This is a genomic window from Candidatus Villigracilis proximus (genome assembly GCF_016717045.1).
GTDB lineage: Bacteria > Chloroflexota > Anaerolineae > Anaerolineales > Villigracilaceae > Villigracilis > Villigracilis proximus.
Genome location: NZ_JADJUO010000014.1, coordinates 57672 through 100743 on the forward strand (window position 1 = coordinate 57672; position 43072 = coordinate 100743).

General features: G+C 48.6%; 54 protein-coding genes and 1 pseudogene (1 of these 55 running past the window's edge). 23 read left to right on the plus strand and 32 right to left on the minus strand.

The window, feature by feature from the left end; translation table 11 throughout:
* The 6 genes from IPL71_RS15925 to IPL71_RS15950 all read left to right on the plus strand — a co-directional run.
* On the plus strand, positions 1-411 hold the end of the coding sequence (locus IPL71_RS15925) for a S24 family peptidase (protein ID WP_345323300.1). The gene continues 864 nt to the left of window position 1, outside the view; only the last 411 of its 1275 coding nucleotides appear in the window; the start codon falls outside the window, past its left edge; it ends in the stop codon at positions 409-411.
* A gap of 104 nt (positions 412-515) precedes the next feature.
* Positions 516-1211: a hypothetical protein gene (locus tag IPL71_RS15930; protein ID WP_345323302.1), complete on the plus strand. Its 696-nt coding sequence runs from the start codon at positions 516-518 to the stop codon at positions 1209-1211.
* A 29-nt stretch (positions 1212-1240) separates the two neighbouring features.
* Positions 1241-1687 (plus strand): hypothetical protein, encoded by a 447-nt coding sequence (locus tag IPL71_RS15935; RefSeq protein WP_345323304.1) that lies wholly within the window; start codon positions 1241-1243, stop codon positions 1685-1687.
* Positions 1684-2553: a hypothetical protein gene (locus IPL71_RS15940; protein ID WP_345323306.1), complete on the plus strand. Its 870-nt coding sequence runs from the start codon at positions 1684-1686 to the stop codon at positions 2551-2553. The genes IPL71_RS15935 and IPL71_RS15940 overlap by 4 nt, the downstream gene beginning before the upstream one ends.
* A gap of 49 nt (positions 2554-2602) precedes the next feature.
* On the plus strand, positions 2603-3274 hold the full coding sequence (locus IPL71_RS15945; RefSeq protein WP_345323309.1) for a hypothetical protein: 672 nt from the start codon (positions 2603-2605) through the stop codon (positions 3272-3274).
* Complete coding sequence (locus IPL71_RS15950; RefSeq protein ID WP_345323311.1) at positions 3271-4197, plus strand: pseudouridine-5'-phosphate glycosidase; 927 nt, start codon at positions 3271-3273, stop codon at positions 4195-4197. Before IPL71_RS15945 ends, IPL71_RS15950 begins: the two co-directional genes overlap by 4 nt.
* Before the next feature lie 312 nt (positions 4198-4509).
* Here IPL71_RS15950 and IPL71_RS15955 read toward each other — a convergent pair whose 3' ends face one another.
* Both IPL71_RS15955 and IPL71_RS15960 read right to left on the minus strand, forming a co-directional pair.
* Positions 4510-4998: a PaaI family thioesterase gene (locus IPL71_RS15955; protein WP_345323313.1), complete on the minus strand. Its 489-nt coding sequence runs from the start codon at positions 4996-4998 to the stop codon at positions 4510-4512.
* Positions 4999-5125: 127 nt separating this feature from the next.
* On the minus strand, positions 5126-5869 hold the full coding sequence (locus tag IPL71_RS15960) for a hypothetical protein (RefSeq protein WP_345323315.1): 744 nt from the start codon (positions 5867-5869) through the stop codon (positions 5126-5128).
* Positions 5870-5919: 50 nt separating this feature from the next.
* Between IPL71_RS15960 and IPL71_RS15965 the strand changes: the two genes are divergently transcribed.
* Both IPL71_RS15965 and IPL71_RS15970 read left to right on the plus strand, forming a co-directional pair.
* The gene (locus IPL71_RS15965) at positions 5920-6720 is read left to right on the plus strand and encodes an isopentenyl phosphate kinase (RefSeq protein ID WP_345323317.1); all 801 of its coding nucleotides are present in this window, start codon (positions 5920-5922) and stop codon (positions 6718-6720) included.
* 88 nt (positions 6721-6808) lie between these two features.
* Entirely contained in the window at positions 6809-8806 is a 1998-nt protein-coding gene (locus tag IPL71_RS15970; protein WP_345323319.1) for a formate--tetrahydrofolate ligase, read from the plus strand.
* A gap of 44 nt (positions 8807-8850) precedes the next feature.
* On the opposite strand, the gene IPL71_RS15975 is transcribed toward IPL71_RS15970, so the two are convergent.
* Both IPL71_RS15975 and IPL71_RS15980 read right to left on the minus strand, forming a co-directional pair.
* Complete coding sequence (locus IPL71_RS15975) at positions 8851-9072, minus strand: hypothetical protein (protein WP_345323320.1); 222 nt, start codon at positions 9070-9072, stop codon at positions 8851-8853.
* Positions 9073-9401: 329 nt separating this feature from the next.
* A complete protein-coding gene (locus IPL71_RS15980; protein WP_345323322.1) occupies positions 9402-9995 on the minus strand; it encodes a hypothetical protein in 594 nt (197 codons plus the stop codon).
* A 151-nt stretch (positions 9996-10146) separates the two neighbouring features.
* On the opposite strand from IPL71_RS15980, the gene IPL71_RS15985 reads away from it, so the two are divergent.
* Positions 10147-11460, plus strand: a complete 1314-nt coding sequence (locus IPL71_RS15985; protein WP_345323324.1) for an amidase — start codon at positions 10147-10149, stop codon at positions 11458-11460.
* 62 nt (positions 11461-11522) lie between these two features.
* Here the strand turns inward: IPL71_RS15985 and IPL71_RS15990 are convergent, their stop codons facing one another.
* Positions 11523-13274, minus strand: coding sequence for a formylglycine-generating enzyme family protein (locus tag IPL71_RS15990; protein ID WP_345323326.1), 1752 nt, complete (start codon positions 13272-13274; stop codon positions 11523-11525).
* Positions 13275-13332: 58 nt separating this feature from the next.
* Complete coding sequence (locus tag IPL71_RS15995) at positions 13333-15327, minus strand: AMP-binding protein (RefSeq protein ID WP_345323328.1); 1995 nt, start codon at positions 15325-15327, stop codon at positions 13333-13335.
* Between IPL71_RS15995 and IPL71_RS16000 the strand changes: the two genes are divergently transcribed.
* Both IPL71_RS16000 and IPL71_RS16005 read left to right on the plus strand, forming a co-directional pair.
* Positions 15326-15499, plus strand: a complete 174-nt coding sequence (locus IPL71_RS16000; RefSeq protein ID WP_345323330.1) for a hypothetical protein — start codon at positions 15326-15328, stop codon at positions 15497-15499. The two genes, IPL71_RS15995 and IPL71_RS16000, sit on opposite strands and share 2 nt — an antisense overlap.
* Before the next feature lie 110 nt (positions 15500-15609).
* On the plus strand, positions 15610-15807 hold the full coding sequence (locus IPL71_RS16005) for a hypothetical protein (RefSeq protein WP_345323332.1): 198 nt from the start codon (positions 15610-15612) through the stop codon (positions 15805-15807).
* Between the two features lie 323 nt (positions 15808-16130).
* Here IPL71_RS16005 and IPL71_RS16010 read toward each other — a convergent pair whose 3' ends face one another.
* The 6 genes from IPL71_RS16010 to IPL71_RS16035 all read right to left on the minus strand — a co-directional run bounded on the left by IPL71_RS16010 (position 16131) and on the right by IPL71_RS16035 (position 19455).
* A complete protein-coding gene (locus IPL71_RS16010; protein ID WP_345323334.1) occupies positions 16131-16544 on the minus strand; it encodes a nitroreductase/quinone reductase family protein in 414 nt (137 codons plus the stop codon).
* A complete protein-coding gene (locus IPL71_RS16015; protein ID WP_345323336.1) occupies positions 16541-17140 on the minus strand; it encodes a DUF998 domain-containing protein in 600 nt (199 codons plus the stop codon). The genes IPL71_RS16010 and IPL71_RS16015 overlap by 4 nt, the downstream gene beginning before the upstream one ends.
* Before the next feature lie 13 nt (positions 17141-17153).
* The gene (locus IPL71_RS16020) at positions 17154-17627 is read right to left on the minus strand and encodes a CPBP family glutamic-type intramembrane protease (RefSeq protein WP_345323406.1); all 474 of its coding nucleotides are present in this window, start codon (positions 17625-17627) and stop codon (positions 17154-17156) included.
* On the minus strand, positions 17539-17970 hold the full coding sequence (locus tag IPL71_RS16025; RefSeq protein ID WP_345323338.1) for a hypothetical protein: 432 nt from the start codon (positions 17968-17970) through the stop codon (positions 17539-17541). Before IPL71_RS16025 ends, IPL71_RS16020 begins: the two co-directional genes overlap by 89 nt.
* An 18-nt stretch (positions 17971-17988) precedes the next feature.
* Complete coding sequence (locus tag IPL71_RS16030) at positions 17989-18753, minus strand: 4Fe-4S binding protein (protein WP_345323340.1); 765 nt, start codon at positions 18751-18753, stop codon at positions 17989-17991.
* Positions 18754-18951: 198 nt separating this feature from the next.
* Positions 18952-19455, minus strand: a complete 504-nt coding sequence (locus tag IPL71_RS16035) for a TetR/AcrR family transcriptional regulator (protein WP_345323342.1) — start codon at positions 19453-19455, stop codon at positions 18952-18954.
* 139 nt (positions 19456-19594) lie between these two features.
* On the opposite strand from IPL71_RS16035, the gene upp reads away from it, so the two are divergent.
* The 12 genes from upp to IPL71_RS16095 all read left to right on the plus strand — a co-directional run bounded on the left by upp (position 19595) and on the right by IPL71_RS16095 (position 27068).
* Entirely contained in the window at positions 19595-20221 is a 627-nt protein-coding gene (gene upp, locus IPL71_RS16040; RefSeq protein WP_345323344.1) for a uracil phosphoribosyltransferase, read from the plus strand.
* 163 nt (positions 20222-20384) lie between these two features.
* Positions 20385-21911: an amidase gene (locus IPL71_RS16045; RefSeq protein ID WP_345323346.1), complete on the plus strand. Its 1527-nt coding sequence runs from the start codon at positions 20385-20387 to the stop codon at positions 21909-21911.
* Between the two features lie 174 nt (positions 21912-22085).
* Positions 22086-22499 (plus strand): DUF1801 domain-containing protein, encoded by a 414-nt coding sequence (locus IPL71_RS16050; RefSeq protein ID WP_345323348.1) that lies wholly within the window; start codon positions 22086-22088, stop codon positions 22497-22499.
* Between the two features lie 64 nt (positions 22500-22563).
* The gene (locus tag IPL71_RS16055) at positions 22564-22992 is read left to right on the plus strand and encodes a DUF1801 domain-containing protein (RefSeq protein WP_345323350.1); all 429 of its coding nucleotides are present in this window, start codon (positions 22564-22566) and stop codon (positions 22990-22992) included.
* Between the two features lie 25 nt (positions 22993-23017).
* Positions 23018-23308, plus strand: a complete 291-nt coding sequence (locus IPL71_RS16060) for a class I SAM-dependent methyltransferase (RefSeq protein WP_345323352.1) — start codon at positions 23018-23020, stop codon at positions 23306-23308.
* Between the two features lie 3 nt (positions 23309-23311).
* Positions 23312-23752 carry a hypothetical protein gene (locus tag IPL71_RS16065; RefSeq protein ID WP_345323354.1) on the plus strand — a complete coding sequence of 147 codons (441 nt, stop codon included), beginning with the start codon at positions 23312-23314 and terminating at the stop codon, positions 23750-23752.
* A 384-nt stretch (positions 23753-24136) separates the two neighbouring features.
* Positions 24137-24898, plus strand: coding sequence for a C69 family dipeptidase (locus IPL71_RS16070; RefSeq protein WP_345323356.1), 762 nt, complete (start codon positions 24137-24139; stop codon positions 24896-24898).
* On the plus strand, positions 24895-25440 hold the full coding sequence (locus IPL71_RS16075) for a hypothetical protein (protein ID WP_345323358.1): 546 nt from the start codon (positions 24895-24897) through the stop codon (positions 25438-25440). The genes IPL71_RS16070 and IPL71_RS16075 overlap by 4 nt, the downstream gene beginning before the upstream one ends.
* A gap of 338 nt (positions 25441-25778) precedes the next feature.
* The gene (locus IPL71_RS16080) at positions 25779-26276 is read left to right on the plus strand and encodes an alpha/beta fold hydrolase (RefSeq protein ID WP_345323360.1); all 498 of its coding nucleotides are present in this window, start codon (positions 25779-25781) and stop codon (positions 26274-26276) included.
* Positions 26273-26440 carry a hypothetical protein gene (locus IPL71_RS16085; RefSeq protein WP_345323362.1) on the plus strand — a complete coding sequence of 56 codons (168 nt, stop codon included), beginning with the start codon at positions 26273-26275 and terminating at the stop codon, positions 26438-26440. Before IPL71_RS16080 ends, IPL71_RS16085 begins: the two co-directional genes overlap by 4 nt.
* On the plus strand, positions 26433-26663 hold the full coding sequence (locus IPL71_RS16090; RefSeq protein ID WP_345323364.1) for an alpha/beta fold hydrolase: 231 nt from the start codon (positions 26433-26435) through the stop codon (positions 26661-26663). Before IPL71_RS16085 ends, IPL71_RS16090 begins: the two co-directional genes overlap by 8 nt.
* Before the next feature lie 21 nt (positions 26664-26684).
* Positions 26685-27068 carry a nuclear transport factor 2 family protein gene (locus IPL71_RS16095; RefSeq protein WP_345323366.1) on the plus strand — a complete coding sequence of 128 codons (384 nt, stop codon included), beginning with the start codon at positions 26685-26687 and terminating at the stop codon, positions 27066-27068.
* Between the two features lie 10 nt (positions 27069-27078).
* On the opposite strand, the gene IPL71_RS16100 is transcribed toward IPL71_RS16095, so the two are convergent.
* The 20 genes and pseudogenes from IPL71_RS16100 to IPL71_RS16195 all read right to left on the minus strand — a co-directional run.
* Positions 27079-27330, minus strand: coding sequence for a hypothetical protein (locus tag IPL71_RS16100; protein ID WP_345323368.1), 252 nt, complete (start codon positions 27328-27330; stop codon positions 27079-27081).
* Positions 27317-27829, minus strand: a complete 513-nt coding sequence (locus IPL71_RS16105; protein WP_345323370.1) for a hypothetical protein — start codon at positions 27827-27829, stop codon at positions 27317-27319. Before IPL71_RS16105 ends, IPL71_RS16100 begins: the two co-directional genes overlap by 14 nt.
* 30 nt (positions 27830-27859) lie before the next feature.
* A pseudogene (gene tpiA / locus IPL71_RS16110) lies at positions 27860-28634 on the minus strand (triose-phosphate isomerase).
* A gap of 11 nt (positions 28635-28645) precedes the next feature.
* Positions 28646-29287, minus strand: coding sequence for a tetratricopeptide repeat protein (locus tag IPL71_RS16115; protein WP_345323372.1), 642 nt, complete (start codon positions 29285-29287; stop codon positions 28646-28648).
* Positions 29288-29369: 82 nt separating this feature from the next.
* Positions 29370-30440 carry a protein kinase domain-containing protein gene (locus tag IPL71_RS16120; protein ID WP_345323374.1) on the minus strand — a complete coding sequence of 357 codons (1071 nt, stop codon included), beginning with the start codon at positions 30438-30440 and terminating at the stop codon, positions 29370-29372.
* Positions 30441-30827: 387 nt separating this feature from the next.
* Positions 30828-32342, minus strand: coding sequence for a hypothetical protein (locus IPL71_RS16125; RefSeq protein WP_345323376.1), 1515 nt, complete (start codon positions 32340-32342; stop codon positions 30828-30830).
* A gap of 160 nt (positions 32343-32502) precedes the next feature.
* Entirely contained in the window at positions 32503-33015 is a 513-nt protein-coding gene (locus IPL71_RS16130; protein WP_345323378.1) for a hypothetical protein, read from the minus strand.
* 23 nt (positions 33016-33038) lie between these two features.
* Positions 33039-33188: a hypothetical protein gene (locus tag IPL71_RS16135; RefSeq protein ID WP_345323380.1), complete on the minus strand. Its 150-nt coding sequence runs from the start codon at positions 33186-33188 to the stop codon at positions 33039-33041.
* A 56-nt stretch (positions 33189-33244) separates the two neighbouring features.
* Positions 33245-33463, minus strand: coding sequence for a hypothetical protein (locus IPL71_RS16140; RefSeq protein ID WP_345323382.1), 219 nt, complete (start codon positions 33461-33463; stop codon positions 33245-33247).
* Between the two features lie 190 nt (positions 33464-33653).
* Entirely contained in the window at positions 33654-34823 is a 1170-nt protein-coding gene (locus IPL71_RS16145; RefSeq protein ID WP_345323384.1) for a phosphoglycerate kinase, read from the minus strand.
* Between the two features lie 79 nt (positions 34824-34902).
* Positions 34903-35913, minus strand: a complete 1011-nt coding sequence (gap, locus tag IPL71_RS16150; protein ID WP_345323386.1) for a type I glyceraldehyde-3-phosphate dehydrogenase — start codon at positions 35911-35913, stop codon at positions 34903-34905.
* A gap of 361 nt (positions 35914-36274) precedes the next feature.
* Entirely contained in the window at positions 36275-37459 is a 1185-nt protein-coding gene (gene pepD / locus IPL71_RS16155; RefSeq protein ID WP_345323388.1) for a beta-Ala-His dipeptidase, read from the minus strand.
* Positions 37416-37709: a hypothetical protein gene (locus IPL71_RS16160; RefSeq protein ID WP_345323390.1), complete on the minus strand. Its 294-nt coding sequence runs from the start codon at positions 37707-37709 to the stop codon at positions 37416-37418. The genes pepD and IPL71_RS16160 overlap by 44 nt, the downstream gene beginning before the upstream one ends.
* Before the next feature lie 9 nt (positions 37710-37718).
* Complete coding sequence (locus IPL71_RS16165; protein ID WP_345323392.1) at positions 37719-38552, minus strand: EamA family transporter; 834 nt, start codon at positions 38550-38552, stop codon at positions 37719-37721.
* Positions 38552-39907, minus strand: coding sequence for a serine hydrolase (locus IPL71_RS16170; protein ID WP_345323393.1), 1356 nt, complete (start codon positions 39905-39907; stop codon positions 38552-38554). The genes IPL71_RS16165 and IPL71_RS16170 overlap by 1 nt, the downstream gene beginning before the upstream one ends.
* Positions 39858-39995 (minus strand): hypothetical protein, encoded by a 138-nt coding sequence (locus IPL71_RS16175; RefSeq protein WP_345323394.1) that lies wholly within the window; start codon positions 39993-39995, stop codon positions 39858-39860. The genes IPL71_RS16170 and IPL71_RS16175 overlap by 50 nt, the downstream gene beginning before the upstream one ends.
* A gap of 118 nt (positions 39996-40113) precedes the next feature.
* Complete coding sequence (locus tag IPL71_RS16180; protein WP_345323395.1) at positions 40114-41679, minus strand: AMP-binding protein; 1566 nt, start codon at positions 41677-41679, stop codon at positions 40114-40116.
* A gap of 95 nt (positions 41680-41774) precedes the next feature.
* On the minus strand, positions 41775-42374 hold the full coding sequence (locus IPL71_RS16185; protein ID WP_345323408.1) for a TetR/AcrR family transcriptional regulator: 600 nt from the start codon (positions 42372-42374) through the stop codon (positions 41775-41777).
* Positions 42375-42583: 209 nt separating this feature from the next.
* Entirely contained in the window at positions 42584-42892 is a 309-nt protein-coding gene (locus IPL71_RS16190; protein WP_345323410.1) for a uroporphyrinogen decarboxylase family protein, read from the minus strand.
* A partial coding sequence (locus IPL71_RS16195) for a hypothetical protein (protein WP_345323396.1) occupies positions 42882-43072 on the minus strand: 191 nt, incomplete at its 5' end. The genes IPL71_RS16190 and IPL71_RS16195, both read right to left, overlap by 11 nt.

Consider the following 43072-nt stretch of genomic DNA (forward strand, 5'->3'; position numbering starts at 1 on the left):
AGCCAGGGGCAGGCCGCAGAATTCCATCAAGTCAGCATTGACGGAAAAATCTATTCCATTCATTCCTTGAAATCAAACACAAAACAAGTCAATGTCAATCAGGATGGAATGTGGGGTTGGATAAAAGTAAAGGGACAAAGCATGAATGCGATGAAAGGTAATGTTTCCATTAATGATGGCGACTATATCCTTTTTCAATACAACTCAAATGCCAACGACAATGATATTGTGATTGCCACCCGCAAAGATGCCAATATTAGTACGCAGGATGCATCTACGCACGTGAAGCGATTTCGAAAACTTGAGAACATGTTCTATTCTGAATCCACAGAAACCGGCCCTAACTATGAACCGATAGATATGAAAGCAAGCAACATGAAAATCATCGGTATCGTCTACTGGATCGCCTGATCTTTTTTTTCTCGCAGTTTATTCTTCCCATTCAAAACCCGAAGCACAGACAGGAAATCTACTCGCGGGTAAAGAATTTTGAAACCAATGACCGTGGACCTGCCTTGTTCATCAAAAATGGACGTGTGATCACGCACGAAGGCGAAGAAGATAAACACGGCCCGGGCGTCATTGTTTTGGATACCGCCAGCGCTGCCGTTCTGCGCACCGATACTGAGATCAGAGATACTGTTGGGCCGGGGGTTGTGTTCACAAAAAGCTATAAGCACAATAATGAAATCCGTAATGAATATATCGCGGGGAGCGTTGACCTTCGGGCGCAGCAGCATTTTATCGGGCCGCTGCCCACCGATCCATCCTTCCTTAAACCTGTGTTGATCTCCTCAACCAAGGATGACGATGAAATGCAAAGCCGCCGCCAACAAACCAGCGGAGCCACACGAGACGGCTTTGATATTTCAGCCTCGATCAGCATCAAGTTCAGCATCAAACGTCCACTAAATAATGAAAAGACGATTTCTGAAAGCGGCGTACGCTCGCAATACGGCTTTGACCCCGAAGCCGTGCGCAACGCGATCACACGTGAAGTGATCCAGCTTGGCACATCGGAAGACAGCAAAATTCGTCTGGAGTGGAATCAACTGCCCGCCCATCTGGTTGTCAATATCTGGCGCGAATATATCCGCAAGTTCAAACTGGGAGACTTGTTTATATCCGGCGCAGACAGCAAGTTGAGCGGATTGCAATTAATCGAAGATATGATCAACCAGCGCGTCAAAAAGAATACGCAGAATCTTTAGACGACACCGGCACGCCCACTCAAGGTTTGATGGAAAGCCTCGAATTCAAGCAGCTCCAATCCCGCGGACTTGAGATCATGGAAGTGCGAATCCATAATGTGCTCTTTGAAGCATCCATCGAAGATCAGACCATCCAGCAATGGAGCACCGAGTGGATGAAAATTGCCAAGAAAGAAGAAGATTACTTAAAAGACAAGGAAACGCTGATCGAAACTGCATCACGCGATGAAGGCAGCAAAGCCTTCGCAAAGATCGTCTCCAAGCCATTTAGCGGAAAAGCCACCCAGCCGCAGCAAAATCCATTTAAAACGCTGCAATTGTTGATCCTGCCTTTGAAGGAATTTATCCTTAACGAAAGCAGCGCCAATAGCGACATGGAAAAAGAATTAAGAAAACTAGACGAGATCTGGAAGTGGGTATTGGATAATAGCTCAGACGGAATTCCCCGCGCTCCGCAAAGGAGCGACAAGCCATGAGAAAAAAAATGCAAAACAACGACCTTATGGAAATGATCTTTGGCCTGAAAGATGAGAACGTGGAGTTCAGAACCAAATGGCGCATCATTGCAATCGCGGCCGCCTGGCTCGTCTTAAGCGGCTTCACCATGATCCTTACCAGCTTCGGCGCGGGAGGCAATGAATACAGCACCGTAATCGTCATCGTCTTAAGCTTTCTGAAATACATTCCCTTATTGTTTGTCGCGTACAGTCTTTCCAAAAAAATGGCGGCGCGTTATCTGGAAGATGTGTATGAACTGGATGATGAAGAACTTGCCTCTAAATTCATTGAGGATATTGCCTTTGGCAATGGCAACGAAAAGATCGTGATCGACGAAGGAAAGATCACCGAAGCAGACGAAATGTCACCACTGATCCTGATCGGCGGCCCCGGCTCCATTCAAGTCAACCTGGACAGTGTGGCGCTGCTTGAAAAAGTAAACGGAGAACCAAAAGTCATTCATCCGCGCAGCGAACCCTGGAAACTTGGCAGATTTGAACGGGTGCGCGAGATCGGAAAATCAGATCAGGCCGGTGAACGCGAATATGCCATCATCAATTTGCGCGATCAATTCGCCAGCGGACTTTCTCTCAAGTCGCGCACCAAAGACGGCATCCCGATCGAAGCGCAGGATATCAAGATCATCTTTAGTATTCTTCGCAAAAAAACAAACGAAACCGCATCCACGCAAAACGATACGCTTCTCTTTGCAGAAGGCGCTGTGCAAGCTCTGGTCTATAACCAAACCACCATCACCCCTGAAGCGTCGGTCCCTTCGGGTATCACCTTCCCCCTGGGACAGCACCATTATTCCGCTCATCAATTCCAGAGTTGGAAGAGTTGATCAAATCGCACACCTTAAGTGAAATACTGGCGAGCATCAGCCAAAAGAAGTGGACAATGCCTCCAACAACGATCAAACCATCGCACAAATGCGGGTGGAATTAACCGGACAGCACTCACTCAACGGAGAGAAAAAAGAATCTGTCCTGCCGCATTTCAAATCACGCTCCACCATCACCGCGCAATTCTTTGAGAAAAAATTTACAGCAAAAGCCGCACTGCTCGGCGTATCAGTTGAATGGATCGACATCGGCACATGGCAGCTTCCCTCCTACCTGATCCACGATAAACTCAAAGACGCGTTAAATCTTTCACGCGACAACGCCAAAAAACGCAGCGCCGTGGAAAAATCAAAAAAGACACATGAAATGGCCGAGGTCATCAAACTGATCAACAGCGTGGTGATCGAAAACTACGAAAAAGGTCACATGCCTCACAAAGGCCGCGATGTGGAAAAAGACCTGCACGAACTGGGCGCCATTCTGGTAATGAATCCCGAATTGAAAAGCCAATTCGCCCAGCGCGATGCCAGCAAAAAAGACGCAATCACCATTGCCCAGGAAATCTTAAAAACATTCCGCAAGGAAATGATCGCGGCAAAATTACTGATCGAAAACGACAGCCGCCCGCTCGAAGAAAAACAAGCCGAACTCGCCAAAATCGAAAAGGCCCTCTACGACATCTCCTATCTCACCAACCACTGGATCAAAAAACCATCATGAAACATCCCAACTTCACCATTGCATCTGAAATTCAACAAGCGCTGAATCTTGGCGCGCCCATTGTTGCACTCGAATCCACCGTCATCACGCACGGCCTGCCGCGCCCGCAAAATTTGGAACTCGCACGCGACATGGAAAAGAACGTGCGCGACTCAGGAGCCGCCCCTGCCACAGTCGCATTGCTGGATGGAAAGATCCGCATCGGACTCTCAGACGGAGAACTGGTTCAGCTTTCTGAAGCAGACTCTGTGCTGAAAGTGAGTCACCGCGATTTCGCCACTGCCATTGTTAAAAAATCTCACGGCGGAACCACCGTAGCCGGGACGATGTTCGCCGCGAACATGGCCGGGATTAAAGTCTTCGCCACCGGCGGCATCGGCGGCGTCCACAAAGAATCAGCGTTTGATATCTCAACCGACTTGCACGCCTTATCGAACATCCCGATGATCGTAGTTTGCGCCGGCGCAAAAGCTATTTTAGATCTGCCCGCCACGCTTGAATATCTTGAAACCATGGGCGTACCGGTCATCGGTTACAAAACTGACGAATTCCCCGCCTTCTACTCCCGTGAAAGCGGACTTAACGTCAGCGCGCGTTTAGACTCGCCCGAAGAGATCGCCGAATACGCCAAAGCCCACTGGGACCTCGGCATGCGCAGTGCCATCCTCGTGACGAACCCTGTCCCCGAAGCAGATGCCATCTCAAAGTCAGAAATGGAACCGATCATTGCCAAAGCGTCAGCAGAAGCGATTAAGCAGGGAATCCACGGACAGAAATTAACTCCATTCTTATTGGGCCGCATCAGCGAGTTGACCGAAGGCAAATCCCTGCGCTCCAATTTGGCATTACTACTAAACAACGCCCGCCTCGCCGCGCAAATTGCAGGAGAGATGGAAACGAAGAAGAAGGTTTGGGCAATTTAGGGAGTGGGGGGAAGTGAGAAGTAATGGACAGTGAGCAACGGGCAGTAAAAAGTGAGAAGTGAGAAGTTATCTCGCGTGGACGGTGGTCTGAGAAGATCACTGGCACACGCGAGATTTTTTTATTTTTAACGAAAAGACCTGACAGGTTTCCGTGAAACCTTTACAGACTCAGGTCGTTGTCCACGCAAAAGTTATGCTACGCAAGCGCCGCGATAAAACCTGTCAGGTCTGTAGATGTTTATATGTTTTCATAAACCTACAATTTTCAAAAAAACTTCTCGCTTATACCCATCACGTTTCACTTCTCACTTTTCATCCCCCATCCTTCAGCAATTCCTTCACCAAACTCTCCGGCACCTGCACCGCAACCACTTCCCCTTTGACCGTAATCACGCCGTTTGCAATGATCCATTCTTCGATCACAACCTTGCGTCCCTTTACTTCTTTCACCTTCGCGCGGACTTCGAGAATCGGTCCCATGGGCGTGGGCTTGAGATAATCCACGTGCAAGGAAGCGGTCAGATAACGCAAAGGCGGCTCGGTATCCATCGCGCGGTTTTCGGCGCGATAACCAGCGGCGGCGGCTGTGCCTGTGCCGTGACAATCCACCAGCGAGGCGAGCAGTCCGCCGTAGACATAGCCGGGGATGGCGGTGTGATACGGTTTGGGCTGAAAGTGACAAACTGATTCATCACCCTCCCAAAAACTTTTAATTTGATGTCCGAGGTCGTTCATGCTTCCGCAGCCATAGCAATGCGCGAAATATTCGGGGTAGTAATCTTGGAAGGCTTTGTCGGTCATGGGAAGTCCTTTTGATTTACGATTTACGATTTTTGATTGGCGCGACTCAAAGAAAAAACTTCGTGTCTTTGTGTCTTAGTGCCTTGGTGGTTAAACCACTTTACATCTGCTTGCGCTTTTAGATTGACTACGGCGTGGGTGTTTCGGGAATGATTAGGATAGGTGTACCGGTGGCTGTTGGCGTTGAAAGATTGTCAAAGACTCGAAAGCGCCCGATCACTTTCCAATCGTAGCCCATGAAAATCTGCACTTCGTATTGACCAGGCTGCCAGCCACCGACCGGGTCTGAACATTCGGTGTAGCCGCCAATGCCGCCTGTGCCGCCGTCCCAGGGCTGGGGTTCGTACCAGATCAATTTGCCATCATGATACCAAAGTGAAGTCCACTGCACACCGGGGATGGTGTTGTTGTAATCAAATCCGCCGTACATTTTTTCGATCGGAAGCTCAAAGACAGCCTTCGGGTCAATTGGATTCGTACCATCAAATTCGGTTGAAAATTGAATCGCAGTAAAAACCGCATCGGGGTTGGGAGTCACCTGGCCTTCAAACAAGGCTTCAATTGCAACCGGCAAAAATGGAGTCAGAGTCAGCGTGGGAGTTTCAGAAACCGAAGGCGTTAAGGTTTGAGGCGATGGCGGAAAAATTTCAAACACCATTGGCTCGCCATAAAACGGAAGCCAGATCGCACAGGCAAACAAAAGCAAAGCAAAGAAAAACAACTTCCAGGCATTTGCATTGTGCATCCGGCGCAAACTATAAAACGATAATTTCCGCGCAGTTTGCATCACCCGAATGGCGGCGCGTATCACAAAAAAAGCGGCGACAACGATCAGCAGTGAAGCGGCAATAATTCCAGCATGTATATCCATGCTTGAGATTATAACGTTAAACGTTTAATGGATACCGTTATAATGTGAGCATGACTCACGAACTCATCTTCCTCAAACTGGGCGGATCACTTATCACCGATAAGGACAAGCCCTACACCCCAAGAGTAGACAAACTCGCAGACCTGGCACTGGAAATAAAAACGGTTCTGGACTCAACTCCCAACCTGCTTCTGATTCTCGGGCACGGCTCTGGCTCGTTCGGACATACCGCCGCGAAAAAGTACGGTACGCGTGATGGTGTCAAAACAAGCGAGCAATGGCACGGCTTCGCAGAAGTCCGCTTTCAGGCGGCAGAGTTGAATCGCTATGTGATGGAAGCATTGCTCAATGCGGGCGTACTGGCAATGCCATTCTCACCGTCTGCTTCGATGGTTTCAAACAATAGAAAAGTAACCTCACACAACACACTGGCTATACGCAGGGCATTAGATGTCCACATGCTGCCTGTGGTGCATGGCGATGTGGCCTTCGATGAAACTCTAGGCGGCACGATCCTTTCGACCGAGGATGTGTTCGGGTTTCTTGCGGAGCAATTCCCGCCCACCCGCATCTTACTGGCTGGCATTGAGGCCGGCGTGTGGGAAGATTTCCCAGCGCGGACAAAGCTGGTGAAACAGATTCAGTTATCAGATTATGAAAAGATGCGGGCAGGCATCGGCGGTTCGGCCAGTACAGATGTCACTGGCGGGATGAAAGCCAAAGTGGAGGAAATGCTTGCATTGATCCAAAAGAATAAAAATCTGACCGTGCAAATTTTTTCGGCAGAGGAAAGCGGATATTTATCGCGCGCGCTGCAAGGTGAAAATGTGGGCACGCTTTTGTTGGAATGACAAAGAGGTGACGAAAAACTCTTGCTTTTTTTGTGAAACCTTCTGATAATAGAGATAATAAATTATATATAATCAACAAGGAGATTTTATGGCTACAAAAGCAAAACCTACCAGGAAAATTGCCAAAGCAAAACCAACGGGGAAGAAAGTTGCCGCAAAGAAAGTGGTTGTTAAGAAGGCTGCTCCAGCAAAAAAATTCAAAGCTATAAAATTAAAACTTCTCCGCCCTGTTCCTTCAGATATTAATATTGCGCAGGCTTCTGATATTAAGCCGATCGCGCAGATCGCCGCCGAGTTGGGAATCCGCCCTGAAGAGCTCGAATTGTACGGCCCGTATAAAGCAAAAGTAAAACTTGAAATCCTTGATCGTCTTAAGAACAAAAAGAATGGCATCTATGTAGATGTGACCGCCATCACTCCCACACCGCTTGGCGAAGGCAAGACCACAACCACAGTGGGCCTTTCGCAGGCATTGGGCGCGCACCTCGGCAAGAAAGTGATCACGGCGATTCGTCAGCCTTCGCAGGGACCCACCTTTGGTATCAAAGGCGGCGCGGCTGGCGGCGGCTATTCACAGATCATCCCGATGGAAGATTTCAACCTGCATCTGACTGGCGATATTCACGCCATCACTGCTTCACACAACTTAACCGCCGCCGCTTTGGATGCGCGTGTGATGCACGAAAAACAACAGGATGATGAAAAATTATTCAACGCGCTTTGCCCTCCTGATAAAAAAGGCGAACGCAGATTCTCCCCCACCATGATCCGCCGTTTGAAGAAACTCGGCATCACCAAGACCAATCCCAACGATCTCTCTGCCGAAGAACGCGGACGTTTTGCGCGACTCGACATTGACGAATCCACCATCACCTGGCGCCGCGTTGTGGATATTAATGACCGCATGCTGCGTGAAATCCAAGTCGGCCTGGGCAAGGATGAAGTTGGCTTTGAACATCGCTCTGGGTACGACATTACCGTCGCTTCAGAAATTATGGCGGTATTGGCGCTGACCACTGGCCTCGAAGATATGCGCGAACGTTTTGGCAAGATGGTGGTCGCCACCAATAAACGCGGCGAAGCCGTGACCGCCGAAGACCTCGGTGTGGCTGGTGCGATCACCGTGTTAATGAAAGATGCCATCAAACCAAACTTGATGCAAACTTTGGAAGGCACTCCCGCCACCGTCCATGCTGGACCTTTTGCCAATATCGCCCACGGACAGTCCTCGATCATCGCGGATAAGATCGCGCTCAAACTTGCTGATTTCGTTGTGACAGAATCCGGCTTCGGTGCTGATATCGGCATGGAAAAATTCTTTGACATCAAATGCCGCTACTCCGGTTTAATTCCGCAGGTGGTGGTGCTTGTGGCAACTGTCCGCGCGTTGAAGATGCACGGCGGTGGACCGAAAGTTGTTGCCGGCAAGCCGCTCGCTTCAGAATATACTGATGAAAATCTTGATCTATTGCGCGCTGGTCTTCCGAATCTGGAGCGCCATGTTCAGAATGCGCTCAAGTATGGCGTGAATGTAATTGTGGCCGTAAACTCCTTTGCAAACGATACTCCTGCCGAAGTGGAAGTTGTCCGCGCGGCTGCACTTAAGATGGGCGCGATGGATGCGGTCGTTTCCACACATTGGGCTGATGGCGGCGCAGGCGCAAAGAAACTGGCCGAAGCTGTTGTCAAAGCCGCGAAGAAGCCGAGCAAATTTAAGTTTCTGTATCCGCTGGATATTTCGATCAAAGAGAAGATCGAAACCATCGCACGCGAAATCTATCGCGCAGACGGCGTGGACTATTCCCCCGAAGCCGAAGAACAGATCGAACGCTACACCCGCCTCGGTTTCGACAGTCTCCCGATCTGTATGGCAAAGACTCATCTTTCATTCAGCACCGACGCCACCAAGAAAGGCGCGCCCACAGGATTCCGCGTCAGCGTGCGCGAGATCCGCGCTTCGGTTGGAGCGGGCTTCCTCTACCCGATCCTCGGCGATATGAGAACCATGCCTGGTCTCGGAACCCGGCCTTCCTTCTATGATATTGATCTTGACTTGAAGACCGGCAAGGTGCTTGGGTTATTCTAACCTTGCATAAAAAAACATACCCTGAAAATTTTCAGGGTATGTTTTTATCCATCGCAAAGCGGCCCCATGATTTCAACAAACTCCGCTTTTTCTGTGTATCCGATCCAGCGATAAAGTATATTTTTTGAAGAATCAAGCAAAGCGAATTCAGGAGTGCCGATCGGCGAGATCAAAATCTGCCATTGGGATTCAGAATGAGCATTTACTCTTTCAAAACGCAAACAAGCATTGAATTGTTTTTTTATCCCATTCACGATGGGCTGCATTTCAACACATTCCTTTCAGAGGCCTGAAAAGAATTCCAAAAAAATAAGCTCACGCTGCACGTCTGAGCGGTCTGGCGCGGCAATCGTTGACACTGTCCTGTATACAAAAACGGCCTGTCTCCCAACTGTGCCGCCCGCCTGACATGAACCATCAGGACAGACGCGAAAATTATTCATCTTCATAAACATCGACAGCGCTAAAAACATAATAACTACAATTAAGAACTGCATGTTTTTTTTCATAGACAAAAGTTTACCGCATTCTCATTAAAATAAAATTATTCCCCGCCTTTTGGCAGGGAATAATTTTAGAGAAAACTTTTAGCTATTTAATTATGTGGAAGCGGGCAGGCGCCGATATTAACTTTGATGATCGTTGAGCCAGCGTCACCGCCGGTGAGAGGCGCACAACAATTCTGCGCGGCATCATAACCCAAACCATCCTGACACTGACCCGTCCCAGTGGTAAGCGCACCTGCAGCACAGGCCGAATTCGTGAACTTAAGTTCATACGTCCACAATTCCTTACCGGAGCAGGTGATCACACTTTTACCATCCACAACAGTTCCGCTATCCTGGCACTTCAATTCGCCGCTTGTATCCAGTGACTCAAAAGTGGTGCCGGGCTCAACGCTGATATTCTGATAAGGAACTTTTTCCACACAGAATGTGTCTGACGCAACAGTGTCAGTTACCGCAGGCGCGGCGCAAGAAGCAGCTGCCTGACAGGCTGGGGCAAATGTTTGGGCAGGTGCAGTTGTAGGCGCAACAGCATCCACAGGGGCAGCCTCAGGAGCTGACTGAGTGGGAACATCCACGGGAGGGGCAGCTTGTGTTGCAGGGGCGGCTGAACCGCCGCACGCTGAAGCGAACACGACCACAAAAATAGTCGTCGCCAGCAATAAATAGGTTGTCTTTTTCATTTGTATAATACTCCTTCTATGTCGGTGATTTATAAGACTATTTCATTGTACAGTATCAGTACGGATAGGCTATGGGAGTATTGTCCTATTTAGTTATAATTGACCTTACATGAACTTTGCATCTTTGTCACTCACCAACCAACGAGACCTTATGAAAAGTAATGAAATGAACGCATCTGCCCTAGCCGAAGCCTGCTACCGGCAAATTGAGAGACTCAACCCGACGCTTAACGCATTCATCACCGTGATCCCGCCTGAAACCCTGCCACCCTTCAACGGAAGCGGATTGCTCTATGGAATTCCACTTGCAGTAAAAGACCTTTACAACACAAAAGGGATACGCACCACCGCAGGTTCGCGTTTCTTTGCAGATCATATTCCACAGGAAGATGCATTTGTAATTCAAAAAGTAAAAAAAGCAGGCGCACAGATCATTGGAAAAACCAACACACATGAGGTCGCACTCGGCGTGACCACCAACAATCCCCATTTTGGCGCTTGTAGAAATCCCTGGGACATTACACGCACTCCGGGCGGTTCATCCGGTGGAAGCGCGGTAGCTGTAGCAACCGGCATGGCACTCGCCGGACTTGGAACCGACACAGGCGGCTCGATCCGCATCCCGGCTGCGTTATGCGGCGTCGTTGGTTTCAAGCCCACTTTTGGACGCGTCAGCTTGCGCGGTATTCTGCCGCTATCCTGGAATCTTGATCACGCAGGTCCGATCACACGCAAAGTGGAAGATGCCGCACTCATGTTACAAGCCATCGGCGGATACGATGAACTCGACCCCGCATCCATGAAAACCCTGCCGGGCGACTACTCCAGTCACATTAAAGATTCAATGAAAGACCGCAAGATCGCGCTTGCCATTGGGAGTTTTATAGAAGAAGCAGACTCAGAAATTTTAGAGGCGGTGCATCTGGCCGTGCGAATATTGGCCGAACAAGGCGCGATCATCACAGAAGTAAATGTGGATTTCCTCAAAGAAGCTGCGCTTGCAAATGCCCTGATGACACAAGCCGACGGCGCAGCTTTTCATCGCGAGCGATTGCAGGAACACCCCGACTGGTTCGGCGCAGACGTCCGCCAAAGACTGGAAACAGGAAGAGCTTTCACGTCCAGTGAATATATAACAGCCAGACATACCCAAACCAAAGTGAAGCGTCAATGCGAATTGCTATTTGATGAATATGATGTACTCATCCTGCCGACCACACCCATCGCAGCGCCGTTACTCGAAGGCGAAAATGCCATAGAACGCGCGCGCCAATTGACACGTTTCACCGCGCCCTTCAACCTGACAGGTCTGCCCGCTCTCACCGTCCCATGCGGATTCACAAAAGCAGGCCTGCCCATCGGCCTGCAAATCATCTCGCGCGCATGGAACGAAGCTGGAGCCTTACGTGCCGGATATGCCTATCAACAAGTCACTGAGTGGCACTTGCAAAAACCGGTGATATAAATTACCGAATCAAAAAACACTCCATAGGAAATTCCTATGGAGTGTTTTTTGATTAACTTATTTTACGGTCTCATGTCACAAGTATCACCTTTTTCATTATAGACACAGGCCGGGTTACGGATACACTGGGTTTCGCCTTTGATCTTGGAACACACATCGATCGGATCACTGCATTTGTTGGTGGTTACATCGAGTGTGACACAGCCGGGGCCGCTGAGTCGCACCTCGCCGGGCGAGCAGGCTCCGAGGTCCGCATTGAACGTGGAGCCGGGGGAGCAGCCGGGATACGTTCCGCCTGTCGCCGCCTGGCAGCACTGGAAGGTGTCGCTATAGGAATATCCCGGCGCACATCCAGCATAAGATTGCGACGCCAGGGTCGGGTTATCAATCCCATACGGCGCTTCGACCAAACCATTCGGCGGGACACACATACCTGCCAGGCTATCCAAATATAAACCGGCAGAACATTGCCCATTTGCATCTGCGCCAAGCACACAAGTCTGTTGACCGCCGCGGTCCATTAAAACATATCCAATGGGACAACCCGCCACACTGACCTGCCCGATGATCGGCGCATAATTACACAAGCCTGATACAGAGTCTAGCACATAGCCCGGGGCACAGGTTGGGCCGGCCCCTGTAACAACTGGCGAATTACTGCAAGCCGGATTACATACTGTAATCTCATTTGTAGACTCTTGCGCCTTTGGCCCATAACAAGTGAGTCGGCGTTGACCATCCACCACAGCTTCTGAACATGTAAGTTTGTCACTGATCTCATAAACCGAGCCGGCAGGGATATCCACCGTGGCAAAGCCAAAACCCACCGAACAATAATTAGCAACCACTTCGGCGTTGGGGAATTGACAACCCTCAGCTGAAATGGCGCCTGAAGGAATAAACGCCGAAAGCTGACAGTACGGCGCATACGGCTGCGGGGTGGGAACCGCGCAACGGAAACCTACATCACGATTGTGATACGTCTGCCCGACAAAATGGCGAATGGCAGAATCCACCTGATCTGGATAGGTTTCAAATGAACTGCCGCGAATGGAGCGAAACTCTCCGCTATCAGGCCCGGTGGGGTTTACAGACGGCGCATTCGTATAATACGCTTCACCATACCAATCACTTACCCATTCAAAAACATTCCCGGCCATGTCATACAAACCGTATGGACTGGCGCTATTTTTATAAGAATCCACTTCTGAGGTGCTGCCATTACAAAATGCAAAATTAAGCAATTCGCAGGCAGGGCTTTCGATACCCCACGGGTATATGTTTCCTTCAATACCGCGCGCCGCCTTTTCCCATTGCGCTTCAGTGGGCAAACTTCCCTGCGCCCAAGTGCAATAGGCTTGCGCCTGATCCCAGGTGACACCCACCACAGGATGATTTGCAAACTGGGGATTACTATACACAAGTCCGCCAAGCTCCTGGGTCGGCGTGGAACAGGAACCAACCGCCACACATTGCGCAAACATACGATTGGTCACTTCTGTCTGCTGCATCCAATATCCATCCAAAGTCACCGCATGAACGGGCGCATCAAAACCATTATTTCCCATCGTAAATTCCGAAGGCGGTATATAAATCAACGTGCTGCCGTCAATCCATGTCATCGTCGCGCCGCTCTGCGGACCCGATAAAGCCACAGGCGCTAAAGTAAGCGTTGGCTCAACAAGTGGAGCATCAGTCGGCGGCAAAGATGTGGCCGTTACCACGATCACGACCGGTGTAGGTGAACCACAAGCTGCCAAAACAAATGCGAAGATCAAACCATATGCAAATATCATATACCTATTTTTTTTCATTAAATCTCCTTCCTCGCGAACTACACGAGCCATTTTATTATAATGCAGTGCAAAAGATTCATTTTGCGCGCCTGATCTCATCCACAGCCTGCGGATTGACCAGCGAAGACGTATCTCCCAGCTCCAAACCCAGATACGCCGAGCGGATCACACGCCGCATGACCTTGGCATTGCGCGTCTTTGGCAGATCAGAAACAAAGAGGATGGTCTTCGGCGCGAGCGGCCTGCCCATTTCGGCAATTACCATCTCAATTAATTCCCGACGAAGTGCATCGGTCGGACTTAACCCGGGCCTGGTCACTGCGAAAATGACCAGTTCACTCCCTTTGACATCGTGCGGCACCCCGATCGCTGCCGCCTCCACAATATCCTTATGCCGCACCAAAATCGACTCAACCTCAGCCGGCCCCAGCCGCTTCCCAGCGATCTTAATCGTATCATCCGAACGACCGAGGATATACCACAGCCCGTCAGTATCAATTGCGGCGAAATCGCCATGCACCCAAACATTCTCCCAGCGCGACCAGTACGTATCAAGATAGCGCTGTTTATCATTCCAAAAGCCGCGCGTCATGCCGATCCACGGCGCCTTGATCACCAACTCGCCCACCGCATTACGAATGGACATTCCATTTTCGTCCACGACATCTGCATCCATGCCAGGGCAGGCCGCAGAAAAGGCACAGGGTTTCAAAGGCAAGAGAAAATTACCCATCACAATTCCGCCGGAGATTTCTGTACCGCCTGAATAATTAATGATCGGGCGCCGACTCTCACCCACCTTCTCGAACAGCCACATCCACGGGTCTGGATTCCACGGCTCACCCGTGGACGCAAAACATTTCAGTGAAGAAAGATCATGCTTCCTGAAATGCTCATCACCCTGCAGAATCAACGAGCGGATCAAAGTCGGCGAGACGCCCATTTGATTGATGCTGTGTTTTTCCACCAAGCCCCACAGCCGGTCAGGAGAGGGAAAATCAGGAGCGCCATCATAAAGAAACATCGTGGCTCCCAACAACAGACTCCCAAAGACCTGCCACGGTCCCATCATCCAGCCCATATCGGTCATCCAATAGATCACATCACCAGCGTGGACGTCTGTGCCAAATGCCATATCCTGCGCCGCTTTGACAGGGAATCCGCAATGCGTGTGGACGGCGCCCTTCGGTTTGCCGGTTGTGCCGGATGTATAAATAATCATCAATGGATCTTCAGCAGAGGTAATTTCTGTTTCTGCAATATCACTTTGTGCATCAACCAACTCATACCACCAATGATCTCTTTCCTCTTTCATCTTTATACTTTGCCCCGTCCGCTTTAAGACGATCATGTGTTTTAAAGAATCAACCTGTTCTGCTGCTTCATCGGCAATGGATTTCATCTCCACAGACTTGCCGCGCCGAAATGATCCATCTGCCGCAAACAAAGCTTTTGCATGGGCATCTGTTAAGCGGGAAACAATTGCGCCCGCGCCATAACCGGAGAATAACGGCAAAATAATTCCGCCGATCTTCGCGATGGCAAGCAAAGCGACCACGATCTCAGGCGTCATCGGCATAAAAATTCCAACCGCATCGCCTTTGCCAAGTCCCAGCGAACGCAGTGCATTCGCGGCTTTATTTACTTCTTTATACAACTCTGCATATGTTAGTGATTTTGTCACACCTTCTTCCCCTTCAAAAATGACCGCGGACGATTGACCATTGATCACATCTGCGCCTGACGTATTAATCGTCCGCCGTCCGCCGTCCATCGTCCATTTATCCACACAATTATGGACAATGTTCATCTTGCCATCTACGCACCATTTTGGGAATTGAATTCCATGCGAGAGATCAACGGTTTTTGAATAAGGTTCATAAAATTGAATATCAAGAAATTTCAGAACCGCGTCTGTGAACCAGACCACATCTCTCGTGGACTTTTGCATAAGCTCCTCAAAATCCTTGATGTGATACGCGCGCATGAAAGCGGTCAGGTTTGCGTGCTCAACGTGTTCAGGTGTGGGGTTCCAAACAATACTGCCCCCGAATGCGAATGACTCGGTCATGGAAATCTCCTCAGAATTTGGCTGTGCTGATTCTACCGCTTGTTATGCAATTTACGAATCGCACAAAAAATTCCGTCAGCAAGCTGATGGACTCCAGATTCACAACTTTGGAGTCAGACAGCTTGCTGTCTGGGTAAAAGATGAAACAGAGATGAATACGGAGATCAAATAAACGTCTGCGTAAGTAAAAAAACCGGGCTAAAAATCCATCAGCAAGCTGATGAACTCCATACGTGAATCGTGACTGTGGGTGTTATATAATCATTTCCATTGGAGAATTATATGACCAGCAACCCCACTTTTTCATGCTCTGCCTGCGGAGCGCCCAACAAACCCGAAGCAGGGACAAGCCGCATGGCTTGCACGTATTGCGGCACCAACTTAACCATCCCTGAGAATCTGCAAACGGCGGCAAGGCCGAGGTGGAAAAATTTCGTCGAAGGCCAAACCCGTTATCCGTCTGGAAAAAGAAGCGCCTGACCTACTTCGCAAAGCTGAACCAGATCGCCAGAAAAGCATGGAACTTATATGCAGGGTGGACATGGCTCCGCTGGCTGCTGCCCACCTGCCTGACACTCCTTGTTATCGGCTGTATTGCGTGTGCGGCATTGGGCGCACTGCCGTCTGTGTTTGGGTTATTTAGATAAACTGGTCCCCGGGGATCACGCAGATGGCGCAGTTGAACAGATTTTTCTTTCTTTTTTGCGTAATCAGCGAAGTCGGCGTTCCGTTAAAAGTAGACTGATAAACAAAAAGAGACAGTCACCTTTGCGTAGTACCGGTGACTGCTCTTTTTTACGCATTCAACTAATTTTGATGAACAGCCGCTCTTTCGCGGTGTTGGCAATATCCTCTTGATTCGGTTTTCCATCTTCCACACGAATCTTCATTGGTTTTGCCGCCTGCGGCACATGACGCAGATACTCGACCATTCTTGCCTCCACAGACTTTTCATCCAGATCCGTATCTGCAAATCCCTGTACAGGCTTGCGCTTCAACAGCAAGTCCACTTTAGCACCGCCTTGCAGATTCTTCCACCACGTCCGCTCGCGACTGGTAATAACCCACAAATATCCGCCTTCTTCATAATATCCAACGGGGGTTGTGTAGGTTTTTCCAGTTTTTCGTCCTGTAATAGTCATCAACATCATGCCATTGCTCAACATGCCATGCAGCGGCGAGCGTAAAACCCATGCCATAAAATCATTTCCGTTCATTTTGAATTCACCTTTCCTTTGAATAGAATTTGTTCTTCATAAATCAGCCACGCCAGACCAGCCAGATACAAACATCGCTGAACGATTCCTTTATCAAGCGCGAGGATATGATTCTCTGCGAGGCCAAACAATCCCGAAATCCCGATGACCAAAACAAAAAAGGCAATGCGCCTCCATCGCTCACGCTGATTTAAAGAGACGATCACCTGCCAGAAAATCCCAAGGCTCATGGCGGCTCCAGCAATCGTGGCAAACATGGAATGTAATTTTGATTCGCTCACTGAATAAGGCATGGACGGATCAATCGGCGCTGTACAGAAAATCCCAGACATCAAAATGGACAATCCATATACCGCCACGAAAAGCAGAAAATATGCGCGCCTGTTTTTACTGAAGTGAAATATGACTCCCCAAGTCAACAGCAGACCAAAGCCGATGAAGCCAGTTTGCATAATCCACTTATAGGTATGCCCCTGCGAAGCAAGATCGCTGACGGTGTTCTGCGTCCAATCATACAGCGGCGGGACGAAGAAATGCGCCAGCACGATGACCGCAATAAAATAAGCAACTGCAATGGAAATCGGTTTCTTTTTCATTTTGCAGTCTCCCCTACTTAATAACCTGCTTTTCCTGTGTGGATAAATTTGCGGGCTTGTAAACAAAGATCAGCACCACAGCCCAAACCATCACAAGCGTGCTCATGATCGCAGCGCCAAGCCCCTCGCCCGCCGCAGAAGCCGTGATGAAATTGAATGCGCCATGCCAAAGCGCAACCGCCAGCAGACTTCCATCCGTGCTGTTGTAAAGCCATGTAAAAAGGATTGCGCCGCTCATCAGACCGAAGAACCAGCCAATGGCAATGGCAGGGTCGAACAAGTAGAAGAAAATCGGCAAGTGCCATAAGGCCCAAAGCACACCCAGCACAAGAGTCGCGTTCAATGCGCTCATTTTTTCCTGCAAGCGCGGCAGGGCATATCCGCGCCAACCAACTTCCTCACCAATACCATAGGTGAAGATCCACAGGAAAAGCGCGCCAGACTCCCAAATTAGGCAGGAAATTGACTTCGCCCAAAAGATTGAAATCCACCCACTCGCCTTGAATCATGCGCTGAACAAGCGCGATCACAAAATATGCCGCCAACGGGGAAAGGGAAATCATCCACCAACTGAAACCGATACGCCACTTGAATAAGCGCTTGAAAATATCAGCAATGCCAGATTTGCCTTTTGTAAGTCCGGTCATGATCAAAGCCGAAAGCATCGGGCCGTAGGCATACAAGTAATGCAAAGGAAAGGGAATCTGCCAGCTAACTTTTCCCTGAGCAATCAAAGCGAGCGGAATGCCGATCGTCCACGAAATTGCATATGCCAAAATGAAGTATCCAAGCAAAGAATTTTTTTGAATCCACGAAGTCTTTGTGTTCATTTTTTCCACATCCTTTATTTACTTTCCCGCTGAGAACGAATAGCGGATGGCCTTCTTTGAGCAGCCATCCACACAGGTGCCGCATAAAATACATTCAGCGTGTTCCATCTTTTCGATCTGCACCATTGCATTGACGTCCAAGCTCATCGGGCAGCTTTTCGTACACGACTTGCAATTCGTACAGGCAGACGAGTCCGCGACCAGCCGGAGCGAAGGCCACGCAAAAAGATTTCGTATCCAGCGCCCGATCATCATGAAGGGAGCCATCCAACAAATGGTGTGACATCCCGCCCGCTTCCCTGCAAACATTGCCAGCCCCACAAACAACGCGACCACAATGTAATAGATCAGGTAGGCAAAAAATATCGGGCGGTCAGGCGTGCCTGCCACGGAAATTCCATTTTCGGTCAGGTGTAAAAAGTCCACACGCTTGTAACCGCCCGCGCTCACTGCAAACCAAACGATCAACGAAAGCCACGGAACCCAGATCGTCCATTTGATCCAATCGATCTTCCCGCCGTTGACCGCCCTGTTATTCACCGGCTCCATCATTTCCTGCATCCCCGCGCCCGGGCAAATCCATCCGCACCACAAACGGCCAAAGAACAGCGAAGACAAAAACATCAATCCAAACATAATCAAACTGCCATTCACAACGCCGTTCATCGCGCCATCGATAATGACATAAGGTGACAGAAAATTCATCGTCACAGGGAAAGACAAAAACGCAATGATTACGAGTGCTTTGCGAATGCGCTGCCGCATGGGAAGTTGACGTGCCATATTTTCTCCTTTATTCCAGCCCCAAAATTTTTCTCATTTTTTCGATCTCAAAATCAACAAAGGCATCCACGCCGCCTTGTAAAAATCCTGACAAATAATTATAGAGATACAGGAAGTCATCCCGTGGATCATTGACCAGGCGGACAATGCCAACTGTGTGACGGTTCCCGTGTATGGCATTCCAAATTTTCCAAGCGCCTAATACTGGACTTTGAGGCTGGCCGGCAGCCGAAGAGCAGTGAACTCCCCTTTTATTTTTCCTGCCACATACGCCTCCCCTATCACACCTTGTAGCACAAGGAAACTTCGCCGCGCAACCGGCCCTAATTCCTCGGCAAACATGTAGCCTTGAATCGGTGTCCCAAACAAAAGCATATAGCATTGTGGATTTTGTATCGCCCATTGAAAATAGGATTTGCACATCGCGGAAAATCTTCCAGCGTGGTCATCTGCCTTACGGGAATCCCGACCAGTTTCCAGCGCGGAGGTGAACGAGCCGAAGGCATCCATCAACAATGCGGTGACCAGAGCATCGCGGTCTTTGTAGTAGCGATACAGCCCGGGCGCCGTCATCCCCATCTCGCGGGCAATCCCGCGCAGGGAAAGTCCCGAAGCGCCCACTTCGCCGATCTGCTTCCACGCTGTAGACATGATCTCTTCGCGGGTCGCATCTCGTAATTTTTCACGTCTTGTCTGTGCCATTCAGTCACCTTTTGTTATATATGTTTACAATTGTTTACAGTGTTTACTATTTTACATAAAACCAACTCCCTTGTCAAGAAATAAAACAGACTCACATTCTCACGCTATAATAGGGAAACTTCAAAAATAGGAGCATTTCATGTCCACTGTCTACGCATCCAAACACCCGCTTGTTGCTCACAAACTTTCACGATTAAGAGATAAAAATACCGAACCCAAAAAGTTCCGCGAACTCGTCAGAGAAATCGCGGGACTTCTTGCATACGAAGCCACCGCCGATCTGCAAACAATGCCAATTGAAATTGAGACCCCGCTCACCAAAATGACCGCACAGGAACTTAAGGAAAAGATCGGGCTCGTCCCCATTCTGCGCGCGGGGCTTGGCATGATGGAAGGGATCTGGGAGCTGATGCCGTCTGCCGAAGTCTGGCATATTGGACTGTATCGTGACGAAAAAACGCTTCAGCCCGTGGAGTATTACAACAAACTCCCGATCGATCCACGCGTTTCTGTCTGTCTGATTCTTGACCCAATGCTTGCAACAGGCGGCTCGGCCACTGCCACCGCTGATATTCTTAAACGCTGGGGCGTGAAAAAAATAAAATTTGTCGGGCTGATCGGCGCGCCTGAAGGCATAAAAGCCATGCAAACCGCACATCCTGATATTGATATTTATCTCGCCGCAATAGACGATCACCTTAACGAACGCGCCTATATTGTCCCCGGCCTCGGTGATGCGGGTGATAGACAATTTGGAACAGGATGAACATGGAAAACAAAAACGTTTACGATCTGAAATCTGTCAAACTCCCCTATCTCTCCGGCGGATTGTTACGCCTGTTCGTTTCACTGGTCGAAGGACCGCTGGGTGGATTGTTAACCCCAAGTCTTTTGAAAGCTCGGGCATTAGCTGGCTGCGCAAACAAGTATTGGATGAAAATCCAACACACCATCCGATCCACTTCACAGGCACACTTGCGCACAAAGATTCGGCGGTTCCAGAAAAAGAATGGCCGAAAGAATCAGCCACAGAATCGCGCGGATTTCATTTCGCAACCGTATTTGATTACGCCAAAGCCTATCGCGATGGAAAAACCACACCAGAAGAAGTTGCAAAAAAATTACTGGACGCCATTGAAACCAGTAACTCATCCACACCGCCTTTACGGGCAGTGATTGCCGTCCAGCGTGAAGATGTCATGCGACAGGCGCGCGAAGCTACGCTGCGCATAAAAGCAGGCAAACCGCTCAGCATCTTTGACGGCGTCCCAGTTGCAGTCAAAGATGAAATGGACATGCTGCCTTATCACACCACGGTTGGCACTTCCTTTCTGGGAAAATCTCCAGCCAAAGAAGATGCGAGTGTTGTAGCGCGGATGCGTGCTGCGGGCGCGTTGTTGGTCGGAAAAACCAACATGCATGAGATCGGCATCAACGTGACTGGATTAAATCCACATCACGGCACGACGCGCAATCCATATCACACAAGCCACTTCACCGGCGGAAGTTCCAGTGGTTCAGCAACAGCTGTCGCCGCAGGGCTTGTCCCCGTTGCCATTGGCGCAGACGGCGGAGGCTCAATTCGCATCCCCGCTTCATTCTGTGGAATCTTCGGATTGAAATCCACTTTCGGACGAATCAGTGAACACGGCGCCGCCCCACTGGATTGGAGCGTGGCTCATATCGGCCCGTTAGCGGGGACTGCCACCGATACGGCTTTAGCCTACGCTGTGATGGCCGGCCCCGACCTGCACGACCCCACATCATTACATCAACCATTACCCACCCTTGAAAATTGGAATGAACTTAATTTACGCGGCATCAAACTCGGCGTGTATAAAGCCTGGTTCCAACATGCCGACGCAGAAGTGGTCACTGCCTGCGAAACAATGCTTAACCGCTTCACAGATATGGGCGCAGAGATCCGCGAGATCGTCATTCCTGATCTGGAATTAAATCGCATCGCGCATACGGTCTCGATTGTGAGTGAAATGGTGCAAGCCATGAGTTACACCTACGCCGAGCATCACCGTCAACATGGATTGGATGTACGCCTCAACCTTGCTCTGGGACGCGCCTTCTCAGCACAGGATTATATTCTGGCACAACGCGCCCGCACACGCATCATCAAAAACTTTGAGCGTGTCTTCAAAGAAGTGGATATGGTCTTAACACCAACCACCGCCATCACCGCGCCGGAAATAAAAAAAGGTGCGCTGCCCAATGGAGAATCAGACCTATCAACCACAATTGAGATCATGCGTTTTGTAACAGCCGCCAACATGACCGGTCTGCCGGCTGTCTCCTTTCCTGTTGGCTACACCAAAAGCGGGATGCCAATCGGTATGCAAGCCATGGGGCGTGCCTGGGAAGAAAGTTTATTACTGCGTCTGGCTGTCAATGCAGAGCAGGCAGTGGAAAGAAAAGAGCCGCAGGTGTATTACAAGATTTTGTAACTGATATTTCGCTAACACATATTTATTTCGCAAAAACTCTAAAGGGCTTTTTGTGAATTAGGCTTTTATGAAAGCAAGGTAGGCTTTTAGGGTTTGCATGTGCAGTAGAGAAATTGGTATTATGATAAAAACCCAAGCACGAAAATCAAAATCTTTTATTGATAGGAGACTCTTATGGCTGACTTAAAAACAAAGATCAATGATGCGAGCGTGGAAGAATTCCTAAATGCTGTGGAAGATGAGCAAAAACGCAAGGATTGTTTGGAGATCATTAAGATGATGAAACGGGCTTCAAAACAGGAGCCCAAAATGTGGGGAACAGCCATTATCGGGTTCGGTTCGTATCATTACAAATACGAAAGCGGACGGGAAGGCGATATGATGCAAATCGGATTTTCGCCGCGCAAGCAGAACATTACCCTGTATATCGGTCTGGGCAATGATCTTGAAAATCCGCTTTTGAAGAAGCTCGGTAAACATACAACGGGCAAGGGATGTTTGTATATAAAGAAGCTTACAGATGTTGACACGAATGTTTTACAGGAACTGGTCAACGAATCATTTAAAAAAGCTGGTCACTCCAGGTAAGGCTTTCGTTTGGTGCAAACCTTTAAATGGGTATGCGGTTGATCTTTAGAGGCTGGAGGATAAGATGGCAAAGAAGGTTGAATTAAAGACGAAAGTCAATGATGCAAGCGTGGAAAGTTTTCTTAACTCGATCGAAGATGAGCAAAAGCGCGCAGATTGCTTTGAAATTCTTAAGCTCATGAAGCAGGTTACAAAGGAAGCGCCGAAAATGTGGGGAGCAAGTATTGTCGGGTTTGGGAGCTATCACTATCAAGGCTCCGGTGGACGTGAAGGCGATTGGATGTTGACCGGTTTTTCGCCGCGCAAACAAAACCTGACGCTGTATCTGATGAGCGGATTCGATCTGCATAAAGACCTGTTAAAAAAACTGGGCAAGCATAAAACCAGTGTTGGATGTCTGTATATCAAGAAACTGGATGATGTGGATAAGAAGGTCTTAAAAGAGCTGGTAACTGTGTCAGTAAAAACAATGAAGAAGCTGGGTAATAAATGACCCTATTTCAACAGGCTCAATAACCATGCAACGAGACCCGGAAGGATTCGAAAAAAAGATTTTGCATAAATTTGCACGATTTTCAAATCAACGCATTCTCGAAGTGGGATGCGGCGAAGGCCGGTTGACATGGAAATACGCCAACGTATCCAACTTTACCGTTGGATTTGATCCTGACCGCGACGCAGTACGCGTGGCTCGTGCAGAAACCCCCGCCACTGCGCAGGGGCATGTCCACTTTGCGCAGGCGAGCGCGAGCCATATTCCCTTTGTAAACGAATCTTTTGATATCGCCATTCTGGCATGGTCGTTGTGATGAATGCAACATGCGAGCATGGTCCATGCTCTGGATGAAATACGAAGAACGCTCAAGCCAAAGGGAACGCTGATCGATCTGCGGCCCGTGGAGTCAAACTGGTCGGTGGAAGTCTCTTCTTCGACGGGGTATCAGCTTGCAGGTAGATTGACCGATCTGCCTGCGGCGGTGGCAGATGATGAAGCGGCGTTTCAGGCGATGCGGAAAGTTGAATCCCGCAGGTGGTATGTCAAAAAAGAAGAAAAAGAATTTGCCTTTTTTTATTATTGGGATACGCCCTCCGAGATGAAGGATTTTATGGAGGACGAGTGGGATGGTTTTGAGAAATTGGAAGACGATGTTTTTCAAAACACAAAGTCTTTGTGGGCTGTTGCAAACGCCGATGCGCGCATTCGGGTGCGTGTGAAAATGCTGATCACACTATGGGAGAAATGGTGGAGTTAAATTTTTATCAAGTGCGCCTATAATGCGAGCATCAATCTCTCGGAGGAGAATTTAATGTTTGCAAAAAAATATTTTATTATCGGTAGTTTTCATCACCCTTGCTGTACTGGACTGTAACCTGCCCGGGGACGCGCCACCCAAACACAAACACCGGTTCCATCTGCCACCTCAACCAGCGGCGGGATCATTATCCTTACTCCCATCCTCATCTTTAAATCACCCACACCTATCATCATTATTCCAATCTTCACTTTTGACTTTAGCCCATAAGATATTTACAAAGAACAAAAATCCCGGCATGGGTATGCCAGGATTTTTTATATGCTATACTCTGAAAAATCAATTCAGCCAAGCCAACATTCCATAAGTTATTAAAGGTGAACCATGTGTGACACTCTGATCGCCACCAAACTCTCCACATCAAACGGCATTGCCATCTTTGGCAAAAACTCCGATAGACCCGTAAATGAAGGTCAATCCATGGTCTACTTCCCTGCTCAAACCTACAACGCGGGAAGCGTATTAAAATGCACGTATATCGAAATTCCACAGGTTGAGAAAACACACGCAGTACTTTTATCCAAACCTTTCTGGATGTGGGGCGCAGTAATGGGAATCAACGAGCACGGACTCGTGATCGGCAATGAAGCGGTGTATTCAAAAATTCCGGCCAACAAAAAACCGGCGCTGCTCGGCATAGATCTGTTACGCGCCGCGCTCGAACGCGCCGTTACCCCGCGCGAAGCCATGCAAGTGATCATTGATCTGCTCGAAGAATTTGGTCAGGGCGGCAATTGCGCTGCACATGGCGAGACCATGTACTATCACAACAGTTTCCTGATCGCCAACGCTGATGATGCCTGGGTGCTTGAAACAGTGGATAAGCAATGGGCGGCGCGTCAGGTGCAGGATGTGTATTCCATTTCAAATTGCTTCACGCTTGGCAGTCAATGGGACATGGCTTCTTCTGATCTTATAAATCTTGCTTTGCAAAAAGGCCTTGCCAAATCAGCCGGAAGTTTTAATTACACAAAGGATTATTCCGATTTTCTTTTTTTACCACTTTTGGCAAAGGCCGCACACGCCGCGCCACCACCACCCACCTGCTCGAACAAGATAAAGGCAATTTCAATATTCAATCCATGATGGGCACGCTGCGCCATCACAACGATGAAAACTTCGATCCACAAACCACCGGCATCGCATCAGTGGATGTGTGTATGCATGCAGGCTTTGGCCCGATCCACATCAGTCAAAGCACGGCATCAATGGTCACTTATTTGGATGGCAACACCCCGATCATTTTCGCCACTGGCACATCTGCCCCCTGCACCAGCATTTTCAAACCGATGTGGATGGACACCGCTTCTTCTCTTAACTTTGGGCCTGTTCCAGCATCCACAACAGATTCAGCCTCCCTGTTTTGGACTCATGAAAAGCTACATCGCGCCACATTGCTAAATTATCCTGAACGCCTCAAAACCTATGCGGCTGAACGTGATGAACTTGAAACAAAATTTGTACAGGGCGCATTGAATCTATCTCATGCTTCGCAACAGGAACGTGCAGATTTCTCTGCTGAATGCCTGCGCGAAAGTCTGTCCGCTGAAATTGATTGGATTAAAACGTGTGGAAAAAGTCCCGGCTCGCAAGCACATTCTATATGCCAGCGCATGGAGTGGTTTTAATAAAAAAGCGGGAGTAAAAATTTAAGGAAGTACATCTTGAGCAAAAAAACAAGTGCGTCCTTCAGCCTCGCTCAGGATGCGTTTATAGGAATACACATAGATTAGACTTTAGCCGAAATAAAATACAAGTACCGCTCCGAAGGTTTATTTCGAGAATTTGGCCGCCTCATGGCAACCTTTGGGACGTTTTTCCTAATACAGATAAATTCTATTTATTACCTATCCGGGAAACGCGATTCTTTAACGCAAGGCAAAATCAGCACAAACAGTCAAAACGTCCAGTAAAATGCGCAACAATTATTCAGCGGATGAACGAGTACATGGATCAACAATAAATAATGCCAACCAACGGCCAGGTAATTTCACCAGAAGAATTGCTCGAAACATATCAGATTCAAACTGTGATACATGGTCAAACCTGGAATGTGTTTGACAAGGGATCGGGCATACCTGTCATTTTTTTACACAACGGGGGCGGCACACTGTGGAATTGGGCACATCAACTTGAACATTTCTCTTCCAAATACCGTGTCATCGCTCCTGATTTGCCGGGATTTGGGCGTTCATATCGGCCTTTCGAACCACTCACCCTAAATGCCTATGTACAAGGGTTATCCGCGCTGCTCGAAACCCTGGATTGTCACAAACCCATTTTGGTCGGGAATTGTATCGGGGCTTCGGTTGCGCTTGAGTTCGCCTTACATCAGCCGCAAAAAGTAACCTCATTGGCTTTGTTCAATATCTGTGGCGGTACGCCAATGCTCAATCCGTATTTACAATTCTGGGCAGATTTACGTCCTCATACGGCTTTAGGAAGGCGCTCCTTCAGTATATGATTGACCTTACAAGTCATCCTGACTTGCAACAATTAAGTACACACTTGATCTATGCAAACAATGAACCTGATTTACATCCAACACTTAATCAATTCATTCAACAACAGCGCCTTGACCCCCAGGTTAAGAGCGTCACTATACTGGCTGGTGATGGGATTGGATAGTTTTAATGTTTTCAGTCACCCCGGCAAAAGCCCGCTCACTTTTTTGCCTGTATTACTGGGCTGGGGAGCACAAAATCGGACGCTCACCGCAATCTGGGCCGGATTTATTGCTGAATGGCTTTCCCCTGATCAATTCTGGCTTATTGAAAATGCTGGGCACATGCCCATGTATGAACAACCGAAATTAGTAAATGAAACGCTTGAAGTTTTTTTCAAACAATAAAAACAAAATAGGTGTTTCCATATGAGTCCAACCCGCATGTCAAAAATAGAGTCAGCGATTCGTGTTGTACTTGAATTCAACAAGGCTTTTAACCGTCATGATGTCGCCAATATGATACTGCTCATGAGCGACGATTGTGTGATCGAACATGCTGAACCAGCTCCTAATGGAACTGTATATTCGGGAAAGGAAGTAATCACCCAATACTGGCAAGACTTCTTCCATGCATCCCCGCATGCTCATATCGAAATCGAGGAAGTTTTTGGCTTTGGGATTCGATGTATTATGCGCTGGAGATACCATTGGGTCGATGCAGCAGGAAAGAAGAGAGACGTTCGAGGAGTTGACATATTCCAGGTAAGGGATGGCATCATCTGTGAAAAATTTTCCTATGTTAAAGGATAATTTTAAAAAATTATTTCACATCCAAACCCGTGATGCGAGATACGATACGATGAACCAGCACGATCGGCAGCAAAAGCACGATATGCAGAATCAAACTAAGCCCAAATAAAGTTGCCGCTACATTTAAAAAATTATTTAGAAATGGGGCAAGGTTTTCCAACATCCATGTCCCTGCACCGGCAAAGATCGCCAGGGCAAGCAAAACCGCAGCCCATAGACCAAGCGGAAGCCAGGCATGCCTATCAGATTCAGAAGGCATCATTTGTGCTGGAAACTGCAAAAGCAAATAGAACCAGAGATAAAAGTCCTTCACCAGGAAGAAGTCCCAGACCCATCCAAAACAAATTGATCTGGCCGTGAAGCAGCACATCCCACAGGGTGAGGATTTGCATGTGATTGATCCCCGCGTAGGCGACAAAGGAACTGCCTGCGATCAGCGGCGAGAGACCAATCAATGAATCGCGGACGATATCTGTTTGCTCGGTTTCCACATACCCCATTTGCAAACGTCCGTCAGGCAGACTGGCTGGCATAAGTGAAAACCTGCCAGTGCGCACACCTAATAGCTTCGCCATCAAAAAATGACTAAGTTCATGCAAAAATACACCGGGGAAAAACAGGATCGAGAACAGCCCAATTGTCAACTGTGCATTGCGCGTGACAATAAGAAAAACAGCTTGTATTTCACGATGCAAAAGCCGCTGGAAAAATACCAGCGGCAGAAGTAATAGAATAAACCAGAGCAGACCTGAAAAGGGCATATTCGCAGCTATGCAGGTGGATGATGATGCTTATAAATATTGTATTGACGATCTACGCAGCGGCTTTGGCAATGCCGCAAACTCATCTATTTTCAAGCTGGCCCCACCAACAAGTGCGCCGTCAATATCAGGTTATTGAAGAATTCGCAGCGTTGGAAGCAGTGACGGAGCCGCCGTAAAGTACGCGAATGGCTTGAGCAGTTTCACTGCCAAATAACTCTGTCAACGCGGGGCGGATGATATCTTTTACAACTGCATTCGCTTCAATACCATTGGACGCCTTACCTGTTCCTATCGCCCAGACGGGTTCGTAGGCGACGATGATGCGGGAGGCAAAAGCGGGAGATACGTCCCTGAGACTCTGGCTGGTTTGAGCAGAAACAACTTCACGGGTACGGTTTGATTCGTATTGTTCCAGCGTCTCGCCAACACAAACGATCGGGGTCAGATCAAAGGTTTGGGCGGAGATCAATTTCCGATTCACAATTTCATTGGTTTCGCCAAAATAAGCGCGCCGTTCGGAATGTCCAAGAATAACGTAACGGCATAATTCCTTTACCATTGCAGGGGAAATTTCGCCGGTGAATGCGCCTTTTTCCTCCCAATGCATATTTTGAGCGCCAAGGCTGATGCCAGATCCTTCAAGCAGCGCTGAGGCGGCCATGAGTGACATGAACGGCGGACATAGAACCTTGTCGACGCCGTTGATCTCGCGTAATTGAAGGCTCATCTTGAAGACCAGATCGCGCGTTTCGGCGATGGTCTTGTTCATTTTCCAATTCCCTGCAACTAATGGTGTTCGCATATATGTGATCCTTATAATATTGTTTTGAGATATTCATCAGCCATGAGGCGTATCCACTCGGGCGCGTCAGAATCTGATGAAAGGGTAAGTAATATATTTTTTGCTTCTTCTGTTTCGCCTTCTTTTAAAGCAATCTCTGCTTTTAATAACAGCGATTCAGACATATTGGGCTGCGCTTGCTCGGCCTGTAATAACTGCCGTTTTGCTTCTTCCAAAGAAACATTATATAAAGCGTGCCGGGCGCGCGCAATAAAACCAAGCGGCTGGCTAACGGAATCAATACGGTCAAAGAAAACGAAGCCGGGCATATCTTTTTGTTCTGAAGCCTTATATATAGCTTCATGAAAATCATGTTCCAGTTCAACAGGCATCTCTGTCTCACGATAGATCTGGGATGCGCGTAAATACATTCCTGCAACTGGAATCCAGGCTTCACGATCCTTAAATTCTTCTGCGGCGCGGATGAAAAATTCCTTATTACCGGGGCCGGCTAAATTGGCGGCTTGCACGAGTTCTGACATGGACGGGATGGTTTCTTTCATATCCCATAGGGCAATGGCAAGCTGTAGATGCGCAGCCGGATCACCCGGGTTTTTTCTAACCAGTTCCATATTAGCAAGCACTTCAGGGGAAGCGTTTTGCACAGTGGGCATTGTGGAATTTCCACCAGGACCGCCCTGGCCGCCCGGGCCGGGTACGGTAGGCAAAGGATTGGGAAGAATGGGCGTTGCTGTGTTAATATGAGACGGTAGGCACAGAAGTCGCCTCAACCAAAAGAGCAGCCCGGTTTCTTAAGACAGCGGCAAAAGCAACCGCCAAACAAAGCAAAGCAACGAGAGCCACACTCACCCACATCCACGGAGAACGTTTTTTAGATTCGCTGGCGGCAGGCGCGGCAATTTGTTTTTTAGAATTTGTCCGGTCTGTTTTTAAAGTTCCAGGGCGCATGGTAATGGCTGTACCTTGCATCGGAATGCCGGCTTCAAGCCACGCATCTTTGAACGCTTCGATCAGTTCCTCGGTACTTTCATAACGATCCAGCCGGTCTTTTGCTAGCGCCTTCAACAAAACACGCTGAACAGGCTCGGGCACCTTGGGGTTGACCTTGATCGGTAAAGGCAATGGAGTATAAATATGGTCGTGGATAATTGAAAACGGCGTATCGGCGCTGAATGGAACCTGTCCGACCACCATTTCATATAACATAACGCCAAAGGAATAAATATCTGTTCCAGCATCGAGGTCTTTCTTGCCCATTGCCTGTTCGGGGGAAATGTATTGCGGCGTACCCATGATTGAATCTGATGACATGGTGGATTCGCCAGCTTCTGCGATTCGCGCAAGGCCAAAATCTGCGAGATACATCGTTCCATCCGCTGCAATCATAACGTTGGAAGGTTTTATATCACGATGCAGAATTCCCTGCCTGTGGGCGTATGCCAGAGCAGACCCCACCGAATTAACCACCCGCTCGATCTCCTCTGAAGTAAGCGGGCCTTTATTTAAGCGGGCTTTTAGAGTATCGCCTTCGATGTATTTCATTACAAGAAAAGGCCGCACCTCATATTCTGAATAATCATAAACCGGGACAATATTCGGGTGTTCCAAACGTGCAACCACACGTGCTTCGCGCTGGAAACGCATTGTAAATGTCTGATCCTGATGAAATGCCGGGTGTAAAACTTTTAAAGCAACGTAACGGTCAAGCGCGGCATGATAGGCTTTGTAGACAGTTGCCATGCCGCCTTGACCAAGCTGCTCGATGATCCGATATGGACCAACGTTCTCACCAATATTGAAGGACATACTTGAATCTCCGCTTGCGAATTTCCCCGATTATAGTCGAGTGTTATTAATTTCAGTTGCTCACGCTGTAAATTGTCTGTAAATTGTCTGTAAATTGAAATGTATAACGTTCCGCCGTGCATGGTAAGCGGGACGAAGATTGCTGTCATAGGAGAATACTACGGTCTGACTCGTAAAACTTGAATGGAACCATCCCGACCGAGAATATTTGCTCAAATTCATCTCCGACTCCGGCGTCGATCAACTCATAGATATGGCTGTTTCTACTGGATAAAAGCTGTCACATAAATTGCCTGCACCCCAAGGCTCGAAAGTTGTGCATACAAATCCTCTGGAGAAGTGACAACACCATCTAGATCCCTATTTCAAAATAGTCCATGCGAGCAGCTACAGCCCCGGAGCGCCCGCCGCAACCAGAGAGTCTTCAGGGAAAGTTTCTTGCAAAAAGACAATCGCCTGCTCTTCGGGAATCTTCCCCCAAATTTGTATCTGTGGAGGATTATAGGCGCCCCTCACGATCATGCCGCCTGCTAGAAAAATGAGATAAAGCGTTATGGGAATTTCCTCTACACGGCTGCGACTTGCCAATTTCCCAGCCCAAATGATTCCCAATAAAACCAAAGTATTGAAATAAAGATAATTCAGAGACCTATATACACCGATCACAGACAAAATAACAAGAAACACAGTCCAGATCAAATATTCTTTTCGTCCACTGATAATCGAATTCACCAGTGAAGTGACCCCAATTGCGGCCAATACAAAAACAACAAAGTACGGAGTCTGTAAATAGCCCGCGCGGAAAAACGTGAGGAAATAAACGCCCAGATATGCTGTCCATATCAACAAAGAGCCGAGCAGTAAAAATTGACGTTTCCGCGCCAATTCAAATATACCAGCTATGGCAAGAAAGAATACCATGTAAGCGGTCCGCTTGCCGTATGCCGAATAGACCAACTCGGGCAAAACCTTCAAGCTGTGAACAACGCTCTCAAGCATCTCACGGGGATTATTGCGAATCGCAGTAAATACCGAATAATTATTATCCACGGGCGTGCCATATAATTCACGCGCCTCAAGGATCGCGCATCGTGAAAAACTCTGTTGGCAGGATTCGTTTTCCTGATAAAGCTCGGCCTGTCCCTGCTCAAAAGCAATATACGATCTTTCCCTGGTTCCCAAAGAAAAGTTTCCGGTAACAAATCCGTAAACAAGAAAATAGCCAAAAACAAAAATCAAAAAGGGCAGCGCAGTATAAAGAAGATGTTTAATTTTATTAACGGAAGACCGCAGGAACAAAAGAGAAAGAACCACAAAAATAACAAACAAAACCAGACCATCATTTCTTGACAGCGCAGCCAAACCCAGAAAACATGAGATCCATCCGAGTTGTTTTTCTTCTCTGGTTTCGTAATAAGTTATTACCTTCCAAAAAGCAAAACCGGACATAGCAGCGAACAAAGCATCCGTCGGATTGTCCAATATGTCGGTCAAAACGGTCATGGAAAATAAAACTCCCGCCATCACCAGTGGATAAGACAGCCTGCTCAACCGTTTTGCGATCAGAAAACTACCCAGCCACATCAACCCGAACAACAGCACCCGCCCCACAGCTGCGCTCTGCATCATCCAATACGGAGAACTCTTAAAAGGCAGATAAGTGAACGCATAGAATATCGCCACAAAAGGATTCCACTCAAATGGAGTCAGGGTTCCATTGATCAACTCCCTGCCCGCGTTGATATAAATCGCCTCATCCCAAAGATTAATATCCTGCAAAGTCGGCATGAAACGATACAACATAAAAAGGATTTGAATCAAAAAGATCAACAGCGCAATCAAATCCCCATTCTTTGAAATATCCCAAAGGGCGTTACTCTTTATTTTCTGTGAAAAATTCATATTTTTATTTTTTCTCTAGCCCGCACACAAACCCTAAAGTCTGATTAAAAACCTCGTGTACAGAGAGCAATTATTTTTCAAAATCAGTCATCACGTAACAGCACAAAAACAACAGGTCATTAAAAAGCGGACAGAAAAATCTCCGCCCGCCTTCCATACCCTATTTAAGGTCAATGCTTACATTCACAATTCCGTTTTCAGGCGTCAACGTTAAATTAAAAAGCTGTGAGGTACCATCACCGCAATTTACAGTCCATTCTTCCTGCCAGACACCGCTGGAATCCGGTTCCTGAGTGATGGAAATTATCGTTCCCTCTGCCGTTGGAGCCGCACAGCCCTGTATCGCCGCAAAGATCTGCACCGTTGACCAGGCCACAATGCGCGTGGAATCATCTGTCAGCCCGCCTTGCGGAGCATCACTGCTGTCAAAATTAGGGATCGGAATCGTTGGGCTGTTTGGGTCATTGGGATCCGAAGGAATCCCGGTGGGAATTTCAAAATTTTGAAGCTGCTCATAAGTTGATTGCGCAGCCACATATCCTTGATAACCATAAAAGCCCCCCGCAGCAGTAACCACACAGCAACAACACAAAACGACAGCAACCACCACACCAATAATTATATTGCGGTTTGAATTTGATTTAGCCTGATCTGATTCCATTGAATTTTCCATGATTTTCCTCTACATTAAAAAATTTAATTTTCAACTCGTAATACGACAACATTTATACCGCCGGCAGGTTCAGGAGAAAAACTCACCGCGTAGGTATGCTCCTCACCACACGCATCCAAATGCCACAACTCCGCCCAACTTGCATCGATCACATCCTGCGGCAGGTTCAACACATCCACTGAAGTTAATAAAATAGTATCACAGCTTAAAGCGCCTTCCTCCTTCTCAATTAATTGATAGCCTGTTCCTGAAGTTCGGCACTCGCAATCCCATTATAGCGATACCCGTCCGGCACCTCTGGTATGGAAAATTTTCCAAGATTGGGAATAATGACAATACCCGCCGCGGCCACAAGCAACAAGCATAAAAAACAATCACAGCAATCATGATCATCTGCGCGATCGTTCTCTTGGGCTTCGGCAAAACATTTTTCGGACTTTCCATTCAATGCTCCTGTTTGATTAATATTTTTTGGATTTTATCAGTGACAGGTCAATACTCCAAACCCCAAAAAGTGGGATAAAAACCACGTATCTCACTTAAATTTTTCCTGCTTCTGTTTCGAAATATATTCTCACCCTGTGAGAGGAAACAAAATGCGGTGCAAATTTTTATTTGCACCGCATTCAACCTAACAATTATTTATCGAGCAGAGCCGCCACGCCGGGCAATTCCTTGCCTTCAAGGAATTCGAGTGACGCACCGCCGCCAGTGGAGACGTGCGTCATTTGCTTGGCAACGCCAGCCTTCTTCACCGCACTGGCCGAGTCACCGCCGCCAATGACTGTGATCGCACCGGATTCAGCCAACATGCGCGCCAGGGCAAACGTCCCTTCGGCGAATTTTGGCATTTCAAAAACGCCCACGGGACCATTCCACACCACGAGCTTCACTCCGTTCAAGGAGGTCTTATACAGTTCGAGAGTCTTCGGGCCAACATCGAGCATGCGCCAGCCAGCTGGGATCTTATCCACATCCACGATCTGGGTGTTGGCTTCCGCGTCAAATTTATCAGCAATGATCGCATCCACAGGGAGAATTAATTTATCGCTTGATTTCGCCAAAATGGTTTTTGCCAATTCCAAAGATTCGGCTTCCACGAGGCTGTCTTGCATATTCAATCCCTGCGCAGCGAGGAAAGTGTTTGCCATTCCCCCACCGATGATCAATTTATCGCATTTGGAAAGCAGAGTTTCAACAACCAAAATCTTGTCGCTGATCTTTGCCCCGCCAAGAATGGCGATATAAGGATGCACAGGGTTTGCAACTGCACGTCCCAGATATTCAAGCTCCTGTTCCATTAGGAAGCCGGAAACAGCGGGCAGGAAGCGTGCGATCCCTTCCGTGGAAGAATGTGCGCGATGCGCAGAACCAAACGCATCGTTGACATATACATCACCGAGAGCAGCCATTTGCTTGGCGAGATCGAGGTCATTCTTTTCTTCGCCGGCGTGATAGCGGGTGTTTTCCAGCATCATCACGTCACCGGGTTTCATGGCCTTCGCAAGTTTCTCAACTTCCGCGCCAACGCAATCGGGCGCCATCTGCACGGGAGTCCCTAACAGCGCAGCCAATGCTTCCGAAGCAGCACGCAGGCTAAAGGCTGAGTCAGATGCGGATTTTGGTCGCCCTAAATGACTCATCAAAATTAAAGATGCACCCTGTTCGAGCACGTATTTAATTGTCGGCAGTGCGGCTTTGATGCGCTTGTCGTCGGTGACTTTGCCATCAGCCATCGGCACGTTGAAATCCACGCGCATGAGCACGCGTTTGTTTTTGATGTCAATATCTTTGACTGTCTTTTTCATTGTTGCTCCATATTCGAACGTACACATGAAAACAGGTACACAAGTGATCTATCTACCTGTGTACCTGTTTATTTATTTATTAAAGTTTTTTTGCCATCAATGCTGTGAGGTCAGCGGTGCGGCAGGCATAACCCCATTCATTGTCGTACCAGGCTACAACCTTGACCATGTTGCCGAGAACGATCGTATCCAGTGCGCTGAAGACACTGGAGAAAGTTGTGCCGCGCAGATCAGTGGAGACGAGAGGTTCGTCGGTGACGCTGAGATAGCCCTTCATGGAACCATTGGCATACTCAAGCATGGCTTCGCGAATTTCTTCGATGCTGGCTTCTTTGTTTAAGATGGCGGTGAAATCAACCACTGAAACGGTAGGCGTGGGAACGCGGAAAGCCATACCGGCAAATTTGCCTTTCAATTCAGGGATGACGAGACCGACTGCTTTGGCTGCGCCGGTGGAAGAAGGCACAATGTTTTGGGCAGCAGCGCGGGCATCACGCAAATCTTTTGCGCCAACATCCTGCAATTTCTGTGAGCCGGTGTAAGCGTGGACTGTGGTGAGTAAACCACGATCAATGCCGAATTTGTCGTTGAGCACTTTGGCAACCGGTGCGAGACCATTGGTTGTGCAGGATGCGTTGGAAACGATGTGGTGTTTCTTGGCATCGTATTTGTCTTCGTTGACACCCAACACAATGGTGATGTCTTCGTTCTTGGCAGGTGCTGAAATGATCACTTTCTTTGCGCCGCCGGCTTCGATGTGAACTTTGGCTTTGGTGGCGTCGGTGAAGAAACCGGTGGCCTCGATGACAATATCCACACCTGATTCACTCCACTTGATGGCGGCCGGGTCTTTTTCAGCTGAGACTTTGACTGGCTTGCCGTCAATGATGAGGTTGCCGTCTTTTACTTCTACTGTGCCGTCGAAATTACCATAGGTCGAATCGTACTTAAGAAGATGAGCGTTTGTTGCGGGGTCAAACAAATCATTAACCGCTACAACTTCGATATCTTTCGGGTAACGAGCCTTGAGTGTTCGAAGAACAAGACGACCAATGCGGCCAAAACCATTAATACCAACTTTTACTGACATTTGAATTCTCCTTAAAAAGAAATTTAATTTGTTTGTGAATTTTCACACAATCCATATTCTAACATAGATTTTGTGAATTATAGCACTGCGATAGGCACAGCGAGGTCAATCGCGGCCATATCTAAAAACGAGATGAAACATAGTAAGTTCAGAAAAGACATTATAACCAAAAAGCCCACTAGGCGTGTTGTCTGGATGACTTTAAATTCCTCCCCCCTTTCTGAAACCATGGTTAATCAGGCCTGATATTACTACATTACCAGAACGGAGGTGTAGACAGGAACACAACAAATCTTATTTATCACTGTCTACCCATGCCGGTTTCAAAATTAACGCAATAGATGGCGCATATCAAAATTACTTAAATAGCCGGTAACGTTTTCAAAAACTCCCAAGTCTTTGCAAGTGATGGCACATATAACCGTTCCTCTGGTGAATGTAAATCTCTGATTGTCGGTCCCATTGAGATGGTATCCAATCCGCCGCAGCGGTCGCTGATGATTCCGCATTCGAGTCCGCCATGGGTGAGTTCGATCTTGGGGTCTTCTTCGACGATACCGCGATATGTGTCGACGCATTGCTTGAGAAGCGGGGATGCCATGTTCGGCTGCCAAGGTGGGAACATTTTCGTTCTTTCGGTCTTTGCGCCTGCCAGCCATGCGACAGTTTCGACTCGTCTGGTAATTTCATCCAATCTCGAAAAGACCGCGCTGCGATTTGTGGAGACAACGGACAGCCCGTCCTCTTTCAACTCCATCACGCCAATGTTATTGGACGTTTCGACGAAGGCGGGCATATCTGCAAACATGGATGTCACTCCATGCGGCAACGCCATCAGCAAGCGGATTGCTGCCTGAGTTTCAGCGGAGTTAATGGTGCGGGAAGACTCGCCGCTGATTTCGTTCAGCGTGAGCACAAGCCCTGCCTCTGTTTTGGCAAGTTCACTTTGGACGACGGCTTGAATGGCAGAGAATTTTTCTTTGCACAGTGTCGCATTATCCTTCGCACAAACGAATACTGCTTCCGCGTCGCGTGGGATGGCGTTGCGCGCCGTCCCGCCTTTGAGCGTGGATAGGCGAATTTCCATATCGCGTTGAATAAAGTCCAGTATGCGGGCGATGAGTTTGTTTGCGTTCGTGCGAAACTTGTTGATATCTTCTCCAGAATGCCCGCCTTGCAAGCCGCTGACCTTCAACTCAAAAGCAACTTCATTCTGCTTTTGTGAGTCCCATGTGACGGGTAATATCATGTACACACTTCCACCGCCTGCACACCCCACCGTAAAAACGCCTTCTGTTTCAGAATCCACATTGATAAGTGTTTTGCCTGTTAGCAGCGTTGGGTCAAGGGTATCTGCGCCGACAAGTCCCGACTCTTCTTCGACAGTCAGCAGCAACTCAAGCCGCGGATGTTTGACAGACTCATCTTCAACCAATGACATCATCAATGCAATGCCAATACCGTTATCCGCGCCGAGGGTGGTGCCATTCGCGCGAATCCAGTCACCGTCGCGGATAAGTTGAATGGGGTCTTTTGGTGAAATCATGCGTGGACTCAAGCGTCTTCTGGCAGACCATGTCCATGTGACCTTGCAAAATTAGCGTCGGGCGGTCTTCGTAGCCTGCGCTGGCAGGGACGTAGATGACGAGATTCCCCGCCGCGTCTGTCTTGGAGGTGCAGTTGTGTTCTGCCGCCCATTCAATGAGCCAGTTACGAATAGCCGCTTCGTTCTTCGAACCACGCGGGATGGATGATACTTTTTCAAAATTCTTGAGGATGAGTTCGGTTGGGTTCATTGTATATTCCTATATCGTTATCAAGATGATCGCAAGCAGGGCAATTGCCACGCCAATGCGTTGAACGCTACTGATCTTTTCACGCAAAATCAACCATGCCAGCAAGACCGTTACACCAGAGTATAGCGAGCCGAGGACTGCGGCAATATCCATGCGTCCTGATTGGACAGCAAGGATAAAAAACACGCTGCCCAACACGTCCACGCTAATGTTGAGAAGGACAAGCGGCAGCATGGAACGGGATGGCAGGTGTAACTCTTTGCTAAAGGCGGCAAGGATCATTAATGTCAACCCACCCGCACCACGGACAGCAACAAGCGGAGCAAAAACGCTACTCTGCCCGCCAAGATCAACAAAGATGAAATAAATGCCGAAGCCCAGCCCCGCAAAAAAAGGCAACAGCAAATCTTTCAGTCGTAATTTTATTGCACCAGCCCCATTCTGTGAAATAAGCCAGATGGCTGCCAGTGCAAAAATAAAACCAGCGACAATTGAAGCGGATGGAACTCCATCCCTCACGACGCCTACAATGGCGGGTAACCCCGCAGATGTGACCGCTGCAATCGGCGCGGCAGTGGACATTTGCCCGTCTGCAAGGGCACGGTACAAAGCAAGAAAACCCAACGAGCCGATGACACCTGCTGCGCCGCACCACAACCAATCAACAAGAGGCATGGTCAATTGTCTGGTGAAAAGCGCAATTGCAAGGACGGGAATCAATCCGCCTGCTTGAACATACAACGACGCCCTCACAGCATTAGCGCGACGGCTAACCAGCCCGCCTGCGAAGTCACCTGCGCCCCAAAATAGCGCCGAGGCGAGACCGAAGAGAATAGTTTGCATTACTTTTTTTTGTATTCCGCTCTGTCGTTGAGTAATGTCATTGTCTTGCCATCGGACGAGAAAGCAATCATTGTGTCATCCAAAAATGCTTTGAGATTCCAATGGGCGAGGAAGGTGTCACCTTGCCAGTGTTCGAGGATGGCGGTGTTGGCTCCATAGGTGATTTGCAAAGAGTTATCTTTGATAGTTACAGTCATATCGCCGAACAGGTCGTTGGAAAATGTCCCAGCGTAGGAATCCAGCTTGTTGGACGGAGTCAGGTTCGGGTCACGTTTGAGGCGCATGTCGTCCACCTGACCTTTGACTTCTGCCATATATCCCTGCGCCACCATCTGAAATTCCGATGACCAGTCGCGTCCGCTTTTATCAAGCAAGATATCTGAAATCGCATAAAACAACGCGGCGTGCGATAGCGTTTGATGGACATTGACCATGACGGCGAGACCGAGTTTACGCTGCGGGAAAAACGCGACGGCGGAGTTATAGCCAGGCATTTGCCCGCCATGCATGAGAACTTTTTCACCGTGAAGATCCATGACCCACCAGCCGAGACCGTACGTCCAAAAATGGGTGGCGGGTTGCAGATAGGCGAGCGGCGCGAGTTCGGAGTTGAGCACATCCTGCATGACCATTTGCGGCGTGGTGAGTTCGTTGAAGGTTGAAGGTTGAAGGAGCGGCGCACCGTTATTGAGTAATGCCTTGAGCCATTGCGCGAGGTCATTCGCGGAAGTATGAATCGAGCCAGCGGGTTCATGCACGATTTTGAAATTTTCGATGACACTCATCTCGCCAAGAAAACGCACGCCCGCAGGATAGGTTTCATCGAGCACAGCATGGGGCGAGGCAAAATTCTTGTGGTCGGTAACGCGGTCATATCCACTGAATGAGTGGGACATGTTCATTGCGTTGAAAATTCTTTCGGTGATGAAATCATCCCATGTTTTGCCCGTGACCGCTTCAATGAGCAAACCCGCCACGCCATATTGTTGATTGGCATACTGAAACTGCGTGCGGAAATTGGATGTGGGTTTGAGATAACGCATGCGGCGCATGAGTTCGCGCTGGTCATATCCGCGATGGTAGTAGAGACGCTGGGCGCGTTCCAAGCCGAGGCGGTGACAGAGCAAATCGCGCACGGTGACATGACGCGCAACCCAATCATCGTACAACTCAAACTCAGGGATATGTTGAATCACGAGGTCATCCCATCCCAGTTTGCCTTCATCCACCAACATGCCGATCAGTGCGGAGGTGAATGCCTTTGTCGTGGAACCAATCGCAAAGATGGTATCCGCGTTCACGGCTTCAGGCTTGCCCGCCTCGAGCACGCCGTAGCCTTGGCGCGAAAATCTCATCGCTTTGGGCAATCGCTACCGCCGCGCCAGGGATATTCCATGCGGCGAGGGTTTTTGAAATTGTTTCGTTGAGTTGTTGTGTGTTCATAAGTCTCCAAAAAACTTTTGGACACGGATTGCACTGATTTTACGGAAAGAACACAGATTTTCTTTTTAAAAAAATCCGTGTAAACCCGTGCAATCCGTAAAATCCATGTACTTGATTTTTATTTCCATACCTTATCCACTGCGTCATAACTTCCAACGCGCAAGTCCGCTTTCAATTTCACCAGCTTATGCTTCTCGACTCGCTCCGATGGTGTTCTCGGTAAATCATCGGCATACTCAATAAATCTCGGCACTTTGAAATACGCCAACTGCTCACGGGCATAATCCAAAATAGATTCAGGCGAAGCGTTTTCTTTTGTGTATCCATCCTTCAACACGATATACGCCTTCACTTCTTCGCCGCGCAACTCGTCAGGGACAGGCACCACCGCCGCCACTTTCACAGCGGGATGTTCCATCAGCACGCCTTCCACTTCCACCGATGAAATATTTTCACCCGCACGGCGGATCGTATCCTTCAAACGCGCCCGCCAGTGGAAATATCCCTTCTCGTCTTTTGTGACCATATCACCAGTGTGCAGCCAGCCATTTTTCATGACCTCCGCTGTCGCTTCGGGTTTGTTCCAGTAGCCCGTCATCATCGGTTCACCGCGCAGGATCAATTCACCTACACTGCCTTCGGGCACATCGTTTCCATTCGTATCCACCACTCTCGCTTCTTTTGTCGCAATCGGTCTACCCATCGCGCCCGTGCCAACCGAAAAACCATCATCAAATGGCACGATCAAATCCACGCCTGTTTCGGTCATCCCAAATGCTTCACGCCATGGTACGCCCCAACGACGTTCAAACTCGGCATGGAACTTCGGATGAATCCCCGAGCACAGAATCATTTTCAATTTATGTCCGCGTTCCAAAGAGGCATCTTCGGGCATCTTCAATAAAAAGAACGGCATCGTGCCGATCAAATACAGCACGGTCACGTTATGTCGAATCACTTCTCCCCAAAAATGCGACGGCGAAAATCTTGGCAGGATCACCAATGGCGCACCGCCGATCAAACACGAAACTGTGTTCCACTGCGGATCCATATAATAAAACGGCTGCGCGGTCAGGTTGCATTCCGCTGGCGTCAGCTCAAAATAATTCGCCGCGATCTGCCCAAGCATCAGCCAATATCTTTGCTGCAACATGCAGCCCTTCGGAAAACCCGTCGTGCCCGATGTATATTGGATGTTGACCAAATCCTCGCCAGTGACGTTGGATGACTCAAACGAGTCGGATGACTCATCAACCAAACGCATCCAATCTGACCCGTTGCCTGATTCAGTCACGAGCAGCGTTTCCTTCACTGATGGCAAGTGCGCCCGCACCCGCTCCCATTGCTCCATATAATTTTCGTGGACGACGAAGAATCCCGCCTGCGAATCATCGAGTGTATAGGTCAGATCATGGTCGTGGTAGTTGATGTTGACAGGCACGATGACCGCGCCCAACTTCGCCAGCGCAAACCAGACGATGGGGAAGTCCACGCCGTTGGGCAGCATCACCGCCACGCGCTCGCCCTTCGTCACGCCGATGGACTTCAGCGCGTTCGCCGTTTTGTTCGCCCGCCGATTGACTTCTGCAAACGAAAGCGGCTTATCTTCAAAGATGAATAACGGTTTCTCCCCAAACCGCTCCGCCGCGCTCTCCACCAAATGACCTAAACTCTTCCACTCCATACGCGATTCTCCTTTGGCTTTTTTCACCATGGAGAACACAGAGTTCACAGAGAAAAAAATAAAAAGAATCTCCGTGCGCTCTGTGCTCTCTGTGGTTAATTCTTTTTGACTCTCTTCACAAACATCTCACTCAACTCGCGGCTTGACTCTTGCAAATCCACTGCCTTCGGGTCAAAGACCCATTGCAGCATGATTCCGTCAATCGCGCCTTGAATGATGGACGCCATGCTTTGCTCATCGAACTTCGTAAATTCCTTCTGCTCCACGCCAATACGGAAAATTTTCTTGAGATGAGCACGGCAAGGGTCATACGCGGAATCACTGAATGCCTTCTTCTCTTCAGGTGAAGTAAAACTGCCCCACAAATCCACCAGCGCCACGAACTGCGAACGGTTCTGCGAGATGTACTCGAAACTGGATTCAATATACACGCGCAGTTTGGCACTGCCTTTGGTTTCCTCTTCAACGCGCCCACGGATGTATGCGCCTTGTCGATTTAAGATGGTGTGAATCGCAGAGGTGATGAGGTCATGCTTGCCGTTGAAGTGATAGGCGATCAGTCCCTTGGTGATTCCCAGGCTCTTGGCAATCTCCGCAAAGGACGTTTGGGTATATCCATGCTCGGCAATTGTCTGCAACGCCGCGTCGATGATTTGTTTGCGGCGGGCTTCTTCAATAAAGTAGGCTGTTCTGATTTGGTAGGTTTCTTAACCATGTTCTTTTCCTTTTTGCGCGGGTTGGTTTCACCACAAAAATCTCTGTGGTAAAAAAATCATTCTCCGCCAAATTCTACCTGACAGCGGAAGAACTCGCGCACGGCTTCGGGATTCATCCCGGGGTAAATGCTGTTGCAGGAAGAAAGCATAAAGCCTTCCCTGCCGCCTTGTTCATAACTGCGTTTACATCAGCCGAATAGGTCGATATTTGGCTCAAAAAATAGATTGGTGATATCCACGTTGCCGATCAAAATTAATTGTCGCCATATTGGGCTTGACTTCGTCAACTTGTTGCCAGATAGCGTTTCGAGTCCGTGTACGCCAGCAAAGCCAGCCTCAACGGCGAACGGCAGCAACTTGTCCATCTTGCCATCGCTATGCCAGATAACAGGCACAGGAATTTCCCGCACCACGCGTTGATGATAGGGCAAGACCAACTCGCGCCACATTTGCGGGGAGATCATTGACCCGCCGCGATGAGCAGCGTCATCGCCCATCACGATCAACTCCGCTGCCAAGTTCTGCTGCGCGTTTGTATACAATACACCAATCTGTACGTACTTCCATCACGGCTTGAACAAAGGACATATCTTTCTTGAACATGCGGAACATGTCCTCCATGCCCCTTGCCATATACGTTCCCATAAACGGACCGATATGCGTGCCGAAGAAAGGCA

Bases quoted from the DNA above. Each gene is read 5' to 3' on its own strand.
- IPL71_RS15935 (WP_345323304.1), top strand. From the start codon at position 1,241: ATGGAAAGCCTCGAATTCAAGCAGCTCCAATCCCGCGGACTTGAGATC.
- IPL71_RS15940 (WP_345323306.1), top strand. From the start codon at position 1,684: ATGAGAAAAAAAATGCAAAACAACGACCTTATGGAAATGATCTTTGGC.
- IPL71_RS15950 (WP_345323311.1), top strand. From the start codon at position 3,271: ATGAAACATCCCAACTTCACCATTGCATCTGAAATTCAACAAGCGCTG.
- IPL71_RS15955 (WP_345323313.1), bottom strand. From the start codon at position 4,998: ATGACCGACAAAGCCTTCCAAGATTACTACCCCGAATATTTCGCGCAT.
- IPL71_RS15960 (WP_345323315.1), bottom strand. From the start codon at position 5,869: ATGGATATACATGCTGGAATTATTGCCGCTTCACTGCTGATCGTTGTC.
- IPL71_RS15965 (WP_345323317.1), top strand. From the start codon at position 5,920: ATGACTCACGAACTCATCTTCCTCAAACTGGGCGGATCACTTATCACC.
- IPL71_RS15970 (WP_345323319.1), top strand. From the start codon at position 6,809: ATGGCTACAAAAGCAAAACCTACCAGGAAAATTGCCAAAGCAAAACCA.
- IPL71_RS15975 (WP_345323320.1), bottom strand. From the start codon at position 9,072: ATGCAGCCCATCGTGAATGGGATAAAAAAACAATTCAATGCTTGTTTG.
- IPL71_RS15980 (WP_345323322.1), bottom strand. From the start codon at position 9,995: ATGAAAAAGACAACCTATTTATTGCTGGCGACGACTATTTTTGTGGTC.
- IPL71_RS15985 (WP_345323324.1), top strand. From the start codon at position 10,147: ATGAAAAGTAATGAAATGAACGCATCTGCCCTAGCCGAAGCCTGCTAC.
- IPL71_RS15990 (WP_345323326.1), bottom strand. From the start codon at position 13,274: ATGAAAAAAAATAGGTATATGATATTTGCATATGGTTTGATCTTCGCA.
- IPL71_RS16000 (WP_345323330.1), top strand. From the start codon at position 15,326: ATGGAAATCTCCTCAGAATTTGGCTGTGCTGATTCTACCGCTTGTTAT.
- IPL71_RS15995 (WP_345323328.1), bottom strand. From the start codon at position 15,327: ATGACCGAGTCATTCGCATTCGGGGGCAGTATTGTTTGGAACCCCACA.
- IPL71_RS16005 (WP_345323332.1), top strand. From the start codon at position 15,610: ATGACCAGCAACCCCACTTTTTCATGCTCTGCCTGCGGAGCGCCCAAC.
- IPL71_RS16010 (WP_345323334.1), bottom strand. From the start codon at position 16,544: ATGAACGGAAATGATTTTATGGCATGGGTTTTACGCTCGCCGCTGCAT.
- IPL71_RS16015 (WP_345323336.1), bottom strand. From the start codon at position 17,140: ATGAAAAAGAAACCGATTTCCATTGCAGTTGCTTATTTTATTGCGGTC.
- IPL71_RS16025 (WP_345323338.1), bottom strand. From the start codon at position 17,970: ATGAACACAAAGACTTCGTGGATTCAAAAAAATTCTTTGCTTGGATAC.
- IPL71_RS16030 (WP_345323340.1), bottom strand. From the start codon at position 18,753: ATGGCACGTCAACTTCCCATGCGGCAGCGCATTCGCAAAGCACTCGTA.
- IPL71_RS16035 (WP_345323342.1), bottom strand. From the start codon at position 19,455: ATGGCACAGACAAGACGTGAAAAATTACGAGATGCGACCCGCGAAGAG.
- upp (WP_345323344.1), top strand. From the start codon at position 19,595: ATGTCCACTGTCTACGCATCCAAACACCCGCTTGTTGCTCACAAACTT.
- IPL71_RS16050 (WP_345323348.1), top strand. From the start codon at position 22,086: ATGGCTGACTTAAAAACAAAGATCAATGATGCGAGCGTGGAAGAATTC.
- IPL71_RS16055 (WP_345323350.1), top strand. From the start codon at position 22,564: ATGGCAAAGAAGGTTGAATTAAAGACGAAAGTCAATGATGCAAGCGTG.
- IPL71_RS16060 (WP_345323352.1), top strand. From the start codon at position 23,018: ATGCAACGAGACCCGGAAGGATTCGAAAAAAAGATTTTGCATAAATTT.
- IPL71_RS16065 (WP_345323354.1), top strand. From the start codon at position 23,312: ATGCAACATGCGAGCATGGTCCATGCTCTGGATGAAATACGAAGAACG.
- IPL71_RS16070 (WP_345323356.1), top strand. From the start codon at position 24,137: ATGTGTGACACTCTGATCGCCACCAAACTCTCCACATCAAACGGCATT.
- IPL71_RS16075 (WP_345323358.1), top strand. From the start codon at position 24,895: ATGATGGGCACGCTGCGCCATCACAACGATGAAAACTTCGATCCACAA.
- IPL71_RS16080 (WP_345323360.1), top strand. From the start codon at position 25,779: ATGCCAACCAACGGCCAGGTAATTTCACCAGAAGAATTGCTCGAAACA.
- IPL71_RS16085 (WP_345323362.1), top strand. From the start codon at position 26,273: ATGATTGACCTTACAAGTCATCCTGACTTGCAACAATTAAGTACACAC.
- IPL71_RS16095 (WP_345323366.1), top strand. From the start codon at position 26,685: ATGAGTCCAACCCGCATGTCAAAAATAGAGTCAGCGATTCGTGTTGTA.
- IPL71_RS16100 (WP_345323368.1), bottom strand. From the start codon at position 27,330: ATGATGCCTTCTGAATCTGATAGGCATGCCTGGCTTCCGCTTGGTCTA.
- IPL71_RS16105 (WP_345323370.1), bottom strand. From the start codon at position 27,829: ATGCCCTTTTCAGGTCTGCTCTGGTTTATTCTATTACTTCTGCCGCTG.
- IPL71_RS16115 (WP_345323372.1), bottom strand. From the start codon at position 29,287: ATGCCCACTGTGCAAAACGCTTCCCCTGAAGTGCTTGCTAATATGGAA.
- IPL71_RS16120 (WP_345323374.1), bottom strand. From the start codon at position 30,440: ATGTCCTTCAATATTGGTGAGAACGTTGGTCCATATCGGATCATCGAG.
- IPL71_RS16125 (WP_345323376.1), bottom strand. From the start codon at position 32,342: ATGAATTTTTCACAGAAAATAAAGAGTAACGCCCTTTGGGATATTTCA.
- IPL71_RS16130 (WP_345323378.1), bottom strand. From the start codon at position 33,015: ATGGAAAATTCAATGGAATCAGATCAGGCTAAATCAAATTCAAACCGC.
- IPL71_RS16145 (WP_345323384.1), bottom strand. From the start codon at position 34,823: ATGAAAAAGACAGTCAAAGATATTGACATCAAAAACAAACGCGTGCTC.
- gap (WP_345323386.1), bottom strand. From the start codon at position 35,913: ATGTCAGTAAAAGTTGGTATTAATGGTTTTGGCCGCATTGGTCGTCTT.
- pepD (WP_345323388.1), bottom strand. From the start codon at position 37,459: ATGATTTCACCAAAAGACCCCATTCAACTTATCCGCGACGGTGACTGG.
- IPL71_RS16160 (WP_345323390.1), bottom strand. From the start codon at position 37,709: ATGAACCCAACCGAACTCATCCTCAAGAATTTTGAAAAAGTATCATCC.
- IPL71_RS16165 (WP_345323392.1), bottom strand. From the start codon at position 38,552: ATGCAAACTATTCTCTTCGGTCTCGCCTCGGCGCTATTTTGGGGCGCA.
- IPL71_RS16170 (WP_345323393.1), bottom strand. From the start codon at position 39,907: ATGAGATTTTCGCGCCAAGGCTACGGCGTGCTCGAGGCGGGCAAGCCT.
- IPL71_RS16175 (WP_345323394.1), bottom strand. From the start codon at position 39,995: ATGAACACACAACAACTCAACGAAACAATTTCAAAAACCCTCGCCGCA.
- IPL71_RS16180 (WP_345323395.1), bottom strand. From the start codon at position 41,679: ATGGAGTGGAAGAGTTTAGGTCATTTGGTGGAGAGCGCGGCGGAGCGG.
- IPL71_RS16190 (WP_345323410.1), bottom strand. From the start codon at position 42,892: ATGGGCGATGACGCTGCTCATCGCGGCGGGTCAATGATCTCCCCGCAA.